Source organism: Streptomyces sp. NRRL S-337, from assembly GCF_000720175.1.
Taxonomy (GTDB): Bacteria; Actinomycetota; Actinomycetes; order Streptomycetales; family Streptomycetaceae; genus Streptomyces; species Streptomyces siderophoricus.
Genome location: NZ_JOIX01000035.1, coordinates 1 through 57,671, shown reverse-complemented (window position 1 = coordinate 57,671; position 57,671 = coordinate 1). Strand labels below are relative to the sequence as shown.

Here is a 57,671-nt window from a genome sequence, read left to right as displayed (position 1 = left end):
GGCCCGACGAGGCTGACTTCGAGAGTGCCGAGGAGCACGAGGAGGCGGAAGAGGCCTGGTGGGACCGGTGGGAGACGCTGATGTGGTCCGAGGACCGCACCGTCGGGGCGATATGCCTGTGCCACATCGGGTGTGCCGAGCGCCGGTGGCTGGTGGTGAGCGGGCCGGAGCGGGGCCGAATATGGGCGGACGCCCGCTGCGACGGCGTCGACATGCAGCCCCTGCTGCTGGGCCCGGACGACGGCACGCCGGCCACGTTCCGGAGTTGGTACCTGGAGTGGCTGGAGCAGGCCGAGCGTACGACGGCGGACGCCGCGCGTACGGCTGAGGGAGCGGCGACGGACGGGGCTGCGATGGCCGGATGAGCGCCGGCCGGCCGGCAGGGCATGACCGGCGGGACACCGTGCGCGCCCGCGTGCCCGGCTTCGTCGCCGCGGGACGCCGGCCCACATGACCGGCGGGCCTCATGACCAGCGGGCCTCAGGGCGCGAGGTCAGCGGGCCAAACGGCCCAGGAGGGAGGAGGCGGCGGCGATACCGGCCACGGCGGCCGCGATCAGTACGGCGTAGTCCAGGGCGAGATGGGCGTGAGTGCCGAGGAGGAGGCCGCGTAGGGCATCGACCTGATAGCTCAACGGATTCATTGTGCTGACCGTCTGGAGCCAGCCAGGCATGATCGCCACCGGGTACAGCGCATTGGAGGCGAAGAAGAGCGGCATGGTGATGGCCTGGCCGATACCCATCAGACGGTCGCGGGTGAGCACGATGCCGGCGATGGTCATCGACAGGCAGGAGAAGAAGGCCGAGCCGAGCACCACCGCTACGACCACACCGAGGAGTCGCAGCGGGTTCCAGGTCATGGCCACGCCCAGCAGTGCGGCGATGACGATCACCACTACGGCCTGGACCAGTGCTTTCACCCCGGCGGCAAACGCCTTGCCGGCGATCAGGGCGGCGCGTGGGGTCGGGGTGACCAGCAGCTTGGTGAGGATGCCGGCGTCCCGCTCCCAGATGATCATGATGCCGTAGAAGATCGCGATGAACATGGCCGACTGAGCGATGATGCCGGGCGCGAGATAGTCGATGTAGGGGGTGCCGCCGGTGGGGATGGCCTTGATGCGGGTGAAGGTCTCCCCGAAGACGAGAAGCCAGAGGGCGGGCTGGACGGCGCGGGTGTACAGCTCGGTCCGGTCGTGCCGCAGCTTCTGCAGCTCGACCACGCACATCGCGAGGACCCGGGCGGGCAGCACCCGCCATCCGGTACGGGCGCGCGGCGGGGCCAGCAGCAGGTCCAGCTGTCCGGCGCCGTGACGGGCGTCAGCCGACGCGGTGTGCGGTGCGGCGGGTGCTTCGGACATCGCGGAAGTCTCCTGACTGCTCGTCGAGGCCGCTGCCGGCGACGTCCCGGAAGACGTCCTCCAGCGTCGGCGCGGCATCGGACGAGCGCGACGGGGCCGCCGAGGACGGCGGGGAGGAGAGCGGGGAGGAGGAGAGCGGGGAAGCGGAGAAGTGGGGGTGTGACGTCGAGGCCGGGGACGGGTGGGCCGATGTGCCCGTCGTGGCCGGGGCGGGGGCTGTCCGGCGACGGACGCGGAGGGCGGACTTGAGCTCGTCCGGTGTGCCGAGGGCGCGGATCCGGCCGTGGTGCATCAGGGCGACGCGGTCGCAGTACTGGTCGGCCTCGTCCATGTAGTGGGTGGTCACGAGGACGGTCATGCCGGTGGCGGCCCGTACCGCGTTGATGTGGTCCCAGACGCTGGTGCGGGCGATCGGGTCGAGGCCGATCGTCGGCTCGTCGAGCATCAGCAGACGGGGCGCGCTGACCAGCGCCTGAGCGAGTTCGAGGCGGCGGATCATGCCTCCCGAGTAAGTCTTGGCGAGGCGGTCGGCCGCGTCGGTGAGGCCGACCGCCGCCAGCGCCTGCTCGACGCGTGCGGCGCGCTCGCGGCGGGAGACGTCGAAGACCCGGGCGAAGAGTGTGACGTTCTCGCGGCCGGTCAGGCCGGCGTCGGCGGACAGCTGCTGGGGGACGTACCCGAGCAGCCGACGGACCGCCATCCGCTCCTTGGCCGTGTCGTGCCCGAATACCCGCACCATGCCGGCCGGGACGGGAAGGAGGGTGGTGATGCAGCGGATCGCGGTGGTTTTCCCGGCACCGTTGGGCCCGAGCAGGCCGAAGACCTCGCCGGCACGTACGGAGAGGTCGACGCCGTCGACGGCCCGGGTCTCGCCGAAGGCGTAGCGCAGGCCACGGCAGAGCACGGCATCGGAGGCGTCCGGGGCCGGTGCGGGGCCCGGGGCACCGGCGCGCGATGCGCCGCCGAGGGTCTCGTCGGCGGCCTCCTCGCAGTTCTCCTCGGGGATCTCGTCGGGAGTCATCAGCCCTCCGCCTCCTCATGCAGGTTGTGGGCGAGTCTGCGCAGTGCCGGGAGAGCCGAGGCCAGGGCGGCCCTGTCGTCCTCGGAGAGCCGTGCCACCTGTTCGCGTACGAGGGCGCTCCGGCGGACTTCCCAGTCGTGCAGCCGCGCGCAGGCGGCCGGGGTGGGATACAGCAGGGCCGAGCGGCGATCCTCCGGCGCGGTCTCACGGCATAGATAGCCGGTCCGGCTGAGCCGGTTGACGAGGGTGGAGACGGAGTTGCCGGCGAGATAGAGCTCCTTCGCGGCGGCCGAGACGCGGATGCCGGGGCGGGCCACGACCAGACGCAGGAGTTCCACCTCGGCGCCGCGCAGTGGGGGCGCAGTGAGGCCGGCCCGCAGGCGGCGCCGGATCAGCCGTTGGACACCGGCCAAGACGTCGGCGAGCGAATCGGGGAACTCCCCCATGGCCATGCCCCAATTTTAGCTCTGAGTGCGAGATAGCGAAGGCACCGCGCGCCGGGCCGCGGCGTTTCACCTCCCGCGAGCATCCCGCCCCGGACAGCCCAGGCCCGGGGCGGGGAGCCGCTCCGCTGCCGTTCAGCCGGCATCCGAGGACGGGGGCGGAGGCGGGGTCGGCGCACCTACAGGCGGGGCGATCTTGCCGCCTGTGCCGTTGACGGATCGGCCAGGAGCTGGGCGAGGGCGGCCAGCGCTGCCGTGTGCGCGTCGGCGTCCTGTGCGGCAAGGCCCACGACCAACGTCACCGGATCGTTCGTCTCGTGCCCGAACGCCAACGGTGGGGACAGCCGGACCCACGAAAGCCCGGTCCTGATGACGGCGGGTGAAGGGCGGGCGTGGGCGAAGGCGAAGCCGGGGGCGAGGACGATGTAGGGCCCGTTCTCCTCGACGTTACGGATCATCTCGGCGGTGGACGCGTCGGTCGTGGCCCCCGTCTCCACCAGCAATGCGCCGGCCGTTCGGATCGCTTCCTGCCAGTCCGCCACCTGGGCGTCCAGGCGTGCAGCGGCAAGGGGGCGAAGATCACTCAGCGCTGCCATGGCAGCGGACCCTACCTACGCACCGGTGGCCGGACCTACGCACCGGTGGCCGGCGCACCGGTACGGAAGTAGAAATTCCGGCGAGCGGCGAAGTTATCCACACCCCGAACGAGCAACCTTGACAGTCAACTCGGCTGGGAGAAGCCTTAGTTCTGCATCCGGTTCCTTTCGGCAGTTGCCGGAAGTGCGGATGATCCAGGGGGCCTGGGGGACACGGGGACTCAAGAGACTTGAGTTGCTTGCGGGACTTGAGGTACTGGCTGGAGCTTGAGGGAAGGCAGACGAAAGCAGGGGGGCTCTGGGGGTACTGATGGAGACCAAGGGATAGCGAGAGATACCGAGGGATGACAAGGCGTACCAAGGGATTCGTCCGAACTTGAGGGACGCCGAGGGATTCCAGGGATTCCGAGTCGGAGGGGCCTGAGGGTTCTGAGGTTCTTGAGGGTTCCGCGGGTCTGAGGTGCTGAGGGTCCTGAGGAGTTCCCTTCAGATACCGAGCAATACAGCAATACAGCAATACATAACAGCGCAAGGGGAATTGGGGGCCCGGGTTACCGGGGAACCGGGGGAATCAGGGGGACCAGGGGGGATCATGAACAGATACATGTGGGTGCGGCGTACGCCGTCTCTGCGGGGCAGGTCGGGGGCACGGGCGCGTATGCGCCGAGGGGCCGCTCTCGGAGCGGCGGTGCTCGCTCTCTCGCTCCCGCTGTCGGCTTGTTCGTCGGACGGGGGAAGCGGGGCCGGTGGCTCGATCGGGGCGAGCGGGTCCGGTGGGTCGTCGAGGGCCGATGCGGCGTCGTCGCCCAGCTCCTCCCCCACTCCGAGCGTCGATCCGGAGTCCTATCGTCACGCCCTCACCAACGCCCTGGGTCCGCTCAACAGCGCGCTGCACGCTGTCGATCGGGCAGAGGAAGGCGGATCACTGAACCGGGCGCTGGACTCGGCGGCCAGTAAGGCCGAGGCGGCCGCGGACGCCCTGGAGACCGCCCGTACGCCGGAGAACGCCACCGCGGGCAACGGACAACTCGTCATTTCGCTACGGGCATTGGGGCAGGACCTCAGAAGTGCACGGGGAAGTGGCGGCCGGTGCGCCGACTCGCCACGCGTGACGCTCGATACGGCGGAGAGCCCGAAGAGCGTGAGAGAGGCCGGCCGCGCGCTCACGAGCCTGGGGTACGACGCCACGCTACGGCTGCCACGTACGGAAAAGGCGCAGCACCGACGGCTGTCCAATGGCGCGTTCATACGCGACAGCAGCCGGGGCGGACTGGGTCGGCTGACGGTGCGGAACGGTACGAGCAGCGATGCCGTGGTGACGTTGACCCGAGGCACGCGGACGGCCTTCTCCGTCTACATACGTAAGGGGTCCGACACCACCATACGTAGCGTCAACAGCGGTTCGTACACCGTGTACTTCACGACCGGAGAGGACTGGAACAGCCGGAAGAGCTCCTTCACGCGGGAGTGCAGCTTCGAGAAGTTCGACGACAAGGCGAATTTCCGCACCGTCCAGGTTTCCGGTGGGACGCAGTACACGGTGCTGACGTTCACCTTGAACAAGGTGATCGGCGGCAATGCGACCACGAGTCAGGTGCCGCCGGGCGAGTTCCCGTCGTAAGGGTTCGGTCGACGGCGAGCAGGTGGCGAGCAGGCGCGGAATGTGGGCGTCGGGCGGCCGCTGGGCTGCGACTGCGGCTGGGTATTGTGCGCCGGGTGGGTGACAGCAGCTTGTGGACTCTGGCAATCGCGGCGGTAACCGGTGGCACGGCGGTGCTGGCCAGTTGGGTCACCAGCCGTGGCAGCGCGCAGGCGGCGCGGATCCAGGCGGAGATCGCCGCTCGCTCGCAACGCGCCGAGCGGCTGCGCGAGAGCCGGCGCACCGCGTACCTGGACCTGATCGAACAGACACACCGCATGGGCGAGTTGTACTGGGAGATTTCGGCGACGCTGCGGCTACCCGGTTCCGATGACCGGACGGCGACGCTGACTGAGCTGCATGACAGGGAGGTGGCCGAGTACGCCAAGATCCGTCGCTGTGCGCGTGTCGTCGAGTTGGAGGGCCCGCCGTCGGCCGCAGCCGCGGCGCTGTCGCTCCAGAAGGCGACGGGCCCGTTCTACGCGGCCGTCAAGCAGGAGCTGGCCGGTGAGGGCGACGGCTGTGACGCGTTCGATGCCGCCTACCGCCCGTTCTGGGCGGCCCTGGAGAACTTCGTGGACGCCGCCCGCGACGCACACCAGCGAACGGAGGCTCGGGCAGGGGGTGCTTAGGGGCGGACGCGGACGCGACCGCACCCATAACGAACCGGCGCTCGCGACGGGCCTACGGGTGGGCCACTTCGCGGTGTCAGGGGCGGGTCGGTGCGTGGCGGTCGCGGGTGGGGCGGGTGCCGCGGCCGTCGAGGAGGGGGCGGGAGGGGTTCCAGGTGTCGCCGCGGCGGCGGGCAGCCAGGCCGGAGAGGGCTTCCAGGACGATGCGGTTGCCGAGGTAGGCCGTGATGTCGGCATGGTCGTAGGGCGGGGAGACCTCGACCACGTCCATGCCGGCCAGGGGGAGTTCGAGGGCCAGGCGGCGTACCGCGTCCAGGAGTTGACGCGAGGTGAGGCCGCCCGGCTCGGGGGTCCCGGTGCCGGGGGCCATGCCGGGGTCGACGACATCGACGTCTACGGAGAGGAAGACCGCGTCGCAGTCGTCCAGGGCGAGGGCCATCGCCTCCTCCAGGCAGGCGTCGAGGCCGCGGGCGGTGATCTCGCTCATTTCGTACGAGCGCATGTGCTGGTCGGCCATCCAGTCGAGGGTCTCCGGGCCTGGCCAGTAGCCGCGCAGGCCGATCTGGAGGAAGCGGTCGCCACGGGCGGCGCCGGATTCGATGAGGCGGCGCATGGGCTGGCCGTGGCCGTGCAGATGCCCGAACTCGGTGTCCCCGGTGTCGGCGTGGGCGTCGAAGTGGATGATCGACACCCGGCCGAAGCCGTGGGTGCGGGCGACGCCGGTCACGTCGGGGAGCGCGATGGTGTGGTCGCCGCCGAGGACGACGGGTATCGCGCCGCTCGCCGCGATGGTGGCCACCGCGTCCTCGATGGCCTGGATGCTGCCCTCGATGTCACCGGCGAACATTTCGACGTCCCCGGCGTCGAGGACGCGGAGATCGGCGAGTGCGTCCACCCGCACGGCGAGGGAGGGCCGGGAGCCGTCATGGGCGTTGTAGTCGGTGGCCCGCATGGCCTGGGGGCCGAAGCGGGTGCCGGGTCGGTGGCTCACCCCGCCGTCGAACGGGGCGCCGACGATGACCACGTCGGCTTCGCGGTAGGTCTCCGGCTCGTCGAGGGTGCAGCGCTCCACCCCCAGGAAGGTGATGTCGGGACCGAACATCGAGCCGTAGCGGGGCATGGCGTCCATCCATTCCTTGGAGGCGGGAATCGGCGGTGGGGACGTGTGGGCATGGCGGGCTGGGCTGGCGGGCTGGTATAGCGGGCCGGCATGGGTGGGCTGACGTTAAAGTCAGCCGATGTCGAGTCCTGACGTTAACGTCAGGATGTGGGGGTGGGCAATACCCGGTGTGGAAGGATCGGGCCATGGGTTCCACGGACCGTCGCGCAGAGGTGGGTCGTCAGAAAGCCGACGTTGATCGACAGGCAGCGGAGGTGGATCAACACGAGCAGGTGGACCGGCGGGGGCGGGTGTTGGATGCCGCCGTCGAGTTGATCGCCCGGGACGGTTTCGACGGGGTGCGGATCGCGGACGTGGCGCGGCAGGCGGGGGTCTCGACGGCATTGGTGCATTACCACTTCGCCAATCGGGCCCAGCTGCTGACCGAGGCGCTGACGCATTCGCTGAGCCGGGCCGAGCAGCGGCTGGCCCGTGGCGCCGGTGAGGTGGGGCGGGCCGGTGCGGACCGGCGGCTGGCGGATCTGATCGACTTCGCGCTGCCGTTCACCGACGACGACGTGCGGGAGGCACGGCTGTGGGCGGAGCTGGAGTCGCGGGCGGCCGGCTCGCCGGAGCTCGCCGAGGCGCTGGCGCGGCTCAACCGGCGTACGGAACAGCCGGTCGCCGATGCGGTGGCCGCCGGGCTGGCCGAGGGGATTTTCCACGACTGCGTGCCGGCCGAGGTGGCCACCGCGGCGCAGGCGCTGCTGGCCGGGCTGTCGGTACGGCTCACCGCCCATGACCCGGGACTGGACCTGGCCGGGGTGCGGGAGCTGGCGGGGCGTCAGCTCTCCCGGTTGGTGGGGTACGCGGGGGTGATGCCGTTCCGTCCGTTGTCGGCGGTGCTACCGGAGTCCGGCACCGGGACCGCCACTAGTACCGCCACCAGCACCGGTACCGCCACCAGCACCAGCACCAGCACCAGCACCAGCACCAGCACCAGCACCAGCACCGAACCCAACAACAACACCAACGACAGCGTGACAGAGCGGGGGGAGTCTACGGGCGCCGGGCGGGCCGCGGTGGGTCGGCGGCGGCGCGCTGCCCGAAGGCCGGCCGCCGGGCACTGAGGCCCACCACGGAGCCCGGGCGCGACGGCCCCTCCACACACACCAGCCGCTCCCCCACACCCATCCCTCCCCTTCACCCTCCCGTCCCCCACACCAGCCCCACCCCCACACCCACACCAGTCCCACACCCGCACCAGCCCCACCCCACACCAGCCCCTCCCTCACACCAGCCCCTACAGCGCCCCCTGTGGTGCGATGGCCAAGATGGCCACGTCGTCGTGGAAGATCCGGGTGTGGCGGGGCAGATCGGTGTTGAGGAAGTCGACGACGTCGGCGGGGCCGGGGGCGGGCCGGTCGGTGAAGTGGTGGCGGAGCCGGTCGAGGAGGGGGTAGAAGGCGCCGTTGTGGTCGCGGGCCTCGATCAGGCCGTCGGTGCACAGGAGCAGGACGTCGCCGGGGGCGAAGCGGTGGGTGTAGGCGGTGGCGGTCACGTCGGCGAGGGCGCCCAGGCCGAGCGGGAGGGCAGGGGGCCCGAGGAGGGGGGTCACCTCGCCGTCGGAGATCAGCACCGGTTCGATGTGGCCGTGGTTGACGATCGTCACCTCGCCCGCCACCGCGTCGTACTCGACCAGGACGGCAGTGACGAAGAGTTCGTCGTCGTGGAGTTCGGCGGCCTCGCGGGCGAGCCGGCGTTCCATCCGGGCCGCGACGCCGAGCAGGTCCCCCTGGTCGTAGGCGGCCTCGCGGAAGCTGCCGAGGATGTCGGCGACGGTGCGGACGGCCCGCAGGCCCTTGCCGCGGACATCGCCGATGATCGCGCGTTCGCAGGTCTTTGTGGCGCGGATGTCGTAGAGGTCGCCGCCGACCATGGTGCCGATCTCGCCCGAGCGGTAGAGGCCGGCCGCGAGCACGTGTCCGACCTGGTGCGGGACCGGCCGGAGCAGGGTGCGCATCAGGGCCTCGGCCACCGAGTTGGCGCGGACCAGCGACTGCTCCTGGCGGCGGCGGTGGGCGGCCAGCGCGATGCCGAGGATGCCGACGAGGGCGGTGGCGATGTAGGCGGCGACGTGGTGGTTCTCCCAGAGCTGGTGGATGTTGTGGCCGGTGCAGCAGGGGGTGCCGGCGATCACGCCTTCGAGGACGAGGGTGAAGGCGGTCACCGCGGCGACGCTGACGGGGCCCAGGGTGTAGGCGGCGACCACGGGGAGGGCGATGAGCAGGAAGCTGACCGCCCATTCGGTGGGGGTGACGGTTTCGAGCAGCAGGACCAGCGCGACGTAGCCGACCGGCAGCCAGCGCATCCAGGCCGGCGGGCGGGGGACCTCGAAGCCGCTGTTCTCCACGATCGCGGCGTGGCGGGGTGCCGGGTGACCGCGGCCCGGCCGGCGGTCGCCGCGGATCCGTTCCATGACCGGCCGGGGCGACCGGTCGGGCCCCGAACCGTCCATCCCCGACCTGTCCACCACGGGCTCCTGACACGACCGTGAGCACGGTCCTGCGACCGTGCTCAAGGCCCTTCAGCGTCGCGTGCCCGAACGGCCCGGACCCGCCATTACGCCACCTGCGGCATGTCACACCACAGGACCCGGATCACACACAGGCCCCGGGCCCACCTGGCGGACAGAGCAGCCGGGCGGGGCGCTCGCCCGCCCGTCACGGCAGTTCGAACGGCAGCTCCAGGCCGGCGAGGGTGGCGGTGCAGCCGCAGGTGCGTTCCTTGGGGAGGCGGTCGAGGGTTTCCAGGACGAGGGCGCGCAGTCGTTCGGTGTTCTGCGCGAAGACCTTGAAGACCTCTTCCTGGGAGACGCTCTGGTGGGCGTCGATGCCCGCGTCGTGGTCGGTGACCAGGGCCACGGCGGTGTAGCAGAGGGCGAGTTCGCGGGCGAGGACCGCTTCGGGGTGGCCGGTCATGTTGACCAGGGACCAGCCGGCCGCGGCGTACCACTGGGATTCGGCGCGGGTGGAGAAGCGGGGTCCCTGGATGACGACCATGGTGCCGCCGTCGGTGGCCTCGGTGCCGGTGGCGGCGGCCGCCTCCAGGACCGCTTCCCGGCCGTGCGCGCAGTACGGGTCGGCGAACGAGACGTGGACGGCGCCCCGCTCGTAGTAGGTCTGGGCGCGGCCGCTCGTGCGGTCCACGAGCTGGTCGGGGACGACGACGGCGCCGGGGCCCAGTTCGGGGCGGAGCGAGCCGACCGCGCAGGGGGCGAGGATCTGGCGGACGCCCAGAGAGCGCAGCGCCCAGAGGTTGGCGCGGTAGTTGATGCGGTGCGGGGGTACGGCGTGGCCGCGGCCGTGGCGGGGCAGGAAGGCGACGCGGCGGCCGCCGATCTCGCTGAGGGTGATCACGTCGGACGGTTCGCCGTAGGGGGTGTCGACGGTGATCCGTTCGGCGTCGGCGAGGAGTTCGTAGAAGCCGCTGCCGCCGATCACGGCGAGTTCGGCTGCGGGGATGGCGGGGCCGGCCGCGGGTCCGGCGGGGGTGGCGGTGGTGGTCATGTGTCCTGTCTCGGTGGGTGGGCCGGGAGGTCGTTCAGGCGGCCGGGGGCGGCGGTGCGGGCGGGAGGTGGTGGAGCCCGGTGAGGTCGCCGTGGACGGGGTGGCCTGCGACGGACCGGCCGCGGGGGTCGTCCGGGCGGCGGACCGCCGCGGTCTGCCAGCCGGCCGCGGCCGCGGCGTCGAGTTCGTCGCGGACGTCGCTGAGGAAGAGCGTTCGTCCGGGCGGGACGGCCAGGGTGCGGCTGATGGTGCGGTAGGAGTCCGGTGCGCGTTTGGGTCCGGCAGTGGTCAGGTCGAAGTAGCCGTCGATCAGGCCGGTCAGGTCACCGTGGTTGCTGTGGGCGAACCAGTCGCGCTGGGCCGCCACCGAACCGGAGGAGTAGATGTGGCGGGCGATGCCGGCCGCCCGCCAGCGGGTGAGCGCCTCGGGTACGTCGTCGTAGACGTGGCCGTGCAGGGTGCCGTCGGCGTAGCCGGCCGCCCAGATCTCGCCCTGGAGGGTCTTGAGCGGGGCGGCCTTGACGTCGGCGTCGGCCCAGGCGTGCAGGGCTTCGGCGGCGCCCGCCTCGTCGAGGTCGGGGGTGCCCGTCGCGGTGCGCACGGCGTCGAGGATGTCCGTCCAGCGGGGCTCGCCGCGGTGGGCGGCGAGCCAGCCGGCGATCCGCTCGCGGGCGTACGGGAAGAGCACGGTGTGGACGTGGTCGGCCGAGCCGGTGGTGCCCTCGATGTCCAGGACGACGGCGCTGACGGGGGCATCGACGCGGGCACCGACCGGGGCGGGGGGCGGGGTGCCGGGGGCGGGACGGTCGGTCACGGGGCCGCCGGTTCGGGCGTGCCGACGAGGGCGTCGAGGGTGGGGAAGGAGCGGGCGAGCGGATCGCCGGTGAAGTCGCCGACCCAGCCGTCCTCCTCCTCGAAGAAGCGGATGGCGGTGAAGTCGGGGCGGGCACCCATGTCGAACCAGTGGCGGGTGCCGGCCGGTACGGAGAGCAGGTCGCCCGCTTCGCAGACCGTGGCGAAGACCTGGCCGTCGAGGTGGAGGTAGAAGCAGCCCCGGCCGTGGGCGAAGAAGCGGACCTCGTTCTCGGCGTGGCGGTGTTCCTCCAGGAAGGTGGTGCGGGCCTTGGCGGCCTGCGCGGACCGGGCGGGGTCGTCGCTGGGGTGCAGGCGTGCCACGTCGACGAGGCGGAAGCACTGGCGGACGCTGAGTTCGTCGACCTCGGCGCGGTAGCGCTGCAGGATCTCGTCGCTGTCGTCCTGGGGCGTGACCGGGCCGCGGACCGGCCAGTGGCGCAGTTCGACGCCGTGGCCGGCAAGGGTCTTGGCGATGACCGTGGTGTCGGTGGTGCGCAGCAGCACGGTGTCCGGTGCGTCGTCCGGCATCAGCTGAAGGAGCGTCATGCGGGGGTCCCTTCCGGTGTCGGGGCGGGCCGGGCCGGCCAGTTGCCGGTATCGAGCAGGAGGAGCCGGCAGATCGCCTCCAGGCACTCCAGCCGGTTGCGGGCCTGGGCCAGGTCCCGGCCCCAGACGGTGATGCCGTGGTCGGCGATGAGCAGCGCGGGCGGTGCCTCCGGCCGGTCCTGGAGGTGGTCCGCCACCTCGGTGGCTATCCTCCCGACATCCGCGTGGTTGGGGAAGACGGGCACGTGGGTGGCTGCCGGGTCGGCCAGTCCGAGGCCCTTGAGGAGTTCGAAGGCGCGCAGCGGGAGCGGGGCCGGGCCGCTGCCGGGGGCGGCCATCTCGCGGGCCCAGCGGCCGGCCACCGCGGTGGCGTACGGGGCGTGCACGTGGATCACGGCGTGGGCGTCGGTGGTGCGGTAGACGGCCGCGTGGATGGCGGTTTCGGCGGACGGCCGGGGGCCGTCGGAGGCGAGCGGGTCGGCGGTCTCGGCGTGCACGGCGACCAGGTCACGGGCCGTCAGGTCGCCCTTGTCCCGGCCGCTGGCGGTGATCAGTGCGGTCTTGGGGTCGGTGGCGGAGCGGACCGAGATGTTGCCGGAGGTGCCGGGCATCCAGTCCCGTTCGTAGAGCGCCCTGGACATGGCGGCGACCTCGGCGGCGAGTTGCCCGTCGTCGGGGAGGTCCGTGCCGGGAGGGGGTGCGGCCGCCTCGCGGGGGCGGTGCACCCGGCTCTCGGAGACGATCGCGGTGATCAGCTCGCCGGGGGTGACGTCGAAGGCCGGGTTGAAGACCGCGGTGCCGGCCGGTGCGACCGGGGTGCCGGCGAACTCGGTGACCTCGGTCGCGGCGCGTTCCTCGATGGTGATGCCGGCGCCGGTGGGCAGTGCGGGGTCGCGGGTGGATTCGGGGGCGATGACGAGGAAGGGCACCTGGCCGCGGTCCGCGGCGACCGCGAGGCCGTAGGTCCCTATCTTGTTCGCGACGTCGCCGTTGACGGCGATCCGGTCGGCGCCGACCAGGACGCAGTCGACCAGGCCGGTGGCGATCGCGGCGGCGGCCGCGGAGTCGACGCACACCCGGTGCGGCACGCCCGCCTCGCGGAGTTCCCAGGCGGTGAGCCGGGCGCCCTGGAGCAGCGGGCGGGTCTCGTCGACGAGGACCTCGGCGACCCGGCCGCGGGCGGCGAGTTCGAGGATCACGCCGAGGGCGGTGCCGACTGCCGTGGTGGCCAGCCGGCCGGTGTTGCAGTGGGTGAGCAGTCGCAGCGGGCGGTCCGGGAGTAGCTCGTCGAGGAGGTCCGCGGCGCGCCGGACCATCGCGCCGCCCACCTCGGCGTCCTCGCGCAGCATGGCCAGGGCCTCGTCGAGGACGGCCTGTCGACCCTCGCCGAGCCGGGCCAGGACCCGGTGGACGGCCCATTCGAGGTTGACCGCGGTGGGGCGGGCGGCGGCCAGCCGCTGGGCGTCGGCGCGTACGGCCGGTTCGTCCAGGGTGCCGTCGGGGCGGCGGTGGCGGTGTGCGGAGAGGGCCACGCCGAGGGCGCCGGCCAGGCCGATGGCCGGGGCGCCGCGGACGGCGAGGGTGGTGATGGCCTCGATGGTCTCGTCGACCGTGCGCAGCCGTAGTTGCCGGTGGGTGTGCGGCAGGACGCGCTGGTCCACGGTGACGATGGCGCCGTCTTCCCAGTACAGGGAGGGCTGGCTGGCGTTCACGGGCCTGTCACCGCCTTTGTGCGGGCCGGATTTCCTTGGTGGAAACGGTAGTTGGGCGGCATGGCGGCGGTATTGCCGGGGTGTTTCCGCGGTCCGGTCTCCGTGGGGCGTCGGCGGCGGGACATGCTCCTCCTTGCGGCGGATGGGCGGGGCACGGGTCAGGCCGGTGGGGCCGCCGCCTTGAGGGCGGCCTCGACGACCGGGCCGACCTCGGGCATGGCCGCGGCGGTGACGATGCCGGTGTGGTCGGCGCGGACGGCGACGGTGTCCACCCGGCCGTCGAGGAGCGGCTGCCAGGTCTCCGAGGCGGGGCCGGCGGGGTGGTGGCCGGCTGCCGCGTCGAAGCAGAGCACCGGCCCGGAGTAGCGGCCCGGCCGGTGTTCGGCCAGGGCCCGGACGTTGTGCCGGGCGACCTCGACGAGCCGGCCGACGGTCCGTTCGTCGAGGGAGCCGAGGGCGCTGCCGGCGGTCCGCAGCGCGTCGTGCAGGGCGGCGGCCGGGGGCAGGCCGGCGCCGTCGGGTGCCTCGACGGTGATGCCGTCCAGGGCGAGCGGCAGCAGGGTGCGCGGGTCGAGGGTGGTGCCCCAGCCGAGGACATCGCCGGGGTAGGCGTCGAGGAGGACCAGCAAGGCGGGCGGTTCGCCCTGTGCCGCCAGGTCGGTGGCGATCTGCTGGGCGACCGTGCCGCCGAACGACCAGCCGGCGAGGACGTACGGTCCGTGCGGGCGCAGGGCGCGGATCCGGGCGAGGTAGCCGGTCGCGAGGTCGGCGACGGTGCGCGGGCCGGGGTTGCCGTCGGTGAGCCGGGGGTCCTGGAGGGCGTGCACCGGGTGGCCGGCCGGGACGTGCCGCAGCAGGGGGGCGTAGGCCCAGCTCAGGCCGTTGGCGGCGGGGATCAGGAAGACCGGGGGGAGGTCGCCGTCGGCGCGGAGGGTGAGTACCTCGCCGAGCTCGGTTCCGGTGCTGCCGGCGGCCGCGAGGGCGCTCAGCCCGGCCACGGTCGGGGCCCGGAAGAGGTCCTGGACGCCGAGTTCCACGCCGAGCACCGAGCGGATCCGGTGGACCAGGCGGGTGGCGAGCAGGGAGTGCCCGCCGAGTTCGAAGAAGCCGTCGTCGATGCCGACCGGGGGCAGGCCGAGGACCTCCCCGAAGAGGCGGCACAGTACGACCTCGCGGGGGCCGCGCGGGGCCCGGCCGTGCGGGGCCGCGGCGAACCGCGGGGCGGGCAGCGCACGGCGGTCGAGTTTGCCGTTGGGCGTCAGCGGGAGGGCGTCCAGGGTGAGGAGCGCGGCGGGCACCATGTAGTCGGGCAGCCGGGCGGCCAGTTGGGCGCGGAGGGCGGCGGGGTCGGGGGCGGGGCCGTCCGGTTCGGGCACGACGTAGCCGGCCAGCAGTTTCTCGCCGGCGGGGTCGGTGCGGACGGTGACGGTGGCCTGGCGGACGCCGGGCAGGGCGGCGAGCGCCGTCTCGACCTCGGCCGGTTCGATCCGGTAGCCGCGGATCTTGACCTGGTCGTCGGCGCGGCCGAGGAAGAACAGCCGGCCGCGGGTGTCCCGGCGGACGAGGTCACCGGTGCGGTACATCCGCTCGCCGGGGGCGCCGTAGGGGCAGGCCACGAAGCGTTCGGCGGTCAGTGCGGCGCGGCCGGTGTAGCCGCGGGCCAGGCCCGCGCCGGCCAGGTAGAGCTCGCCCACGACGCCGGCGGGGACCGGGCGGAGCGCCTCGTCCAGGACGTGGGCCCGGGTGTTGTCCATCGGGCGGCCCAACGGGACGGTGCCGTCGGCGCGTTCGCCGGGGTGCCAGGACGTCTGGGTGACGCACAGGGTGGTCTCGGTCGGGCCGTACAGGGCGCGGACGGCGGTGTCGGGGCAGGCGGCCAGGACCCGGGCGACGGCCGGTCCGGACACCGCGTCGCCGCCGGTCAGCACCTCGCGGACGGGTGCGAAGCAGTGCGCGTGGTCCTCGGCAACGGTGCGGAACAGCCCGGCGGTCAGATGGACGTGGGTGATCTGGTGCCGGGTGATCAGCCGGGTCAGGGCCGGGCCGTCGGGTGCGCCCGGGGGTGCGACGACCACGCAGCCGCCGTTCAGCAGCGTCACCCAGATCTCGTAGGTGGAGGCGTCGAAGGCGTGCGGGGCGTGGAAGAGCACCCGGTCGCCGGGGCCGAGGCCCCAGCAGGAGTCGCGGGCCAGGTCGAGGACGCCCTGGTGGGTGGTGCCGATGCCCTTCGGCTCGCCGGTCGAGCCGGAGGTGTACATCACGTAGGCGAGGTGGTCGGGGTGGACGGCGGGCGGTGCGGCGGGCCGGCCGCGGTCCGTGGTGGGGCGGGCGCCGGGGGTCAGGACGGTGTGCCCGGTGGCCGCCGGGTGCTCCCGGTGCGCGGGGTCCGCGAGAAGCACCGGGCTGCCGGCCTCCGCCAGGGCCGCCCGGAGGCGGGCTTCCGGGTGGGCGGGGTGCAGCGGCAGGTAGGCGGCGCCGGCCTTGAGGACGGCGAGCTGGGCCACCAAGAGGTCGGCCGACCGCTCCATGAGCAGCGGGACGGCGGTGTCGGGGGTCACTCCGGAACGGATCAGTTCCCGCGCCAACTGCTCGGCCCGGCGGGCGAGTTCGGCGTAGGTCAGGGCGGTGTCGCCGTGGACCACGGCGGGGGCGTCGGGTGCGGCGGCGGCCCGGGCGTCGAAGGCCTCGACGACGGTGCCGGGTGCGGACGGCCGGACGGTGCCCTGCCAGTCGCGGGCGAGCTGCTCGTGTTCGGTGGCGGAGAGCAGGTCGAGGGCGCCGATGTGCGCCTGCGGATCGGCCGCGGCCCGGTCGAGCAGCCGGAGCAGCCGCTCGCCCAGGGTCTGGGCGGTGGGCTCGTCGAAGAGGGCGGTGCTGTAGGTGAGGGAGAGTTCCAGCAGGTCCTGGTCGGGCCGCTCGTCGAAGGCGAACTCCAGGTCGAACTTGGCGCCCTGGGCCTGCGCGCGGTCCGTGACGCAGGTCGCGCCGGCCAGTTCCAGCCCGAGGTCGCCGCCGTACGCCCAGGAGAGCACCACCTGGAACAGCGGGTGCCGGGAGAGCGAGCGGGGTGGCTGGAGTTCCTCGACGAGCCGGTCGAAGGGCAGGTCCTGGTGGCTGAAGGCCGCGAGGTCGGTGTCCCGTACCCGGGCCAGCAGGTCGTCGAAGGTGGGGTCGCCGGAGGTGTCGGTGCGCAGCACCAGCGTGTTGACGAAGAAGCCGATCAGTTCGTCGAGGGTCTCGTCGGTGCGGCCGGACACGACGGTGCCCAGCGGGATGTCGGTGCCCGCGCCCATCCGGGTCAGCAGGGCGGCCAACGCGGCCTGGGCCACCATGAGTTCGGTGGCGTGGCCGGTGCGGGCGAGGTGCCGGATGCCGGCGCGGGTGGCGGCGTCGACGGGGAGGCGCAGGGTGCCGTGGGCGGTGCCGGGCCTGTCCGGGCGGGGGCGGTCGGCGGGCAGCGGCAGTTCCTCGGGCAGGTCGCGCAGGGCGGTGCGCCAGTGGGCCAGTCCGCGGGCGACCGGGGAGCCGGGCACGGACTCCTCGTCGAGCGTGGCGCGCTGCCACAGCGCGAAGTCGGCGTACTGGACGGGCAGTGGCTGCCAGTCGGGGGCCCGGCCGTGCAGCCGGGCGGCGTACGCGGCGGACAGGTCACGGCCGAGCCGGCTCACCGACCAGCCGTCGCAGGCGATGTGGTGCAGCGCGAGGACCAGCACCCACCGGTCCGGCGCGGTCCGCAGCAGCTCGGCGTGCAGCGGGATTTCGGCGGTGAGGTCGAAGACATGGGCGCTCGCGGCGGCCACCGCGGCGGGCAGGGTGTCCGGGGTGCGGTCGGTCAACGGCAGGTCGATGCGCACCTCGTCGGCGGGCAGTACCCGCTGGGTCGGCTCGCCGTCCCGCTCGCCGTAGAGGGTGCGCAGTGCCTCGTGGCGGGTGACGACGTCGCCGAGTGCGGCGGCCAGTGCGCGGTCGTCGAGGGTGCCGGTGATCCGGGTGACGACCGGGATGTTGTAGGTGGCGCCGGGACCGGCGAGGCGGTCGAGGAACCACAGTCCGCGCTGGCCGGAGGAGAGCGGTACGGAGTCCGGGCGGGGCGTCACCCGGGTCGCGGGAGGGTGCACGGGGTCGTCGGCGGCGAGGTGGGCGGCGAGCTTGGCGACCGTCTGGGCGCCGAACAGCGCCCGCACCCCGATCTTGACGCCGAGCACCGTCCGGATCCGGTTGATCAGCCGGACGGCGAGCATCGAGGTCCCGCCGCGCGCGAAGAAGTTGTCGTCGGCCGTGATGTCGGGGGCGTCGAGGATCTCGGCGAACAGACCCCGGAGGATCTCCTCGCGAGCGCCGCGCGGACCGTGCGGTGCGGCGCCGGTGCCGTCCAGTGTCATCGGGAAGACCTCATCCCATTGCGCTCTTCCGGAATTGCAAAAGGAATGTGCGGAAAGGCGATGCGGCGGTCATTCAACCGGCCGCGGGGAATCCGCACAAGCAAGGTCCGGTGTCCCGCCGGCGGGACACCGCGGGTTCCTTGACACCCCTTCCGGCACCGACCTACGTTGCCGAGCGCCGTCGCCGGACCGCGGTGGAAGCCGAATGCAGATCCGGGCCAACTCATCCGTGCCGAAAGGGGATTCGGCTTGCCGGAAGCGCCGAGCACCATCACATCGGTATTCGCCGCCCGGGTGGGCGAGAAGAAGGACGCGCCCGCGGTCGGGCACGGCGGCGGTGCCGCGCTGTCCTACGGCGCGCTCGACGAACGCAGTGATGCCCTCGCCCGTGCCCTGGCCGGCTGCGGCGTCCGGCCGGAGGACCGCATCGGCATCCTGATGGAGCGCGGCCCGGACGTCGTGGTCGCCCTGCTCGGCACGCTGAAGGCCGGCGGCGCCTACGCCCCGCTGGACGTCCGCTCCCCCGCCGCCCGGCTGCGGACGGTGCTCGGTGAGTGCGGTACCCACCTGGTGCTGGTGGACACCGCGGAGCGGGCCGCGGCGCTGCGGGCGAGCTGCGCCGAGGACCCCACCGGCGCGCTCGCCGGGGTGGCGGTCCGGGTCGTCGGGGAGCTGCTGGACCGCGCGCCGGTGGACGCCGTGGCTCCGCCGCCGCCCGTGCTGCCGCAGCAACTCGCCTACGTCATCCACACCTCGGGCTCGACCGGCCGCCCGAAGGGCGTGGCCATCAGCCACCGGGACGTGGTGGAGTTCGCGGCCGACGACTGCTGGGCCGGTATCGACGCGCGGGTGCTGCTGCAATCGCCGCTGGAGTTCGACGCGTCGGTGTACCAGATCCTGGTGCCGCTGCTGCGCGGCGGGACCGTGGTCGTCGCGCCGCCGGGGCGGCTGGATCCGGCCACGCTGGTGCGGACCCTCGCCGCGGAGCGGATCACCTCCACGTTCATCACCCCGTCGATGTTCAACCTGATGACGGAGGAGTCCCCGGACGCCTTCGGGCACGGCTGCCAGGTGTGGATGGGCGGCGAGGTGGCCTCGCCCAGCGCGGTCGCGCGGACGCTGGCGGGCTCCGGGCCGGGGTCGGTGGTCAATGTGTACGGGCCGACCGAGGTGACCGTCTTCGCCACCCGGCACCTGGTCACGGAGGTGGGCGACGGGCCGGTCCCGATCGGCTCGGCGCTGGCCGGTGTGCGCACCCATGTGCTGGACGAGCAGCTGCGGCCGGTCGGCCCGGGCGAGGTGGGCGAGCTCTATCTTGCCGGGCGGGGCGTGGCCCGTGGCTACTGGGGGCGGCCGGAGCTGACCGCCGGCCGGTTCGTGGCGGATCCGTTCGCGCGGGACGGCAGCCGGATGTACCGCACCGGCGATCTGGTGCGGTACCGCGCGGACGGGCTGCTGGAGTACTTCGGCCGCGAGGACAACCAGATCAAGCTGCGCGGTTTCCGCATCGAGCTCGGGGAGATCGAACACCAGCTGACCCGCCGGGACGACGTCGCCCGGGCGGCGGTCGTTCCGCTGCCCGACCACCACGGCGGCAAGAACCTGGTCGGGTACGTCGTCCCGGCCGCGCCGGCCACCGCCGCGACCGTCGGGGAGGACTGGCCGGCCCGGCTGCTGGACGCTCTGCGGCTGGCCCTGCCCGGCCACATGGTCCCCGCCGCCTGTGTGGTGGTGGACCGGCTGCCGCTGACCAACAACGGCAAGCTGGATGTGCGGGCGCTGCCGGCGCCGGTGTTCGAGGGTGCCGGGCGGGCCCCGCGCAACGAGACCGAGCGGCTGTTGTGCCGGGTCTTCGCGGACGTGCTGGGCGTGGACCGGGTCGGCATCGACGACAGCTTCTTCGCGCTGGGCGGGCACTCGCTGACCGCGACCCGCGCGGCGGCGGGCATCGGCGCCGCGCTCGGCGTCCGGCCGGGCCTGGAGGACCTGTTCGCGGCGCCGACGGTCGCCGGGCTGGCGGCCCGGCTGGAGCAGCGCAAGCAGGCCGGCCCGGCGGCCCGCGTCCCGCTGGTGCCCGGGCCGCGCGAGGGCCGGGCCGAACTGTCGCACGCGCAGCGGCGGTTGTGGCTGCTCTACCAGCTGATGGGGGACGCCGATCCGGGCTACCACATCCCGCTGGTCCTCCGGCTGCCCGGCCCGGTCGACACCGACGCGCTGCGTGCCGCGCTGGCCGATGTGACGGCTCGTCACGAAAGCCTGCGGACGGTCTTCCCCGCCGACGGGGAGACCTCCCACCAGGTGGTCCTCGACCCGGCCGACGCCCGGCCCGGACTGACCGTCACCGACTGCCGGCCGGCCGAGGTGGAAGGGCTGCTGTCCCGCGCCGTCCGCGCCCCGTTCGACCTGGAATGCGAGCTGCCGCTGCGGCTGGCGCTGTTCCGCACCGGCGAGGAGAACGTGCTGCTGGTGGTGTTGCACCACATCGCCGCCGACGGCTGGTCCTTCACCCCGTTCTTCCGCGACCTGTCCCGGGCGTACGCCGCCCGGCGCGCGGGCACGGCACCCGATTTTCCCCCGCTGCCGGTCCAGTACCGCGACTACGCCGCCTGGCAGCGCCGGGTCCTCGGCGACCGCGCGGACCCGGACAGTCCGCTCGCGCGGGCGCTGGGCCACTGGCGTGCCGCGCTGGCCGGGATCCCGCAGTGCACGCCGCTGCCCGGTGACCGTCCGCGCCCGGAGGTGGCCGGCGGCGCGGGCGACGTGGTGGAGTTCGTGATCCCCGCGGAGTTGCGCCGGGCGCTGGACGAGCTGGCCCGGACCAGCGGCTGCACGCTGTTCGTGGTGCTGCAGGCCGCGCTGGCCGGGCTGCTGACCCGGCTGGGCGGCGGTGAGGACATCGTGGTGGGGACCCCGACCGCGGGCCGCGCCGACGAGGCGCTGGACGATCTCGTGGGCTTCTTCGTGAACACCGTCGTGCTGCGCACCGACACCTCCGGCGATCCGCCGTTCGGCGAGCTGCTGCACCGGGTGCGGCAGGCGTGGATCCCGGCCTACGCCCATCAGGACGTCCCGTTCGACCTGCTGGTGGAGGCGGTCAACCCGCCGCGGAGCCTGGCCCACCACCCGGTGTTCCAGATCGCGTTCGGGCTGCTGAACACCGCCGGGTCGGCGCTGGTGCTGGACGGCACCGCCCATGAGTGGCGGCTGGCCGGCTCCGGCGCGGCCCGCTTCGACCTGGCCTTCGACCTGGTCAGCCGTACGGCGCCGGACGGCGCGCCGGGGGCGCTGGACGTCAGCCTGGAATACGCGACCGAGTTGTTCGACCGTGCCACCGTGCAGCGGCTTGCGGACCGTTACGTCCGGCTGCTGCGCGAGGTGGCCGCCGATCCCGACCGGCGGCTGGGCGCACTCCCCCTCGATCCTCCTGAAAGGTCATCGTCATGAATCCCTTCGACGACACGGACGGTACGTTCAAGGTCCTGGTCAACGCCGAGGGCCAGTACTCCCTGTGGCCGGCGTTCGCCGAGGTCCCGCCGGGCTGGGAGGTGCGGCTGGACGACCGCGGGCGGGCGGAGTGCACCGCGTACATCGAGGAGCACTGGACGGATCTGCGGCCGGCCTCCCTGGTGGCGGCGATGGCCGCGGCGCAGGACGGCAGGGGCTGACCCGGGATGTCTGCGATGACCCCGGTCCCCGCCGGACCGCTCCGCCAACTCCGTCTCGATCACCTCGGGTTCGCGGTCGCGGACCTGGCGGCCGCCGCGGAGCCGTTCACCGCGTGCTACGGCTTCGGCGTCCTGGACCGGTCCCCCGGTGTCTTCGGCGCATCCGGTGTCCCGGGGGACGGGGTCCGTACCGTGGCGGTGGGTGCTGGCGGCATCCGGCTGGTGCTGACCGCCGCGCGGGACGCCGGGCATCCGGCCGCCCGGTACGTCGCGCGTCACGGTGACGGGATCCGGGACATCGCGCTCGGGACCCCGGACGCGGCGGCCACGTTCGCCGAGGCGGTGCGGCGGGGCGCCGAACCGGTGGCCGGGCCGGCCGAGCGGGACGGGGTGGTCACCGCCTCGATCGCCGGCTTCGGGGACGTGGTGCACACCTTCGTGCAGCGGCCGGGACCGGCGGCCGGTGCGCCCGGCCCGGCGGCCACCGGGCTGCACGGGATCGACCACCTGGCGGTGTGTCTGGAGCCGGGGCGGCTGGGACCGACCGTCGAGTACTACGAACGGGCGCTGGGCTTCGCCGCGGTGTTCAGCGAGCGCATCGTCGTCGGCGCGCAGGCGATGGACTCGATCGTGGTGCAGAACGACGCCGGGACCGTCACGCTGACGCTGATCGAGCCGGACACCGGCCGCGCACCGGGCCAGATCGACCGGTTCCTCGCCTCCCACGGCGGCGCGGGCGTGCAGCACGTCGCGTTCGCGTCGGACGACATCGTGCGCTCGGTGGGGCTGCTGGCGGCGCGCGGCATCGGCTTCCTGGACACCCCCGGCACCTACTACGACCTGATCCCGGGCCGGCTGACGCTCTCCCGGCACTCCGTCGACGAGCTGCGGGACCTGAACGTGCTGGCCGACCAGGACCAGGACGGCCAGCTGCTGCAGATCTTCACCCGGTCCGGGCACCCGCGCGGAACGCTGTTCTTCGAGGTCATCGAGCGGCTCGGCGCCCGGACGTTCGGCAGCGGCAACATCAAGGCGCTGTACGAGGCCGTGGAGTTGCAGGAGAACAGGTCGGACGCGACCCGGTGAGGACGCCGTCCGGTGCGCCCGTCCGGTCCGCGTCCGGGCCGGTCAGAAGGTCCGTTCCGGCGGAGGGCCGCCGGGCGGCTCCGGCAGCCACAGCAGGCCGGAGGTGGCCAGCAGATAGCCGAGCTGGGCACGGCTGTTGCTGCCCAGCTGCTGGGAGACCCGGCTGATGTGCTTGGCGACGCTGCGGCGGCTCATGCCCATCCGCCGGGCGATGGAGTCGTCGGTCTCGCCGGACACCACGGCATGCAGGATGGCCCGCTGGACGTCGGAGGTGATCAGCGGGGAGCGGGCCGGTACGCCGCCCGGTCCGACCGGCACCGAACGCGACCAGGCGCTGTCGAAGAGCGCGACGAGGAAGCGCAGCAGTGCGGGGTGCCGGATCTGCAGGGCGCTGTCGCTGCGCTCCTCGGTGGTGGGGATGAAGGCCACCTGCCGGTCGCAGATGATCATCCGCTCGAACACCTCGACCAGGGTGTGCACTTCGGCCCCGGCGGTGGTGACCTTCTCGATGTAGGCCAGCGTGGGTGCGTGCGAGCGGACGGTGTGCTGGTAGATGGTCCGCTGCCGGACGCCGCGTTCGAGCATCCGCAGGTCCCGGTCGAGCGCCTCGCTCAGCAGGTGTTCCGGGCGTCCGCCGCCCGGCTGGGTGGTCAGCAGTTCCTCGCGGCAGCCGCTCACGGCGGCCTCCAGGGCGTTGCTGATGACCGTGGCGCCGTTGAGGACGGTGAGCGTGGGCTGTTCGCCTTTCCTGGCGTCGTCGTAGGTCCGGGTGAAGACGGAGAGGGTGGCCTGGACGGAGCGGTAGGTGCGCTGCTGGTCGGCGATCGCCTCTTCTATGGGGCGCAGCGCGGCGATCGCCGCGGCCTCGGGCGGGACCGGGGTGGTGACGCCGGGTGTCCGTGGGTCGTCGGTGACGAGACCGAGTGCGCGCAGGCACGGCGGGGCGGTCTCGCGGCTCGCCGTTCCGTCACGGAGAATGCGCCGGTAGTAGCTCAGCGCATCGCCGCATACCCGACCTGAGGGTAATTCACCCCCATTGCACCGACATCGACCCAGTTCTTCATCGTTCACAACTATGCAGGTTACATTTGTGCACCCCGTCCGCAGTCCAATGATCTTGGCGGGCCGAAGAGGATAAGCGGCGCCAGCCACATCCTTGGCCGCACAATGGGGGACCACGATGCCTCGCATCCTGCGCGTTTTCACCATCGCCGCCGTCCTGGCCACAGCCGTCGGATATGGAATTGACCATTCCGCTCCGTCCGTCGAGCGCGCGGGCCACCTCACCTCCGGCGCCTCGGGCGCCGTCCTCGGCGACTCGGCCTGGGGCCGCGTTCCCACCCCGCACACCGGGCCGTTCTGAGCGCCCCGGGCCGAGCATTTTCTGACGGGCGGCCGTCGCACCCGGACCGTAGGCGCGGTCCGGCCGGTGCGCGGAACCCGTCCGGTTCGAAGCAACCGCACCGAGGAGAAGCTTTGAGCACATCGTCCGCAGCCCTGGGCACCGCTCCGCGCGCCGGGTCGGGCAAGGAAATCACCGAACTCCCCGCCGTACGGCCCCGGCAGACCACGCCGGACGACGCCGCGCGGGGCGTCTTCGTCACCCGCGTCGGCCTCCAGATACCGGCCGCGGTCAGCTACGACACCTGGAAGAGCGCGGGCCGGCGGATCTCGGCCGTCGCCAACTCGTCGGCCTGGTGCCTGGGCGACTGGCTGATCTACGGCCAGTGGCGCTACACCGACCGCTACCGCAGGGCGGTCGACGCGGTCGGCCTCGACTACCAGACCCTGCGCAACTACGCCTGGGTGGCCAGGCGGTTCGAGGTGTCCCGCCGGCGGGACAGCCTCAGCTTCCACCACCACGCGGAGGTGGCGTCGCTGCCGCCCCATGAGCAAGACTACTGGCTCAACCGGGCCGAGGAACTGGGCTGGTCGCGCAATCAATTACGGGCGAACGTCCGGGCCGCCCGGGAAACCGAACCGTCCGCCACCCGCAAAACCGCATCCGTCGGAATTCAGCTCACCCCGGAACGCATCGCCCGGTACCGCGCGGCCGCGGAACGCAGCGACAGCAGCCTGGAAACCTGGATGGTGGACCGGCTGGACCTCGCGGCCAACAATGCGCTCGGCAGTTACAGCGGCTGACCTGACGGTGCCCCGGAATGCCGTACCCGAAAAGGCGCTGAGTGAAAGGTGCTGAACGTGCGTCCTGCAAACCTGCCGGATTCCCCGTCGCTCGCCTGGGAACTCGCCCCCGGAAAGCCCGCACTGGCCCGGACACCCGGCCTGGCCGACATGGCCGCGGCCCGTGCCTGGCTCGCCGCCGTCCGCCCGGAACTGACCCGGGCGCTGCACACCCACGGGGCCGTGTATCTGCGCGGTCTGCCCCTGACGGAGGTCGGTGATGTCGCCGCGGTCCGCGACGTGCTCATCCCCGAGTCCACGCCGTACCGCGAAAAGGCCACCCCGCGCAGCGACTTCGGCCAGGGCGTCTACTCGTCCACGGACCTGCCGCCGTCCCAGCGCATCCACATGCACAACGAGAACAGCTACACCCTGACCTTCCCCGGCCTGCTGCTGTTCGCCTGCCTGACCGCGCCCGAGGAGGGCGGCGCCACCCCGGTCGCCGACTGCCGCAAGGTGCTCGCCGGCATCCCCGCGCCCCTGGTGGCGAAGATGCGGCAGACCGGCTGGCTGCTCCGCCGCAGCTACTCCGACCACATCTCCACCGACTGGCGAAGCGCGTTCGGCTCCGACGACCGGGCCGTGGTGGAGCGTTACTGCGCGGACAACCTGATCGCGCACGCCTGGCAGGAGGACGGCAATCTGCGCACCGGCCAGGTGCGGCCCGGGGTCCTGTCCCACCCGGTGACCGGGGACGAGGTCTGGTTCAACCACCTGGTCTTCTGGAACGAGTGGTCGCTGGACGAGGAGCTGCGGGAGATCCTGCTCGACGAGTTCGGACCCGACGGGCTGCCCTTCCGTACGGCCTTCGGCGACGGCAGCCCGCTGACCGAGGAGGACCTGGCCGCCGTCCAGGCGGCGTACGACGCGGCGACGGTCCGTGAGCCCTGGCAGCCGGGCGATCTGCTGCTGGTCGACAACATCCTCACCGCGCACGGCCGCGACCCGTTCCGCGGCGACCGCCGGATCGCGGTGTCGATGGGCGCGCCGGTCGAACTGGCCGACTGCCGGCCCACCGTGCCTCCGGCCGCCGCGTTCGGCTGACCGGCCGCCGCACGGCCCACCGGACCGCCGGCCCCACCCCCTCACTTCCCTTCACCTCCCTCTCCGCGGGACGCCCCCGCGCGGCACAAGGAGTCTGTTCATGGCTGACCTCCGTCCGGAGCCGGTCGACGCCGTCCGGCGCTTCGCCCGGGTGGTGCGGGACCACCCGGAGCGGATCGCGGTACGGGACGGCGAGGGGTCCCTGACCTTCGCCGAACTCGACCGCCGCACCGCCCGGTTGGCCCGCGCGCTGGCCGCCCGCGGCGTCGGCCGCGGCGCCCGGGTCGGCGTGGCGCTGCCCCGTACGGCCCGGCTCGTCGTGGCGCTGCTGGCGGTGTGGCGGGCGGGTGCCGCGTACGTACCGCTCGATCCGCACTATCCGCGGGAACGGCTCGCGTTCATGGCCCGGGACGCCGGCATCGCGGCACTGCTCGCCGAGCAGGGCACCGCGCTCGGGGCGGCGGCCGGGGCCGTGGTCCTCGATCCGGACGCCCCGGGCGACGCCCCCGCGCCGGAGGGCGGCCTCCCCGTGGATCCGGCGGACAGTACTCCGCTCGACCCCGCCTACCTGATCTACACCTCCGGTTCGACCGGCCGCCCCAAGGGTGTGGAGGCGTCCCGCGGCGGGGTGGCCGCCCTGCTGGCGGGGCTGGAGGAGGCCGGTGCCTACGCGGCCGCGCCCCGGGTGGTCGCCTGGAACGCCAGCGTGTCCTTCGACGCGTCGGTGCAACAGTGGGCACGGGTCTGCCGGGGCGACACCGTGGTCGTACTGACCGAGGAGGACCGCAAGGACCCGGCCCGGCTGGCCGTCGTGCTCGACGCGCACGCGGTCACCGACCTCGATCTCACGCCGTCCCACTGGGAGTTGTTGCGCGGGACGCTGACCGCGCCGCGGACCGACGGGCGGACCCTCCGGCTGTTCATGGGCGGCGAACCGGTGCCGGCACGGACCTGGCGGGAGCTCGCGGAGGCGGCCGGTGCGGGCGGCCCGGAAGCCCTGAACCTCTACGGCCCGACCGAATGCACGGTCGACGCCACGGTCACCTGGATGACCGGCGGCACCCCGCACCTCGGGGACACCCTCCCGGGCGGCCGGCTGTACGTGCTCGACGAGGCGCTGCGCCCGGTGCCCGAGGGCGCCGAGGGCGAGCTGTACGTCGCCGGACCGCGGCTGGCCCACGGCTACGCCGGCCGCCCGGCCCTGACCGCGGAGCGGTTCGTCGCCGATCCGTTCGGCGGACCCGGCGAGCGGATGTACCGCACCGGCGACCGGGTCCGGCGCACCGCCGAGGGCCTCCTCGCCTTCCTGGGCCGGGCCGACCGCCAGATGAAGTTCCGCGGCTTCCGGATCGAGCCGGGCGAGATCGAGCACGCACTGGTCTCGTACGAGGGCGTCGGCAGCGCCGCCGTCGTGGTCCGCGACGACGGTCCGGCCGGTGAGCGGCTGGTGGCGTACGCGGTGCCGTCCGGCGGGGCGGCGCCCGACCCCGGCCGGCTGCGGGACCATCTCGCCTCCATGTTGCCGGACTTCATGGTGCCGTCGGACTGCGTACTGCTCGACGCGCTGCCGCTGACGGCCAACGGGAAGCTGGACGTGGCCGCGCTGCCAGAGCCGCCGGACGGCCCGGGGGCTGACCCGGCGGCCGCCGAGCCGGACGGCCCCTACGAGAAGCTGATCGCCGAGGTCTGGTCGGAGGTGCTGGGCCGGCAACGGGTCGGCGCTGACGACGACTTCTTCGCCCTGGGCGGGCACTCGCTGATGGCGCTGCGGGTCGTGGGGCGGCTCAAGCGGAACCTCGGCGTGGTGATCTCGGTCAAGGAGGTCTACCGGCACCCGCGGCTGCGGGATCTCGCCCAGCACGTACAGCGCCACCACGACGCCTCCGCACCGGCCGGCTGAGCCGCCGCCCCGCCCGTCCGGTACGGCCGGACACCACCGAGCAGCGCTTCCGCTTCCCGAGAAGAGAGACGACCCATGCAGGACACCATCGTGGTCCGCCCCCAGCCGGTCCCGGACGCCGCGCAGCGGCTGGTCTGCCTCGGCTTCTGCGGCGGCGGGGCGGGCTCGTACCTCGCCTGGACCGAGGCGATGCCGCCCGGCACGGAGCTGGCGGCGGTCTGCTATCCGGGACGGGAGGGCCGGTTCGCCGAGGACTGCGCCCGGGACTGGGACGAGCTGGCCGAGGACGCGGTCACCGCGGTGCTGTCCGCCGCCGGCCTGCCCTATGTGCTCTTCGGGCACAGCATGGGCGGCTGGATGGCCTTCGACGTCGCGGCCCGGATCGAGGAGCGCGGCGGGCCGGCCCCGGCGGCGGTCGTGGTGTCCTCGGCCAACGCGCCCAGCCGGGGGCTCACCCCGCAGGACATGTTCCCGGCGCAGCACCAGTCGGACGGTGAACTCATGCACTGGATGCGGGAGTTCGGGCTGCTTCCGGGGCATGTGCTGGGCGACCCGGACCTGTGCGAGATCGCCGTGGAACTGATGCGGGCCGACCTCCGGGTGCGCGACTCCTTCTACCACCGGGCGGGCGCGACGGTGCGGGCACCGCTGCAGGTGCTGACCGGGGCGGTCGACGAGGTGATCGATCCGCAGACGGCGCGGCAGTGGCGGAAGCTGGCGGCCGGCCCGTTCCGCCACGACGAGCTGCCCGGCGGGCACTTCTACACCCCCGAGGTGTGGCAGACCCTGCCGTCCCGGATCGCCGCGCTGGGGAAACCGGCGGCCTGACGGCCCGGGCGGGGGGCGGGGACGGTGGGGGCGGTGGTGCGGGCCTCAGCGCTCGGCCGGTGCGCACTCGCCGGCCCGGACCAGCCGGAGTTCACCGGCCGCGGCGGCCGCGGTGAGGACGAGGGTGAGCAGCACCCCGGCGAGGATCGCGGTGCTGGGCGTGGCCAGCCCCAGCACCACCCCGGAGAGCGAGGCGCTGGCGGCGTATCCGACGCCGACCACCGAGTACATCATCGAGTAGCCCGCGGCCAGGGCACTGGGCGGCAGTACGGCACGCAGCCCGAGCGCCCGGGTCAGCTGCAGCCCGGCCTGCAGCAGCCCGGCCAGGGACAGGGCCGCCGCGATGACGCCGAGCAGCGGGACCACCCCGGCGGCGGCCACACAGGCGGCGACGGCGAGCAGCAGAACCAGGCTCTGGGTGCCGAGGCGGCCGGGCCAGCTGCGCAGCCCGTACAGCAGCGAGCCGGCCGCGGAGGCGAGGGCGTACCCGGCCAGCAGCGGACCGGACCAGCCGACCGCGAGGTGACGCTGTTCCAGCAGGGCGGGCAGGACGAGTTCGGCCAGGGCGAGCAGCGACATGGCCGCGGCGCCCGACACGTAGACCGGCCAGGCCGCGGCGAGGGTGCGGAGCATCGGGACGCCGGCGCGGTCGGCGGGGTCCGATCGCCAGCCGGCCGGCAGCGCCCACAGTCCGGCGGCGGACAGCGCCATCAGGCCGGCCGCCAGCAGCAGCGGGGCGGAGGGGGCCACCCCGAAGGCCAGGGCGCCGGCCGCGGCGGGCGCGGCGGCCCAGACCGCGTACGAGAGGGTGGCCTCCGCGCTGAGTGCCTTGGTGACCAGGCCGGGGTCGACGTGCTCGGTCAGCAGGGTGCGCAGGCCGCCCGGGGACGCGCCCGGGGCGGCCCCGGCGACGAGGGCGAACGCGCCGAGCAGGAGGTCGGGAGCGCCGGGCAGCAGTCCCAGGCCGGCGAACGCCGCGGCGCCCGCGCCGAGTCCGCCCGCGAGGTGGCGCCGGGCCCGGTCGGGCCGCAGTCTCGCCCCGAGCAGCGCGGCGCCGATAACCTCACCCACCACGTAGACGGCCGCGAGTTCGGCGCCCAGCACATATCCGCCGGGCCGTTCCCGGACGACGAAGACGAGCGCCAACGGGGCCATCGCCACCGGCATGCGCGCCGCGGCGGCGACCGCGGCCCAGCTCAGCACGTGCCGGGTCAGGAGCGCGCGATAGGTGTGGGCTGCCATCCCCGGACTGTAGGGCGGGCCGGAAATGGCGGACAAGGCGGAAGGGCGCCGCCCGCTCATAAAGAACCGGTCGGCCGGGCCGTATCGCGAAAGTCTTGCTCCCCCTCGGGGGAACGGCATTACGTTTCTCCATCGCGCCGCCCCGGCACACCGGCCGGCTCTCCCCCCACCGCCAGGCCCACCGCACCGAGTGCCCCGAGAACTCCTTCAGCTTCCTCCTCCGAGTTGACCACCGATCAGGAGTTACGCATGCTCATACGCCAGACGGTCGTTCACGATGACTTCCGCACCGCCGCGGACATGGCTGCGGATTCCGCCCGGGAATTGACGCTGCTGCGCGAGTCGCGGATCGCCGAACTGGTCGCGCGGGCGGACTGCGCCGGTCCCGCCGAGGTGCCCTGGCACGCCCGGAGTTTTCCGGTGCTCGCGGCGCTCGCCCCGGTCATGACGTCACCGGAAGGCGAAATCACGTATCCGGGCGATCCGATGTGCCTTTATGCGGCGTTGAGTGTTCCGGTCGACAGTGCTTTGCGTTCCGCCCGGCTCGGCGCCGGAGAGGACGTCCCGTTCAGCGACCTCTGCCCCAGCTGGGGAAAGCCACCGTCGAAAGTGCACCGGCTGAGCGCGGAACACGGACTGCCGTCGCAGCGTGCGAGTACCGGGACGTCCGACGCCACGGTCTTCGATCCGCGGGTGTGGGACGCGGAGGCCCGGGCGGAATTGCGGGCCGAACTCCGCCGGCACCGGCCGCGGGTGTTCCTCGTCAGTACGGTCTCCCCCGGTCACCGGTACGCACTGGAAATGGCGCGCATCGTCAAGCAGGAACTGCCGGACTGCCTGGTGGTGTTCGGCGGCCGCCACATGGACGAGACGATGCGGTACGCCCCGGCGAAGCGGTCCGTCATTCTGGAATACAGCTCGACCCTCCAGGCCATCGACGACCGGCGGGCGGAGGCGGTGGTGGACTTCTGCGTCGGCGGAGAGGGGCAGTTCGCCCTCGACCTGCTGATGAAGGCGATCGCCCTGGCCATGGACCTGGACCGGACCCGGGCCACGGTCGGTGAGGTGGTCCGGATCCTGCGACTCTTCGGCGCCGCCGGCATACGGGTGCCGGGCAATTCCCTGGTGTGCGCGCTGGACCTGGACACCGTGCACGCCTTTCCGATAGCTGGCGAAAAGCTCGATCTGGCGGCGCTCCCCTCCCCTTATCAGGGCTTCGCCATCCGGTCCCGTTTCCCGGTCTTTCCCCTGCCGGACGGCTCGCCGGCCCGTACGGCCCATATGACGGTGTCCAACGCCTGCCCGTACCACTGCGATTTCTGTTCCGAATCGGCGCTGGTGGTCGGCGGTCTGAAGCGGTTCCGGGGTTCGCCGGCCGAGACCGCCCTTGAGCGGCTCTGCGAATACGTCAGCTACGGCGCCGAGGCGGTCTTCTTCGACGACTCCATCTTCTGGACCGGTTCCTTCCCCCTGATGCGGGAATTCTGTGCCCTGCTGCACGCGGCCCGTACCGCCGCGGGACCGGAGAAACTGCCCGAGGGCTGCCGGCGGTGGATCGCCGACGAGGGCGACTGGCAGCGGCTGCGGCAGCTGCAGTTCGGCTGCCAGGTCACCGCCGACCTGCTCACCACCCTGCACAAGGAGGACGAGGTGCGCGACCTGCTGGTGGCGCTGCGCGACGCCGGCTGCACCTACCTCTACATGGGCATCGAAAGCATGTCGACGGACGTCATGCAACACGTGCACAAGAACATCCGGCGGATCACCGACTTCCCGTGGAAGGCGAAGGTCCGTACGGCCCTGGAGCGCATCCGGGACGCCGGCATCCCGGTCGGCAGCTCGGTGCTGTTCGGCCTGGAGGGCGAGACCCGCAAGACCATCGAGGAGACCGTCTACGAGGTCGGCCGGCTGGTCGACGACGGGCTGATCATGCTGGCCAGCCCGAACATCCTCACCTACCACCCGGCCACCAGGATCACCCGTGCGCACGGCATGCACGACCGGCTCGACTACCACTCCCCCGACATCGAGAACCGGCCGCCGTACATCTTCTTCGAGGAGGCGTTCCCCGGTGTCGTCTCCCGGCGCCTGACCGAGGACGACATCTGGTTCATCCACGAGCAGACCGCCACCCGCTGGGGCGCCATCCGCAATTCCGCGGAACCCGAGGTCAGGAAGGTCGAGGCGGCCGGCTGAGGGGGTATCGCACCGTGACCGGCCGCCGCTCCCCGTCACCCGTTCGGACGAATGCGGAGACGGACCGGCGCGAGACCCCGCTCGGCCTTGGGGGACGGCGGCCAGGGGCCCGCTCCCGCCGTCCCCGCACCCCCCGGCAGCCGGGCCGACCTGCCGCGCCGCTTCTACGCTGATCGGGATGTCAAGGCCTGTCTCCGCCATTCCTGGAGGTCAGCATGGAGCCCGACTCCACCGTCTGGAACTGTCCCTTCGACTACGCCGAGGCCCTGGAGTTCGATCCGACGCTCAAGCGCCTGCTGACCGAGGAACCGGTCGCCCGCATCCAGCTGCCGCACGGCGAGGGCTGGGCCTGGCTCGTCACGCGCTACGAGGACGTGCGGACCGTGACGACCGACCGGCGCTTCAGCCGCCACGCGGTCGTCGGCCGCGACTTCCCGCGGATGACGCCCGAGCCGATCGTCCAGGACGAGGCGATCAACGTGATGGACCCGCCCGCCAGCAGCCGGCTGCGGAGCCTGGTGTCCAAGGCGTTCGCACCGCGGCACGTCGAGCGGATGCGGGAACGCACCCACCACGTCGTCGACGACCTGCTGAGCCGGATGGCCGGGCACGGTCCACCGGCCGACCTGATGGAGCACCTCGCGGGGCCGCTGCCCCTGATCACGATCTGCGAGGTCCTCGACATCCCCGAGGGCGACCAGGCGCAACTGCGCGCCCACGCCCGGACGATGATGAACCTCCGCGTCGACAACAAGGACAACGCCATCCGGTCCAAGGCCGAGATGCGGGAGTACTTCCGCAAGCTGACCGCCGAGCGGCGCCGGAATCCGGGCGACGACCTGATCAGCGTCCTGGCGACGGCCCGCGACGGGGACGAGATGCTCGGCGAGCAGGAACTCACCGTGATGGCCATGGTCCTGCTCATCACCGGCCAGGACACCACCACCTACGAGATCGCCAACCTCTCCTGCCTGATGCTCTCGCGGCCGGATGTGCTGGCGAGGGTGCGCTCCCGTCCCGATCTGCTGCCGCAGGCGATCCAGGAGATGCTGCGGTTCATCCCGTTCCGCAAGGGCGTGGGCATCCCCCGCGTTGCCCTTGAGGACGTGGAGCTGAGCGGGATCACCATCCGGGCCGGCGACATCGTGCATGTCTCGTATCTGACGGCCAACCGGGACGGCAGCAGGTTCGACCGGCCCGACGAGCTGGACCTCGACCGTGAGGGCCCGAACCACATGACGTTCGGCTGGGGCGGACACCACTGTCTGGGCGCCCCGCTCGCCATCACGGAGCTGGAGGTCGCGCTCGGGTCGCTGCTGAAGCGCTTCCCCGAGCTGGCGCTGGCGAAGCCGCCCAAGGAAATCCGCTGGAACCAGAGTTCCATCTGGCGTTATCCGCTGGAATTGCCGGTGGTGTGGTGAGTCCGGCAGAGGTGCCGACGGGCGCCGGGTACCGGCCGCAACATGCGGAGATCAACCACCCGGCGTACCGTATCTAACTCGAACGGCTCGGCCGCAGAAAGGCCGTTCCGCTTACTCCGAAAACACGGGGAGATCGGGAGAGTTCCTATCGGACGAGTTCATTCTTCGACGACTGGCCCGCTCGCATCCTCCCAAGAGTCCGGACATACCGGCGGCCGGCTGAATTCCTGAAACCGGCGGTCGGTGCGGCTCCACACTGCAGAGCAGGAACTGCACCGGGCGGACCACAGTTCTGCTGCAAGGAGTGCATCCCATGGCGGTACTGTGCAAACCGGCAATAGCCGTCCCCGAATACGTCATCACACGGGACGAAACCCTCGAACTGGCCAAGCGGCTGCACAAGGACCACGCGCAGCTGCGACTGGTACTCCGGCTGATCGAGCACACCGGCGTGCTCACCCGGCGGCTGATCCAGCCGATCGACAAGGTGCTCAAACACCCCGGGCTGGACGCCCGCAGCACCGTCTACGAGCAGGAATCCAAGGCCCGGGTGCCCTCGGTGGTGCGCCAGGCCCTGGACGAGGCGGAACTGGAGCCGCAGCAGATCGACTTGATCATCTACGTCTCCTGCACCGGCTTCATGATGCCGTCCCTCACGGCCTGGCTCATCAACACCATGGGCTTCCGGACGGACACCCGGCAGATGCCGATCGCGCAACTCGGCTGCGCCGCGGGCGGTGCCGCGATCAACCGCGCCCACGATTTCTGCACGGCGTATCCCGACGCCAACGTCCTGGTGGTCGCCTGTGAATTCTGCTCGCTGTGCTACCAGCCCACGGACCTCGGCGTCGGATCGCTGCTGTCGAACGGATTGTTCGGCGACGCGATAGCCGCCGCCGTGGTCCGGGGGCGCGGCGGCACCGGCGTATCCCTGGAGCGCAACGGCTCGTACCTCATTCCGCACACCGAGGACTGGATTTCCTACGCGGTGCGCTCGACGGGATTCCATTTCCAGCTGGACAAGCGGGTACCGGGCACCATGGAACCGCTCGCCCCGGCCCTGCGCGAACTCGCGCAGCAGCACGAATGGGACGCCGGAAAGCTGGACTTCTACCTCGTCCATGCGGGCGGGCCGCGCATTCTGGACGACCTCAGCCGCTTCCTCGACGTCCCGCCGGAAGCCTTCCGCTTCAGCCGTGCCACGCTCACCGAGTACGGCAACATCGCCAGCGCGGTCGTCCTCGACGCCCTGGCCCGGATGTTCGACGAGGGCTGTGCGGGCGACGGTCACCGCGGCCTGCTCGCGGGCTTCGGCCCGGGCATCACGGCCGAGATCGCGCTGGGGAGCTGGACGACGGACTCGTAGTGTCCGGGGCCGCGTCCCGGGACGTGTGCCGGCGCGCATGGAGGATCTCCGCGCTGCGCCGGCACCAGTCCCGGTTCTCCCGCTCGAACGCGAGGCCGCGCAGACAGGTCAGGTAGGGGCCGATCCGTTCGCCGTGGCGCAGGAACTCCGCTTCGTCGCGGTCCCCGCGCATCTGCCGCAACAGCCCGCCGAACAGCTCGATCTTGGCCTCGGCGAACCTCTCCCGCTCCGCCAGCCGCGCGATCAGCACGTCGGCGTCGAGGTGGTCGGCGGCCTGGATCTTGACCAGCAGGTCGTCGCGGATGAAGGAGGGCTTGGCGCTCTCGGCCGCGAACCGCTCCAGCGCGGCGAGCCCGTCCGCGGTGACCCGGAACAGCCGCTTGTTCGGCCGGGCGTCCTGGACCACCTCCCGCCCGGCGACCAGCCCTTCCTTCTCCAGCCGGGTCAGCTCGGTGTACAGCTGCTGGGGCAGCGCGTGCCAGAAGTTCGCCACGCCCAGATCGAAGGCCTTGGCCAGCTGGTAGCCGCTGAGTTCCTCGTCCAGCAGCGCCGCAAGGACGGCATGTCGGAGCGCCATGGGCCGCCTCCTTTCCGTCGCCCTTGCCGGTCACCTCTTCCGGACCGCTCCCGCGCATGATACTCAAGAAAGTGAGTAGTCAGATTCTTGAGTATCAGAACCTTCGAGGACCGCGCACCGCGAGGGCGTCCGCCCTGCTGTCCCGCCAACAAGGAGACCCATGACCACCGCAGACCGCTTCCGTGCCGCCGTCGAGAGCCGCGATCTCCCCGCCCTGGAGGACCTGTTCACCGAGGACATCCGTTTCTACAGCCCGGTGAAGTTCTCCCCCTTCGAGGGCAAACCGCTGGTCATGGGGCTCTTCGGGGTGCTGCTGCGCACGTTCGAGGACTTCCGCTACGTCGGCGCCTTCCGCGGCGAGGCCGAGACCACCGCCGACGGCACCCAGGCCGCCGCGGACGTGCTGCTCTTCCGCGCCACCGTGGGCGGACGGCAGATCCACGGCATCGATCTGCTGCACCTCGACGACGCCACCGGCCGGATCAAGGAGTTCACCGTGATGATCCGGCCCCGCTCCGCCGTGGAGACCCTGAGCGAGGCGGTGTACGCCGGCCTGGTCGCGGACGGCCTGGTGCCGGCGGTGTGAGGCCGACGGCCCGCCGCTCGATCCTGGTGCTGCGTACGGTGGTTACGCCCGGAAGCCCGCCGGGCGCTCCGGCGAGGCCTCGGCCAGCGCCTTGGTGACCGCCTCGACGCCGGCCCGCAGGCCGTAGACGGGGCTGTCGGGCTGCTGGCGCCAGGAATCGTCGATGCCGCCCGCATCCACGGTGTCAAAGCCGAGTTCGTCGATCAGCGCGCGGACCGTCCGCTTCGCGGCCTCGTCGTCCCCGGCCACCGGCACGGCCAGCCGCTCCGGGTCACCCTGGGGGCGCGGCTTGTCGAGGAGGTCCTGGGCGTACGTGCCGTTGAAGGCCTTGATGACCGGGTGGCCGAGGTGCTGTTCGGTCCAGCGGCTCTCCGTCAGTCCCTCGTCCTCGATCGCGGCGATCCTGCCGTCCCGCTCCTTGGGGTAGTAGTTGCCGGTGTCGATCACCGCGAACCCGTCGACGGCCCCGTCGAACAGGCCGGAGGGCAGGTCGGGAACGTTCTTCAGCGGGATCGTGACCACCACGACCTCGGCGCCGCGGGCCGCCTCGGTCACCGGAACCGGGGTGGCGCCGGTCTCCTCGGCCAGCTCCCGCAACGTCTGCGGCCCGCGCGAATTGGCCACGGACACGTCGTGCCCGAGGGCGGTCAGCCGGCGGGTGAGGTTGCCGCCGATGTTGCCCGCGCCGATGATGCCGATCTTCATGGGAGGTCCTCTTCCTGGGATGCCCGCTCCCGGGAGGTCCCGGACGGCGGCGACGAGTGCGTCACCGGGTGCAACACCGCGACGTCCACGGTCATTTCCGGTCCGGACCATTGACCGAAATCTTCCGCGGCCTTCCTCTTTTGGTCACGCCGAAGCCCCCGGTTCCTTACAGCGGAACCGGGGGCTTCGCGCCACGTGTCGTGTGCGCCGTCAGCCGACCCGGGCGGGCACCAGCACCCGTTCGCGTCCCAGGGCGGTGAGGGTGGTGTCCCCGTTCATGGCGAGCTTGCCGCCCGGCCAGAGGGCGATCAGATCGTCCTGACGGGTGCCACCGCCGTAGGCCCCGGCGGTGAGGAGACGGCCGTTGCGCCAGGCGGACTTCGCGGGCCGGAGCTGGTGGTCGCCCTTCAGGCCCTTGGCCGCGACGTTCTCGTAGGCGGTGACCTCGCCGTCCGACCACCGGACGACCAGGTCCTGGTCGCCGGCCGCGGTCCGGAAGTCCCCGGCGGCGAGATCGACGGCGTGCGTCCAGGTCGGGTTCCGCTTGGCGAGCTGCTTCTCGGCGTGCAGCCCCTTGCCGTCGACGTTGGTGTAGAGCGTCACCTCACCGTCGGACCAGCGCACCACCAGGTCGTCCCGGCGCGTGTTGCCGCCGCCGAACCGGCCGGCGGCGAGGCCGTAGGCGTGCGTCCACGTCCCATTGGGCGCCTCCAGCTGGATCTCGTTGCGGAGCTTGTTGGTTTCGTTGACGTCCTGGTAGAGGGTCAGTTTGCCGTTGGCCCAGCGGACGAGCAGATCGTCGGTGGAATTGCCGGTGAAGTCCCCCGCGGTGATGGCCTTGGCCTGCTTCCACAGCTCGTTCTTCTTGGCGAGCGTGATGTCCTTGCCGAAGCCGTACTGCCGGTTGCCGGGGTAGAGGGAGAGCTCACCGTCGGACCAGCGCACGATCAGGTCACCGGTGCCGTTGCGCACCGAGGTGGTGTGGAACCGGCCGCCGGTCAGGGACGTGGCGTGCTGCCAGGTGGAGCCGTCGCCCAGCTGCCCGGCGCTGTCCGGCACCGCGTCGTCGACCGCCTGGCGGTAGAGGCGGAAGACATCGCCGTCGTACTGTGACGAATAGGAGATGTCGGCGGTGGGCCCGCCGGTCTTGTAGCCGCCGATGGAGCCCACGAGGTCGCCCCGGCTCCCGTCGAAGTGCTCCAGGAACGGCCCGCCGCTGACGCCCGAGCGGAATCCGTCGCACCGGATCTCCATGAACCGGCCCTGGAAGGCCGTGGTGTCGTTCGTGCACTGCAGCGGGGTCTTCTGGCCGCCGGGATAGCCGACGAGGGTCACGTCCTTGCGCGCCAGCTGCGTCGCCGAGACGGAGGTGAGCCGGTTCCCGCCGCCGACCGCGTCCTCCAGCAACTGCCCCTGGGAGTTGGGTCCGACCCGCACCATGGCGAAGTCCACGTCGTCGCTGGGCGACGAGGTCAGATACCGCCCGTCGATCCAGACCTTGCCCGCCTGCACCGGGAAGAGCCCGTACGGCGTCTCCCCCGCCTCACCCGCCTGCGAGGCCCCGGCGCGATAGCCCGGCACGAACGCCGCGTCGCGGTACGGCTTGTCGCCCGCGAGGCAGTGCGCGGCGGTCAGCACCAGGCTCTTGGTCGGCGACGCCACGGCGCTGGCGCTGCAGAACTGGTTGGGCGTCGCCGATCCTTCGGCGCTGCGGATCAGGAACACCCCGACGGTGGCCACGCCCGCGTCGGCCCGGTGGGTCGGCACCATCGAACGCCGCCCCGCACCCGGGGCGCCCGCCGCGTCCTGGCCCTTTCCGCCGGTCTGCACCGCGTCCATCGGCACGGCGGCGCGGATCCGCTCCGGCGTCCAGTAGTTCTCGGTGGCGCGGGCATCGCGGATCGCCTGCGCCGTCACGGGCGGCGGGGTCGGCGCGGCGTCGGTGGCAGCCGCAGGGGGAACGGGCTGGCTCTCCGTGTCACGAACGGCCAGCGCCGGCACGGCGATCGCAAGGGACACACAAGCTCCGAGCGCGGCGGCCCGCGCCCACGGTATTCGTTTCATGGACCTGTCTAAGGGACGGACGACATCGGTCGTGGAGTCAACTGGCGGCTCCGGGCGCAGAAAAAGAAGCGCCTCCGGGCCGGCGCCCGCATAATCTCATCCCCACGAGCACCCAGGCGAACGGATGACCGAAAGTAGCCCGGGTGTATGCCCGGAGGACACCTGGGAGGTCGACCATCATCACCATCCGCCCCGCCGAGCCGGGCGACGCATCGGCGATAGCCGCCGTTCACCAGGCGTCACGGGCGGCCACCATGCCGTATCTGCCGCCGCAGCGTCGTACGCACGACGAGGTCACGTACTGGATCCGCGAAATCGTGCTGCCGGAGAGCCACACCCTCGTCGCCGTACGGGAGGAGGAGATCGTCGGGTACGCCGCCGTGCGCGGTGAGCTGCTCGATCAGCTCTATCTGCGGCCGGACGTGCGGCGCAGCGGCATCGGCAGCCGGCTGCTCGGTGCGGCGCGGGAGCACTCCCCGGGCGGGCTGACCCTGCATGTCTTCCAACTCAACGCGGAGGCCCGGGCGTTCTACGCGCACCACGGGTTCCGGGTGGTGGGCACCGACGACGGCAGCGGCAACATGGAGAACCTGCCGGCCCTCACCCTCCGCTGGTCACCGGGGCCCGCCGCCCCGTGAGGGGAAGAAGCACAGCAGGTCCGCCGCAGACCAGGGCGCCTTTGCCCCTTTGGGTGGTTTAGGGCGGTTTTTCCGGCTGGGGCGGGGAGCGTGGTCTTCCATGGCGGCGTGAGGGAGGCACCGTCAGGAAGGAACCGCACCGTGCACGAGCTCGTCGCCGCCCTGCTCGATCCGGACGTCACGGCCCGGGAGTTCGCCGCTCTGCCCCTGCCACGGACGTACCGGGCGGTGACCGTGCACCGTGCGGACGCCGCGCTGTTCGCCGGGGTGCCGCACGACGAGCGCGACCCGCGTGCCTCGCTCCACCTCGACGAGGTGCCGGTCCCCGAGCCGGGGCACGCCGAGGTGCTGGTCGCGGTGATGGCCTCGTCGGTCAACCACCACACCCTCGACTCCGCGCTGTTCGAGCCGGAGCCGACGTTCCGCTTCCTGACGGAGTACGCCCGCAGATCACCGGCCGGACGGCGGCACGACCTGCCGTACCACGTCCTGGGGTCGGACCTCTCCGGCGTCGTCCTGCGCACCGGCCCCGGCGTCAGCCACTGCCGGCCCGGTGACGAGGTCGTCGCGCACTGCCTCGTGGTGGAGCTGGACGGCCAGGACGACGCGGCGCGCGGACCGGCGCAGCGCATCTGGGGCTACGAGACCAACTTCGGCGGGCTGGCGGAGCTCGCGCTGGTCAAGGCCACCCAGCTGATGCCCAAGCCAGGGCATCTGACGTGGGAGGAGGCCGCCTGCTGCGGGCTGGTCAACTCCACCGCGTACCGGCAGCTCGTCTCCCACAACGGTGCGGCCATGAAGCAGGGCGACACCGTCCTGATCTGGGGCGCGGCGGGCGGGCTGGGTTCGTTCGCCACGCAGTACGCGCTGGCCGGCGGGGCCACGCCCGTGTGTGTCGTCTCGTCGCCGGAGAAGGCCGCGCTGTGCCACGGGATGGGCGCGGACCTCGTCATCGACCGCACGGCCGAGGACTACCAGTTCTGGAAGGCCCCGGACACCCCGGACCCCGGCGAGTGGCGGCGCTTCGCCCGGCACGTGCGGGACCTCACCGGCGGGGAGGACCCCGACATCGTCTTCGAGCACCCGGGCCGGGACACCTTCGCCGCGTCGGTGTACGCGGTCCGGCGCGGCGGCACCGTGGTCAGCTGTGCCTCCACTACGGGCCCGGCGCACCTCTACGACAACCGCTCGCTGTGGACCGGGCTCAAGCAGATCCTGGGTACGCACTTCGCCAGCTACCGGGAGGCGTGGGAGGCCAACCGGCTCGTCCTCAAGGGCCGTATCCATCCGCCCCTGTCCGTCACCCATCCCCTGGAGGCCACCGCCGAGGCCGTGTCCGCCCTGCGGGCGGGGCGCCACCACGGGAAGGTGGGCATCCGCTGCCTGGCGCCGCGGGACGGTCTGGGGGTCCGCGATCCCGAGCTCCGCGAGGACCTGCTGCCGTGGCTCACCCTCTTCCGGGACGGTTGAGCCCCGGAAGAGGGCCGGCAGGCGGGCGTCAGGCCTCGATGCGTACCACGGCCTCGATTTCGACCGCGATGCCGAAGGGGAGGGCCATCATGCCGACGGCGGAGCGTGCGTGCGAGCCGCGCTCAAAGCCGAAGACGTCGGTGAGGAGGTCGGAGGCGCCCTCCGCGACCACGTGCTGTTCCTGGAAATCGGGGGCGGACTGCACCATCACGAGCAGTTTGACGAATTCCCGTATCCGGTCGAGATCACCGAGTTCGGCATTGAGGGCGGAGAGGATGTTCAGCGTGACGAGCTTGGCGGCCTCCTTGCCCTCGTCGATGGTGAAATCCGCACCCAGGCGTCCCCGGTATTTCACCGAGCCGTCCGGATTCAGCGGGCCGTGACCGGAGACGAAGACGAGATCGCCGACCGTCTTCGTCGGCACGTAATTCGCCAGCTTCGGCAGCAGCGGCGGCAGCGTCAGTCCGAGTTCTTCCAGACGGCGTGAGACCTGACCCATTGCTTCTTTCCCCTCAATCTTGCGTACGTGAATACGTGGTCCCGCGTAGGTGAACGCGTGGTGGTCATTCGTCGGTCGGTGTCGCGGAGGCCACCGGTGCGGCCGGCGGGGCCGCCGATGGTGACGTGGGTGCGGTGGCGGAACGGGCCGTGACGGCCCGCAGGCAGTGGAACGCGGTCAGTCCGGTCAGCGCGAGGACCGCCACCAGGATCGCGAACGACCTGATGTCCGGCGGAATCTTGCTGACGACCAGGGACGAGAAGCTGCCGCCCGCCATCTGGACCGCCCCCAGCAGTCCGGAGGCGGCACCGGCCATGGCGGGGAAGGAGGTCACCCCGCCCGCCACGGACATCGGGAACAGGAAGCCGTTGCCGATGGTCACGGCCGTCATCAGCACCAGCAGCGGCCAGGGGGTCTGCGGATCGGTCAGCCCCACCGCCAGCAGCACCAGGGCGCCGCTGGAGAAGATCAGATGGCCCCGGACCAGCAGCCGGTCGATGGAGTGGCGCTTGACCAGGCGGCGCGAGACGAGATTGCCGGTGATGTACGCGGCGGCGATGCTGATGTAGCAGTAGCCGTTGATCTCGGTGCTCATGCCCAGGCGCTGGAAGATCACCGGTGAGGCGACCAGATAGCCGGTGTAAACGGCGTACCCCACCCCGAGGTTGAGGCCGTAGCCCCAGAATTTGCCGCTCAGCAGCAGCCGGCGGTAGTTCCCCACCGTCGTGCGCAGCCGCCGTGCCCGGCGTTCCGCGGGCAGCGACTCGGGCACCCGGAGGACCACGGCGACCACGGTGACCAGGGCGATCAGCGCGGTCAGGAAGAAGGGCGCGCGCCAGGAGAGGTAGGTGGTCAGATAGCCGCCCATGAGCGGGGAGATGGCCGGTGAGGCGCCGACCACCGGCATGATCGTGGTGAAGACGCGGGCCGCGGTCTGCTGGCCGTAGAGGTCGCCGACGATGGCCCGGGCGAGGACGAGCCCGGCGCCCGCACCGAGGGCCTGGAGCAGCCGCGTGGTGGCGAAGACCGCGATGTTCGGGGAGAGGGCGCAGCCGAGCGAGGCCACCGCGTACAGCGTGAAGCCGCCGATGACGAGCCGCCGGCGGCCGATCGCGTCGGACCAGGGGCCGTAGAGGAGTTGGGCGACGAGCAGGCCGACCAGGTACGGGCTGAAGGTCGCCTGGACCGCGGAGACGGAGGTGCCCAGGGCGTGGGCGGTCTGCGCCAGGCCGGGGAGGTTGATATCGGAGGACATCAGGCCGCCCACGCTCAAGGAGATGAGCACCGCGAGAAGTAAGGGCGGGACTTTGGCTTCCGTGGTCTGCATGCATGCCCTTCCGGACGCGGAATGCGCCCCCTGGGCCCGCCGCCTCGATTCCGTGGCGGTGGCCGGCGGTTCGACGTTCGGATCTGAATCCTAGTGATCGCGTGGGGGCGTAAACAGGCTCCTCTCGGACCGTTCCCCCTGCTCCGATGGGCGCTGGAATGCGGTACCAACAGCGGCAAGTGCCCTCATTTCACCTCTTGATGTCTTACCGGCAGTAGCTTCAGGCCATGCGCACCTTCATCGTCGATGCGTTCACCGACCGGCCGTTCGCCGGTAATCCCGCCGGTGTCTGTCTGCTGGAGAAGCCGGCCGAGGTGGCCTGGATGCAGCAGGTCGCCGCCGAACTCAATTTGTCGGAAACCGCTTTCGTGCACCGCGTGGGAGAGAACTCCTACGGGCTGCGGTGGTTCACGCCGACGGTGGAGGTGGACCTCTGCGGACACGCCACCCTCGCCACCGCCCATGTGCTCCACACGACCAGGGACGCGGCCCAGGACGCGACCCTGCGCTTCGAGACGCTGAGCGGGGTGCTCACCGCCCGGCGGCACGGCCGCGGTGACATCACCCTGGACTTCCCGGCGGACCCGCCGGCCGCCGAGCCGGTGCCGTTGGGGCTGGCCAAGGCGCTGGGAACCGACCCGGTGTGGACCGGCCGGGCCCGGCACGATCTGCTGGTGGAACTGGCGGAGGCCGCCGCGGTGCGGGACCTGGCCCCGGACATCGTCGCGCTGGCCGCCTTCAGCGGCCGGGCGGTCATCGTGACCGCGGCCGCCCCGGCGGGTGCCGATCACGACTTCGTCTCCCGGGTCTTCGCCCCGGCCGCGGGCATACCCGAGGACCCCGTCACCGGCGCCGCCCACTGCGTACTGGCGCCCTTCTGGGCCCAACGGCTCGGCCGGACCGAGCTGACCGGTCTCCAACTCTCCCCGCGCGGCGGCCGGGTGGGCGTCGAGCTGCGCGGTGACCGGGTGACCCTGCTGGGTCAGGCGGTGACGGTGTTCAACGGGGAGCTGAGCCCGGTGGGAAGCTGACGCCACACGGCGGCCGGCACAGGACGAGCGCCCCGCTTCCCGGTACGGCCGGGGAGCGGGGCGCAGGAACGAACAGCAACGACGACAACAACGACCGGAGGGTCCTCAGGGGCGGATGAGCACCTTGAGGGCCTCGCGTCCGGCCATGGCCTTGTAGCCGTCCGGGACGCCGTCCAGCCCGACCGTGCGGTCGAAGATCGCGGACGCGTCGAGACGTCCGGACAGCACGTCGGGGAGGAGCTCGGGGGCGTGGGCCCGGGCCGGGGCGACGCCGCCGGCGAGGGTGACGTTGCGGCGGTAGAAGCGCCGTACGTCGACGCCGTCGCCGTCCTGGGGCACACCGACGTAGCCGACGGCACCGCCGGGGCGGGCCATGTCCAGGGCGTCCCGCAGGGCCGCGCCGGTCCCGACGCACTCCAGCACCGCATGCGCCCCGTGGCCGCCGGTCAGCTCCTTGACCCGCTCGACGGCCTCCGTGCCGCGCTCCGGCACCACCTCCACGGCGCCGAACCGCCGCGCGAGGTCCGTCCGCGCGGTGTGCCGGCCGAGGACGATGATGCGCTCCGCGCCCAGCCGGGCCGCGGCCAGCACACCGCACAGCCCGACCGCGCCGTCCCCCACCACGGCGACGGTCCGGCCGGGGCCGGCCTGCGCGGCGCGGGCCGCGTGGTGCCCCGTGCACAGCACGTCGGACAGGGCGAGCACCGCCGGCACCCGAGGGTCGTCCGGTTCCATGGGGAGCGGGAGGAGGGTGCCGTCGGCCTGGGGGACGCGGACCGCCTCGCCCTGACCGCCGTCCAGCTCCCCGCCCCAGAACCCGCCGTTCAGGCAGGAGTTGGGCAGCCCGTCCCGGCAGAACTCGCAGGTGCCGTCGGACCACTTGAAGGGCGCGAGGACGAGGTCTCCGCGGCGTACGGAGGTGACCTCGGCGCCGGTCTCCTCGACCACGCCGATGAATTCATGGCCGAGCCGCACCCCGTCCGGGTTCGGCGGCATCTTCCCGTAGCGCCACAGGTCGCTGCCGCAGATCGCGGCGTGGGTGACCCGCACCACGGCGTCGGTCGGCCGGTCGATCCGGGCGTCGGGCACCTCCTTCACCTGGACGTCCCCTGCCCCGAACATCACTGCTGCCCGCACGGTCGTACTCCTGGATTCGCTCGACGAGGGCCGGTCCGGCCCGGTACGGCTCGGGGATCACGCGCGGCGCGTCAGGTGTGGACGGTCCACTCGCGGCGCCGGAGTTCGGCCGTGAGTGTGCCGGCCGAACCGTCCGCCACCAGGAGTTCCGCCAGTCCGGCGGAGCCGTCCGTGGCGTGCTCCAGGTGGACGTCCTCGATGTTCGCCCCCACCGCCGATGCGGCGGAGAGCAGTCGGGCCAGCTCACCCGCCCGGTCACGCAGGACCACCCGAACCGATGCGTACGCTACGGCAGTTCCGCCGGGCTTGCCGGGGATCCGGGCATATCCCGTGTTGCCCCGTTCGAGCAGACCGGTCAGCTCCGCGGGGTCCGGGCCGCGCAGCGCGCGGCGCACGGTGTCCAGGTCGCCGGCGAGCCCGTCCAGCACGGCCGCCACGGCCTCCGCGTTGGTCGTGAGGATGTCCGTCCACAGTCCGGCGTCGCCCGCGGCGATCCGGGTGACGTCGCGCAGCCCCTGGCCGGCGAGCCGCAGCGCCACCTCTTCCCCGTCGTCCAACCGGGCCGCCATCAAGGTGGCGAGGAGGTGCGGGACATGGGAGATGAGCGCGACGGCGTGGTCATGGGCCTCGGCATCGAGGACGACCGGCACCGCGCCGCACAGCCGGACCAGTTCCAGCGCCCGCCCCAGAACGGCCGGTTCGGTCGCCGGGTCGGGCGTGAGCACCCACGGCCGGCCCTCGAACAGCTCGGCCCGGGCCGCCAGCGGACCCGAGCGTTCCCGCCCGGCCATGGGGTGGCCGCCGACGAAGGAGCCCAGGTCACCGCCGCGGGCCGCGATCCCGTCGAGCGGCGGGCCCTTCACGCTGGCGACATCGGTGTACGCCCGCGCCAGACCGTTCTTCTGGTGCTCCTCCAGGACGCCGGCCACGCTCCCGGGCGGTACCGCGAGCACCGCGAGGTCCACCTGACCGGGCGGTGCACCGGCCGTCCCGGCGCCCAGTGCGGCGGCGGTGCGGGCCGCGTCGCGGTCCCGGTCGATCAGGTGGGTGGTGATGCCCCGCGCCGCCAGGGCGAGGGCGACGGAGGTGCCGATGAGCCCGGTGCCGACGACGGCGACGGTGCGCAGTGCGTTCGCGGTCATCCAGCGCCCTGGGTGATCCGCTGGATGATGTGCGCGGCCAGCCGGCGCACCCCCTCCTCGATCCGCTCGGGCGTCAGGTAACTGGCCGAAAGCCGCAGTTGGCGCTCTCCGCCGTCGCCCAGGTAGAAGTAGCTCATCGGGGTCCAGATGACGCCGTGGTCGCGGGCCGATTCCTCCAGGAAGGCGTTGTCGACGGCGAACGGCAGGGTCAGGACGAGGAAGAACCCGCCGTCCGGCACGTTCCACCGCACCTCCCACCGGTCCTGCGGCAGATGGCGGGCGAGGGCGGCCAGCAGCGCGTCCATGGTGCCGCGGTAGAACTCGATGAGGTCCTTGTTGGCGTCGCGCAGCCGGCACCCGTGCGTCAGGAGCATGCCCCCGATGGCCGCCTGGGCGATCGCCGGGGTGTTCACCGTGACCATGCTCTTGATCTTCGACAGTTCGTCGGCGAGCAGGGTGCGCTCGCCGTTCTCGCCGATGACCGGCTGATCGGCGATGACGTAGCCGACGCGGGCACCCGGGAAGCAGGTCTTGACGAAGGAGCCGAAGTAGATCACCCGGTGCCGGGTGTCCAGGGACTTCAGGGTGGGCCGCTGCTCCCCGGTACGGCTGAAGAACCCGTACGGGTTGTCCTCCAGCAGCAACAGGTCCTCCTCCGCGGCGAGATCGAGCAGCGCGCGCCGCTTCCCGGTGGGCATCGACGCCCCGGAGGGGTTGGCGAAGTCGGGGATCACGTACACCGCACGCGGCCGCTTGCCGCGGGCGCGGAGCTCCCGGACGGTGGCGCGCAGCGCGTCGAGGTCCAGTCCGGTGCCGTCCTCGGGTACCGGCACGGTCGCGGCGTCCAGCACCCGCGCGGCGCCCGTGATGCCGACGTAGCCGGGGTCGGTGACCAGCAGGACGTCGTCCGGCCCGGCGATCAGCGCCCGCAGGACCAGGAGCATCGCCTCCTGGCAGCCGACGGTGACCACGACGGCCGACGGGTCGGTGTGGATGCCCTCGTCGTGGGCGATCGTCCGGGCCACCAGCTCGTGGATCTGGCCGTTGGTGCGCCCGTACTGGAACAGCGCGGTGCGCACCTCTTCGGGTGAGCGGCCGAGGTCCTGCTCCAGGTGGCGCGTGTAGGTGTCGAGGTAGCCGCCGATCCGGTCCACCTCGAAGAACCCGTCGTAGGGGCGGCCCGGACCGAACGAGATCGCCTCGGGGTACCGCAGCGTGACCTCGTTGAGGAAGTTCATCACGTCGAGCAGCGGGTCCGAGAGGGACGAGTGCAGATCGGCCGGCCTGAGCTCGGCGTCCGGTCCGGGCCGCGGCATTACGCCTGCTCCTGCCAGAGCACCGGGCAGAAGTCCGGGTCCGTGTAGTCGGGGTTGCCGCCCGCGTCCTTGCGGACGAGGACGTCGTTGTTGTAGACGACCCGCTCGCCGGTGGAGATCTCGAACGGCCGCCACTGGTTCGTCCGGTCCTGGAGGTGGAACGAGATCGCCCGGCGCGGGCGGTCGCTGCGGTTCAGCCCGCTGCCGTGGTAGGTGCGGCAGTGGTGGAAGCTGATGTGCCCCTTCGGGATGACGACGGGCACCTTGCGGACCGAGACGTTGTTGAAGGCGGCGTTCTCTTCCAGCATCTCGTCCAGCTCGGAACGGTCCCGCTCGGCGAAGTGCTTGGTGGTCGCGTCGTTGCCGCCGATCTCCTTCCACCGGTGGCTGCCGTCGACCATGGTGATGGTGCCCATCTCCTCGTCACAGTCGTGGAAGGGGATGAAGGCGGTCAGCATCTCGTCGGAGGTGCAGGTCTGCCAGTAGTGGCGGTCGAAGTGCCAGGGCACGATGTTGCCCTCGTCCTCGGGCCGCGGCGGCTTGTAGATCAGGGTGCTGTTCCACAGCCGTATCTGGCTGGTCTCCGCGATGCGCGCGGCGACCGCCCCGATGAGCGGCTTGGACAGGATGCTCCGGATCGTGTCGTCCTCGTAGAAGATGTAGTCGTTGTGCCGGTGGACGTCGCCCTTCTCCGGCTCCCAGTACGCCAGCCGCGGCGGCCGGACCGGGAGGGTCCGGTCCCGGTGACCGGCGTAGAAGCGCTCACTGGCCGCCACGAGCGTGTCGACCTCGTCGTCGGTCAGCAGCTTCTTCGACAGGTACCAGCCGTGCTCCTGGTAGAACAGCACGTCGTCGTCGGTGGGCAGCAACGCCCGGTCGTGGTCGCTGAGCTGGAACGGCTCGGTGGTCATCATGGTCCTTTCCGAAGATCCGGGTCCTCGTACGATGCGTTCGGTGCCGCCGCGGCCGGGCCGCGGGCCAGCAGCGCCGGGTCGAGGGCGGCGAGGGAGGGGCGGCCGGCCAGCGCCATGGCGTCCTCCAGTTCGTCCCGCAGCAGGGTGAGCACCTCGCGCGCCCCGGCCTCGCCGCCGGCGGCCAGTCCCCACAGCACGGGTCTGCCGACGAAGACCGTCCGCGCGCCCAGCGCCAGCGCCTTCAGCACGTCGGTCCCGTGGCGGATGCCGCCGTCGAGGAACACCGGGCAGCGGCCGTCGACCGCCGCCACGACCTCCGGCAGCGCGTCCAACGTGGCGACGGCGCCGTCGAGTTGGCGTCCGCCGTGGTTGGACACCACGATCCCGTCGATGCCGATCCCGGCGGCGCGGGCCGCGTCCTCGGCGGTGAGGACGCCCTTGAGGAGGAGCGGCAGCCGCGTCTGCTCGCGCAACCGGTCCAGATCGGACCAGCTCAGCGAGGGGTCGATGAAGGCGTCGGCGTGCCGGGCCAGGGCGGAGCTGCCGTCCTGCCGGTCGTGCAGGAAGCCGGTGACCTCGCCGTCCAGGTTGCGGGCGACGACGCCCGGGGGCAGGTGGAAGCCGTGCCGCACCTCGCGCAGCCGTCTGCCGAGCCGCGGGGTGTCCACGGTGAGCACCAGCGCGCGGAACCCGGCGGCCTCCGCGCGCCGCACCACCGTGCGCAACACGTCCCGCCGGTGCAGCCAGTAGAGCTGCAGCCAGAGCGGTCCGGTGGCCTGTGCGGCGAGGTCCTCGAAGGTCCGGCTGGCGAAGATGCTGACGATGGTCGGGATCCGCAGCCCGGGCGCCCCGGCCGCCCGCACCGTGGCCACTTCCCCTTCGTCGCAGGCGAGTTGGTGGTAGGCCATCGGCGCGATGCCGAGCGGCGCGCCGACCGGGTCCCCCAGCACCGTGGCCGACAGGTCACACCGGGAGACGTCGGCCAGCACCCGGGGCCGGAGGCGGAGCCGGCGGTACGCGGCGCGGTTGGCCCGAACGGTGCTCTCCGTACCGGCTCCGCCCTGGATGTAGTGCCACGTGGCAGGGGGCAGCCGGTTCTTGGCGAGCGCGGCGTACCCGCCGACGGTCAGCGGCCGGGGGGCGGGATCGGCGTCGGTCATGGAGCGCCGGTGAGGGCCTGGGCCCGCTCGACGGCCTCGTAGAGCCCCTTGATGTTGCCGCTGCCGAAGGTCTGCGCGCCGCGCCGCTCGATGAGTTCGAGGAAGAACGTGCCCCGGGCGTGCGGCGAGCGGGTGAAGATCTGGTACAGCAGCCCCCAGTCGTCGCGGTCGGCGAGCACGCACAAGTCGCGCAGCACCTCCAGATCACCCCCGAGGGAGCCGACCCGGTCCTCCACCGCGTCGTAGTACGTGGCGGGCGTGTGCAGGAATTCCACCCCCTGCGAGGCGATGTGCGGCACGGCGGCGGCGATATCGGAGGTACCGAATGCCAGATGCTGAACGCCGGCGCCGCCGTGCGCGTCGAGGAAGGTGTCGATCTGCCCCGGCTTACGCCGCACATCGGGCTCCAGGAACGTGAAGGTGACGGCCCCGGACGGACTGCGCACCACCTTGGATTCCATCGCCTGGTCGCCGACCTCGATGAATTCCTCGAATGCCTCGTCGAACCCGAGGCCCTTTTCGTAGAAGGCCACGGTCCGGGCGAGTTCGCCGGCCGGAAGGCACACGGCGAAGTGATCGAGCGAATGCAACCGCGGTGCGTCGCCGGCGGCATGGTCGGACAGTGCGCCGGGCTGCGCGCCGGGGCCCGTCGCCTGCAGCCGAGGGTGCGGCAACTGCCCCTCCGCGCCGTACTGCACAAAGGTGTGCACGGTGTCTCCGAAGGCCCTGACCGCGGCGGACACGGCGACCGAACCGTCCTCGTACTCGACCTCGGCCGGCTCCGCCACCACCTCCGCCCCGTGCTCGACGGCCCGCCGGAACGCGCCCTCGGCGTCCCCCGTGCGCAGCGCGACGTTCGCCACTCCGTCACCGTGGCGCGCCACATAGCGGGCCACCGGCCCGTCGGACGTCAGATCGGACGTCATCAGGAGGCGAATGTCCCCCTGCCCGAGAAGAATGGACCTGCGGTCCGCAAGTCCGGTTTCCGGACCGCCTTCGGCAAGCGTGCGGAAGCCGAATGCGGTGCGGTAGTAATAGGCGGCTTGCCGGGCATCCCCGACATGGAATTCGACATGGCTGACGGTGAAGTCGCTCAACGGGTCCCCCGCTGTTTGTATGGCGAGATGCGGCCCGCCGGCCACCTATATCGGGCGGCCGGCCGAACCGAAAGAGCGAAACAAAATTAACCGCTGGTACACACCTGACAGAACACACCTTCGGAGACTTGCGGTTCCTCGATCGTCACCCGCGCATACTCCGATCGTCGCCCGCAGGCCGCGCCGCCCGGCGCCCCCAACACCGCACCCCTCGCCGGCTACTCGAAGATCCCCTGCTGATACGCGTACAGCCCGGCCCGCAGCCGGTCCGGCTGCCCGATCTTCCGCATGGCCTGGGTCAGATGCTTCTTGACGGTGGCCTCCGCCAGGAACAGCTCCGTGGCGATCTCCGCGTTGCTCAGCCCCCGCGCGAGCTTGCCCAGCACCGCCCGTTCCCGCTCGGTCAGGCTGGCCTCGCCCGGACTGGGCCCGTCGATCGCCAGCGTCAGTTCGACCGGCTGCACCTTGGGCGCCGGCAGGAACACCGCACCGCCCAGCGCCACGGTCGTCACCGCCCGGATGATCTGCTCCTCATCGACCGCCGGATCGATACACCCGTGCACGCCCCCCGTGAGGACCTGCGAGACCTCCACACTCGTCTCCGCGGGATGCAGCAGTATCGCCTTCGCCCCCGGCGCCCCGTTCACCGACACCAGCCGCTGCGCGGCCGCCGCGTCCGCGGTCAGCCCTTCCCTCGTACCGACGAGGATGACCTCGGGCTGCTCCTCACGGGACGCCTCGATGGCCTTCTTCGGATTCCCGAAACTACTGACCACCCGCAACTCCGGTGCCGCCGTCAATATCGACCGCAACCCGGCCCGCGTCACCGACTGCTCCGCCACCAACATGACCCGCACCACGGGCCGGGCCGGTAACTCCCCCAACACCCCTGCGGCCCGGTGCCCGTGCCCTTGAACGCCCCCACCGTGCCCCTGACCGCTCACCCACTCTCGGCCGTTTCCCTGCGCCTGGCCGTTCACCTGCGATAACTGCGCTGCCTCCAGCACCGTGATCCCCCGTTCCTCCAGAGAACGTCTCTCGCCTCAGAACAATGTCGTCGAGCCGGTCAAACAGGACTGTAAGCCCGAATCACCTCCGATCCTTGGGCTCCCTGTTCACCATTGAGCAAAAAAACGACCGGTGCGTCGGTGCTTACGGGGAGCTATAGGGGGAGGTCAGGAGGGTGGTTGCCCGAGTCATCAATGTGCCCTGCAGAACAGGGGAGTCGGGAGGAGTCAGGGCCGTTATTCGGAGCCTCCACCATTCCGGTATCGCTGGGCAATGCACCACCAAAACGGTACGGAGCGGCGCCGCATAACCAAGGAATCGCCGACAGGGGACGAAGTCGATGGTCACGGACGGCAGGAACGGCCGCCCCGCCACGGTGTCCGAGAATCGTTCCGCCGCAGACAGGCGGTCTTGCGCCGGCCGTTTCGCGGCTCTGACAGTAAGGGCCTGCGGGGTGGCTGAGGAGCGTGAGGGGGACGATCTCGTGCGGCCTGGCATCGAGGGGATCGACGAACTGCTGCGGGACCGCCTACTGATCATGGTCAACGACCGGTCGGCGATCGACGTGCTCCCGTACGTCCCGGCCCGCACGGGCGGGCTGGTGCTGACCGGCGCTGCCGCACCGGTCAGGTGCCGGGAGATACGCAACGCCCGGCCCGAGATGGTCGTGGTCACGGACCACGGTAGCCACACCGAGCACATCGCCTCCGTCGACGCCCCCTTCGGCCTCAAAACGCGTGGGGGCTGGCGGGAGTTGGACGTCACCGGGCTCAATGAGGTCCTGGACGGCCAGCGCGACAACAGGGCGTCCTATGCGGTCACCCCCACATGCTTCATCGAGGGCGACGAGACGGCAGACCTGCCGGTGCTCAACGCCGTGATCCGTCAGGCGAACCAGCTGCGCCGCCAGGACACGGTGGTGCTGGTGCCGTGCAGCTGGCGCTGGTTACGACGCTCGTGCGTGTCCCACCTCTCCGAGCAGATCCAGGCATGTCGACACCCGGTGGCGCTGATCCTGCAGGCGGACGGTGACCCGCTGGACCGCGTTCAGGCGCCCGAGGGCCTGCGGCAGTTGTGCCGTTCCTGCCCCCGGCTCGTCCTGTGGCGCACGGACCTCGCAGCCTTCGACGCGATGGCCCATGGGGCGCTGGGTGCGGCTGTCGGGGCTTCGGCCGTGCTCCGCCATGGTGTGGCTCCGCGGCCCGGCACCGGGGGTGGCGGCCACAAGCCGTATCCGGTGGTACTGGTCCGGCGCCTGCTCCGTTACCACCGCGTGGCGACGCTCCAGGACTGGTTCGCCCACATCGCTCCGTGGACCTGCGACTGCGCGGTGTGCGGGGGAGCGGCTCTCACCCGCTTCACGGACAGCGACGCCCACACGGTTGCGGCACTCCGGCACACCGTCTGCGAACTCTATGGACTGCATGAGGAGTTGGACGCCACCCTGCCCGGCGACGAGCGCATCGGCTGGTGGCGTCAGCAGCTCGCGGACGCCTGGGAGTACCACCGCCTGTTGGCGTCCCAGACGGATACGGAGGTCGCCTTCCCCAAGGTGCTTCAGTCCTGGCGCCGCCCCTGTCCGCCCGCGCTGCCCATGGTGGGGAGGCGCCGGGCTCAGGACAGGTCCCGGCCGAGTTGACGCCAAGCCTGCTCGTGGAAGAGCCACTGAGCGGCGGAGTGACGCCGGGGACGATAGGGCGCGGGCTCCAGAAGCCAGCGCAGGCCCGCAGGCCCCTGGGTGGCGACGCCGACTCCGTAGAAGCGGGCCTTCAGAAGGAGCAGGTCCGTCTCGGGGTCATCAGGCGGTTCAGGCATGCGCCGCCCTGGTTCTGGCCCGGGGTGCGTGATGACGACCCCGCGGGCGCAGAACGGCGCGAACTGTGAGGCGTCCCGGACCGCGGAGTCCCATGCGCGGGGCGAGATACCTTGCGGCCCGTGGACGAGGACCAGCTCGACGCGGGCAGCGGGCACGACCCGCCGTACGGCGATGCCCGGCCCGTCCGCGAGGTCCACGACCCCGGGCGGTGCGGTGCGCAGCGTTCGCAGAGCATGCGCGTCAAGGAAGGACAGCGGTACGGGGCAGTCCACGGGCAGGTCGTGCAGGACGGTGAGCAGCGCCCGGCTGTCGACGGCCCCGAGACCGGACGCGGAGCGGCGGCGGGCCTCGTCGGCGAACACGGTGGTAACGGCCTGCACCTGCTGGCCACGCAGCCTCAGCCCGACGAATGCCTGCTCGGCCAGCAGCATCTCTGGTGTCCTTGTTCCGGTCGCTCGGGGGCGGTCTGTGGGGCGGCCCGTGGTGAAGGCGGGGCCCGTTCGCCTTGGTTGTCTATCAGCCCCGCCCGCTCCGGGCACATCGTTGGACGGAATGTGGCCGCCCGGCCGTCGCGGGTGCCCCGGCAGGTTCACCTCCTGCCGGGCACCGGGCCATCCGCAGGTCCGGTCGATGACGCCCGGCGTGCTCGGCCGGTGACGGCAGCGCTGCCGGTCTGGTGACCGGGGAAGCGAAGAGCCCGACCGCCACGGCGGCGGAGCCGAACGCCGCGACGGTCAGGGCGCCGCTGCCGCCGAGCGCGCCGGTCAGGAGCCCGGCGGCCAGGCCACCGAGCGCGCCGCCGCCGAACAGCAGTGTCCGGAAAGCCGCTGCCCTCTCCACGCACTTGAGGGAGCGCTGCGCGGTACTGGCAGAACCCGCTGGCGCGCGAACTACCGAGCTGAACGCCCACCCGGATGCCGGCAGACGGCCTGCACGCGAGCACCCGCTGCTTCCCGGCCGAACAACCGGAAGCCTGCCTGAGGCTCGGTTTCGAGGCCGCGGAAAACCTCACCGACCTGTCCGAGGGCGTCCGCCGCCTCGGCGCGGCGGCACGGTGTCCGGTGGGGGTGAGGGGCGGCGCGTTGTGGGTACCTGGCAATGCGCTGATCAGAGGGGGCTATGGGGTGGTTCCAGGGTGACGGCGCGCTGTGTTCTTCGCATTGCCCAGACGCACCCTGGCAAGGTCCGGCAGGATCGGGGGTGCTTCGTCAGACATGACCGAAGGGTGCGATCCGTTTGAACATGTCCACACTTCAGAAGGCCCGCCGACTGGTCGCCCTCCTGGCATCGGAAGACCCCGAAATGACGGCGGTCGAGTTACTTCAGCGCATCGACGAGCTGGTCAAAGACCTCCACTCAGTCACACAACAGTCGACTTGCCGGAACTGCCACAAACCTATTGAGCGAGTTCCGGGCGAGGACAGCTGGGTGCATTGCAACCTGGATCGCAACCGGGGCTGCCGGGCCGCATCCTTCGACAACGATGCTGAGCCTGCCTGGGATGACTCCCTGTCCCGGTCTTGGAAGGCCCAACCCCAGCCCTGACAGCTCTCCGGAACTCCGCGACTTGAGCAAGCGGTGCCCCAACGGCTGAGAAGCGGTGGAGCGGCGTCCGTCAGGTAGCCCACGCCTCAGGACGTGAGACCGATCCGCAACTGGGAGGGCTGCACAAGCCCTCTCACCCTTCACCTCCTCACTCTCCAGGAGACCGACGTGAGTGGCCAACCCTCGCTTCCCACTCCCAGGTCCGCCTCAGCACAGGCGATGACCGCGTCTGAGATCGACGAAGCCTTGTCCACCCTGGCACGCTGCTCGGCTGTCCTCCTCAAGGAGTCGCAAGCTGAGCAGCAACGCGTGGAGGAGTTGAACGAGCGAAGCGAAACCAGCATCCAGCAGCACGCCGAAGGCCGGGGATCGCCGTACGACGCGGAGTACGCGCTCCTCTCTGTCCGTCTGAGGCTGGCCATCCAGTGCGCGAAGGCGCACCGCGACGCCGCACATGAATTCGTCTGCTGGTGGATGGACGCAGCCGTGACGGCGTGGAACTCCGCGGTCCACGGGACACCCATGCCATATACGCGGCTGGGCGCGGCCGCACCAGACACCCTGATGCTCGATGAGGACCTGGCGGTCCTGCCTCGCGTGGATGAGCAGACGCGAAAGCTACTGGAGCTGGGCTCCTTCCTGGGCGCACCCCAACCAAGCACGGCCCCCGGGACCGACGACGGCCTCTCCACCATGATCACCGATCTGGCAGCCTGTTCCGGCGTGTCCATTCAGCGAAGTGGGACAGACGCTATCGAGGTGGTGGACGACGACGATCCGGAGGCGCGGCGCCGTCGCCTCTGGGGAGACTGCTGGCTTGAGCTCCGCATTCCGACGCTTCCCGCCGGTGGCGAACTCGATGCCCTCCTCGGCCGCGCCCCCCGCGAAACCGCGGACCGCCTGCTGAACGCGGCCCGGGCAGTCGTCAGTGCGGCCATGGCCAGCCTGCGTATGTCCGAGTTGGAAGACACGGGGACGCCCTGGACACCTGCCGAAATGGACGAGTACGACCAGCTCTCCGCTCAGCACGACCGTCTGACGCAACTCCTCGCCAACTACGCGCAAGCCGTCACCGAGAGCCTGGCGGATATGCGGGCCTAGAACTCCAGCAGCCGCGCCCTCAGCCTGCAGAACGTCCTGGTGAAGACCTTCCACAGCCGGGCAGTTGAACATGCCGAAGGCAGCGTCGGCGCTCCGGCCGCTGTCGTAACGTAGGCGCACGATCACCACGGGATCTGGGGGGGGATCCATGGAACCGAGAAGCGCTGCCGCCGCCGGCAAAGACTTCCCGTACACACTGGGCACCACCTGTTACATCGAGGTCCATAAGGACGGCAGAGTCACCCAGGGCGCGAGAACTGACGCCTATCAACGGGCGCTCGCCGGTGAATCCCGCCTTTTCGCTGTCTGGCCCGGGCAATGGCGAAGCGACCTCTTCGCCATTGACGATCTGGACGAATTCGCCCGCGCACATGGCATCGTCCATGATGAAGGGCGAACTGGCCTCGCTGACCACGTCCACGACGTGGAATGGGCTTTGACGGCCCGCGAGTCGAATCCTCGCAGCCAGTACGTCAGCATCGACCTACGCCTCGCCTGTGGATGTTCCGTCAACGCCCGCCGCACCTTCGCTGCGCAGATGAGGGAGCAGCGAGGTTGGGACATGGCAGTCACCGGTGGCTGGGGCCGCCAGACGGATGAGAACGGCACCACGTACACGTTCCGTGTCCGCCGTCGAAGCCTCAGTTCTTGAGCGACCTGAGCCGCGGACGTGCTTCAGGGACAGCCAGGCGGACGGAGAAGGCGATTGCTGACGGGCGAAACATGGCGCGAACTGCTGGCCCAGGGGGTGCCTCGCACCTTTCCTGGACGCAGCGTGATGCTGAGACAGGGTTCCTCAGGGACGTACCTGCTCGCTCTCACCGAAGGGCTCGCCAAGGTCGTGTGTCGGCAACCGGGCGGAATGGTGACCTGGCTGGCCTTTCGAGGGCCGGGCGACCTGCTCGGAGAGGTGTCCGTTTTCAACGGCACTCCGCGCACGGCGGAAGTGGTGGCGCTTACCCCCTGCACGGCTGTCGTTCTGGAGGCGGAACGGTTCCGCCGTTTCATCGATCAGCGTGGGCTCATCATGGACTTGATGCGCCAAGCCCTTTTCCGACTACGGGAGTCCGACGCACATCGCGCTGAACTGCTGACCTTCCCGTTGGTCGTCCGGCTGGCACGGGCCCTTCTACGGCTGGCCGAACTCACTTCGCCCGGGCAGGAATCGGATGTCGTTCGGCTGACCGGCCTGAGCCAGGAGGAGATCGCCCAGGCGACCGGAGTGCAGCAGAACTCCGCCCGGCGTCCTTCCGTCCCCGAAGAGAGTAATAGGGGCAGGGGCGACGGCTACGTGACGCACTCTGCCGACTGACGCGACTTCAAGAGGCCGCCGCAGTAGCCGCGGTATCTACTGCGGCACCACCCCGACGTACCACCGGCGCGTCCTGTCGGGGCGCTCTTGCCGTCTTGTGTCCAGCCCGCTCCCGCAGAGGGCTTTCTGCGGGACAGAGGGAATCTGGCAGGGCGGTGTAGCAGCGGCATAAGCAACGGAGACGAACCCGAGCGGCGGCGCGGCCGCCACCCTGCGCCCTCAGGCCCCCTCTACCGACCCAGAATTCCTATCCGTCCGCCCCTCTGACGCCTCGACAGATGAACCCGTAGAGCCGGCGCAGACGACCAGCACATGGAAGGGTGCGAACGGCCCCTGAACGCAGGAAAGCCCCGCACCATACGGTGCGGGGCTTTCCCACAAAGATTGTTCGGCGGCGTCCTACTCTCCCACAGGGTCCCCCCTGCAGTACCATCGGCGCTGAA

General features: G+C 71.7%; 48 protein-coding genes and 1 pseudogene (1 of these 49 running past the window's edge). 23 read left to right on the top strand and 26 right to left on the bottom strand.

Annotation, left to right across the window (positions count from 1 at the left end; translation table 11 throughout):
* Positions 1–365, top strand: the 3' portion of a protein-coding gene (locus tag IG62_RS0123690) for an SMI1/KNR4 family protein (RefSeq protein ID WP_051798485.1). Its footprint begins 370 nt before the window's first position; only the last 365 of its 735 coding nucleotides appear in the window; its start codon lies off the left edge, out of view; its stop codon occupies positions 363–365.
* Between the two features lie 128 nt (positions 366–493).
* On the opposite strand, the gene IG62_RS0123685 is transcribed toward IG62_RS0123690, so the two are convergent.
* The 4 genes and pseudogenes from IG62_RS0123685 to IG62_RS0123670 all read right to left on the bottom strand — a co-directional run.
* Positions 494–1,357, bottom strand: a complete 864-nt coding sequence (locus IG62_RS0123685; protein ID WP_030806751.1) for an ABC transporter permease — start codon at positions 1,355–1,357, stop codon at positions 494–496.
* Positions 1,317–2,378: an ATP-binding cassette domain-containing protein gene (locus IG62_RS0123680; protein WP_078872193.1), complete on the bottom strand. Its 1,062-nt coding sequence runs from the start codon at positions 2,376–2,378 to the stop codon at positions 1,317–1,319. The genes IG62_RS0123685 and IG62_RS0123680 overlap by 41 nt, the downstream gene beginning before the upstream one ends.
* Positions 2,378–2,830: a MarR family winged helix-turn-helix transcriptional regulator gene (locus tag IG62_RS0123675; protein WP_030806746.1), complete on the bottom strand. Its 453-nt coding sequence runs from the start codon at positions 2,828–2,830 to the stop codon at positions 2,378–2,380. The genes IG62_RS0123680 and IG62_RS0123675 overlap by 1 nt, the downstream gene beginning before the upstream one ends.
* Positions 2,831–3,009: 179 nt before the next feature.
* Positions 3,010–3,417 (bottom strand): annotated as a pseudogene (locus tag IG62_RS0123670) (PTS sugar transporter subunit IIA); the annotation flags it as partial.
* Positions 3,418–4,465: 1,048 nt separating this feature from the next.
* On the opposite strand from IG62_RS0123670, the gene IG62_RS45010 reads away from it, so the two are divergent.
* Positions 4,466–5,038, top strand: coding sequence for a hypothetical protein (locus IG62_RS45010; RefSeq protein ID WP_158795078.1), 573 nt, complete (start codon positions 4,466–4,468; stop codon positions 5,036–5,038).
* A gap of 95 nt (positions 5,039–5,133) precedes the next feature.
* Positions 5,134–5,688, top strand: coding sequence for a hypothetical protein (locus IG62_RS0123660; RefSeq protein ID WP_030806728.1), 555 nt, complete (start codon positions 5,134–5,136; stop codon positions 5,686–5,688).
* Between the two features lie 76 nt (positions 5,689–5,764).
* Here IG62_RS0123660 and speB read toward each other — a convergent pair whose 3' ends face one another.
* A complete protein-coding gene (gene speB, locus IG62_RS0123655; protein WP_234326709.1) occupies positions 5,765–6,817 on the bottom strand; it encodes an agmatinase in 1,053 nt (350 codons plus the stop codon).
* Between the two features lie 245 nt (positions 6,818–7,062).
* Between speB and IG62_RS43345 the strand changes: the two genes are divergently transcribed.
* Positions 7,063–7,917, top strand: a complete 855-nt coding sequence (locus IG62_RS43345; RefSeq protein ID WP_063755386.1) for a TetR/AcrR family transcriptional regulator — start codon at positions 7,063–7,065, stop codon at positions 7,915–7,917.
* 173 nt (positions 7,918–8,090) lie between these two features.
* On the opposite strand, the gene IG62_RS0123645 is transcribed toward IG62_RS43345, so the two are convergent.
* From IG62_RS0123645 to IG62_RS0123620, 6 genes are all read right to left on the bottom strand, one after another.
* The gene (locus IG62_RS0123645; protein WP_234326708.1) at positions 8,091–9,320 is read right to left on the bottom strand and encodes a PP2C family protein-serine/threonine phosphatase; all 1,230 of its coding nucleotides are present in this window, start codon (positions 9,318–9,320) and stop codon (positions 8,091–8,093) included.
* A gap of 190 nt (positions 9,321–9,510) precedes the next feature.
* Positions 9,511–10,356: an S-methyl-5'-thioadenosine phosphorylase gene (locus tag IG62_RS0123640; RefSeq protein WP_051798479.1), complete on the bottom strand. Its 846-nt coding sequence runs from the start codon at positions 10,354–10,356 to the stop codon at positions 9,511–9,513.
* A gap of 34 nt (positions 10,357–10,390) precedes the next feature.
* The gene (mtnC, locus tag IG62_RS0123635; protein ID WP_078872190.1) at positions 10,391–11,170 is read right to left on the bottom strand and encodes an acireductone synthase; all 780 of its coding nucleotides are present in this window, start codon (positions 11,168–11,170) and stop codon (positions 10,391–10,393) included.
* The gene (locus IG62_RS0123630; RefSeq protein WP_030806711.1) at positions 11,167–11,757 is read right to left on the bottom strand and encodes a 1,2-dihydroxy-3-keto-5-methylthiopentene dioxygenase; all 591 of its coding nucleotides are present in this window, start codon (positions 11,755–11,757) and stop codon (positions 11,167–11,169) included. Before IG62_RS0123630 ends, mtnC begins: the two co-directional genes overlap by 4 nt.
* A complete protein-coding gene (locus IG62_RS0123625; protein ID WP_051798477.1) occupies positions 11,754–13,469 on the bottom strand; it encodes a bifunctional S-methyl-5-thioribose-1-phosphate isomerase/methylthioribulose 1-phosphate dehydratase in 1,716 nt (571 codons plus the stop codon). The genes IG62_RS0123630 and IG62_RS0123625 overlap by 4 nt, the downstream gene beginning before the upstream one ends.
* A gap of 158 nt (positions 13,470–13,627) precedes the next feature.
* Positions 13,628–17,851 carry a non-ribosomal peptide synthetase gene (locus IG62_RS0123620; RefSeq protein WP_051798476.1) on the bottom strand — a complete coding sequence of 1,408 codons (4,224 nt, stop codon included), beginning with the start codon at positions 17,849–17,851 and terminating at the stop codon, positions 13,628–13,630.
* Between the two features lie 249 nt (positions 17,852–18,100).
* On the opposite strand from IG62_RS0123620, the gene IG62_RS0123615 reads away from it, so the two are divergent.
* Genes IG62_RS0123615 through hppD (IG62_RS0123605) form a run of 3 tightly spaced genes read left to right on the top strand, consistent with a single transcriptional unit; the run spans position 18,101 to position 22,602 of the window.
* Positions 18,101–21,295: a non-ribosomal peptide synthetase gene (locus tag IG62_RS0123615; RefSeq protein ID WP_051798475.1), complete on the top strand. Its 3,195-nt coding sequence runs from the start codon at positions 18,101–18,103 to the stop codon at positions 21,293–21,295.
* Positions 21,292–21,516, top strand: a complete 225-nt coding sequence (locus IG62_RS0123610) for an MbtH family protein (protein WP_030412366.1) — start codon at positions 21,292–21,294, stop codon at positions 21,514–21,516. The genes IG62_RS0123615 and IG62_RS0123610 overlap by 4 nt, the downstream gene beginning before the upstream one ends.
* Positions 21,517–21,522: 6 nt before the next feature.
* Positions 21,523–22,602 (top strand): 4-hydroxyphenylpyruvate dioxygenase, encoded by a 1,080-nt coding sequence (gene hppD / locus IG62_RS0123605; RefSeq protein WP_234326707.1) that lies wholly within the window; start codon positions 21,523–21,525, stop codon positions 22,600–22,602.
* A 42-nt stretch (positions 22,603–22,644) separates the two neighbouring features.
* Here the strand turns inward: hppD (IG62_RS0123605) and IG62_RS0123600 are convergent, their stop codons facing one another.
* The gene (locus tag IG62_RS0123600) at positions 22,645–23,673 is read right to left on the bottom strand and encodes a LuxR C-terminal-related transcriptional regulator (protein ID WP_234326706.1); all 1,029 of its coding nucleotides are present in this window, start codon (positions 23,671–23,673) and stop codon (positions 22,645–22,647) included.
* Positions 23,674–23,782: 109 nt separating this feature from the next.
* Between IG62_RS0123600 and IG62_RS0123595 the strand changes: the two genes are divergently transcribed.
* From IG62_RS0123595 to IG62_RS0123575, 5 genes are all read left to right on the top strand, one after another.
* Complete coding sequence (locus IG62_RS0123595) at positions 23,783–23,965, top strand: hypothetical protein (RefSeq protein WP_030806687.1); 183 nt, start codon at positions 23,783–23,785, stop codon at positions 23,963–23,965.
* A gap of 113 nt (positions 23,966–24,078) precedes the next feature.
* Positions 24,079–24,747: an LmbU family transcriptional regulator gene (locus tag IG62_RS0123590; protein ID WP_310723174.1), complete on the top strand. Its 669-nt coding sequence runs from the start codon at positions 24,079–24,081 to the stop codon at positions 24,745–24,747.
* A gap of 57 nt (positions 24,748–24,804) precedes the next feature.
* A complete protein-coding gene (locus IG62_RS0123585) occupies positions 24,805–25,830 on the top strand; it encodes a TauD/TfdA family dioxygenase (RefSeq protein WP_234326703.1) in 1,026 nt (341 codons plus the stop codon).
* Between the two features lie 100 nt (positions 25,831–25,930).
* On the top strand, positions 25,931–27,730 hold the full coding sequence (locus IG62_RS0123580) for a non-ribosomal peptide synthetase (protein WP_051798472.1): 1,800 nt from the start codon (positions 25,931–25,933) through the stop codon (positions 27,728–27,730).
* A gap of 75 nt (positions 27,731–27,805) precedes the next feature.
* The gene (locus IG62_RS0123575) at positions 27,806–28,558 is read left to right on the top strand and encodes a thioesterase II family protein (protein WP_030806672.1); all 753 of its coding nucleotides are present in this window, start codon (positions 27,806–27,808) and stop codon (positions 28,556–28,558) included.
* Between the two features lie 45 nt (positions 28,559–28,603).
* On the opposite strand, the gene IG62_RS0123570 is transcribed toward IG62_RS0123575, so the two are convergent.
* Positions 28,604–29,800: a hypothetical protein gene (locus IG62_RS0123570; protein WP_037839121.1), complete on the bottom strand. Its 1,197-nt coding sequence runs from the start codon at positions 29,798–29,800 to the stop codon at positions 28,604–28,606.
* 249 nt (positions 29,801–30,049) lie between these two features.
* Here IG62_RS0123570 and IG62_RS0123565 point away from each other — a divergent pair, with 249 nt between their 5' ends.
* From IG62_RS0123565 to IG62_RS0123555, 3 genes are all read left to right on the top strand, one after another.
* Positions 30,050–31,996, top strand: a complete 1,947-nt coding sequence (locus IG62_RS0123565) for a B12-binding domain-containing radical SAM protein (RefSeq protein ID WP_199812516.1) — start codon at positions 30,050–30,052, stop codon at positions 31,994–31,996.
* 215 nt (positions 31,997–32,211) lie between these two features.
* Positions 32,212–33,417, top strand: a complete 1,206-nt coding sequence (locus tag IG62_RS0123560; protein ID WP_030806664.1) for a cytochrome P450 — start codon at positions 32,212–32,214, stop codon at positions 33,415–33,417.
* Positions 33,418–33,730: 313 nt separating this feature from the next.
* Positions 33,731–34,783: a type III polyketide synthase gene (locus IG62_RS0123555; RefSeq protein ID WP_030806663.1), complete on the top strand. Its 1,053-nt coding sequence runs from the start codon at positions 33,731–33,733 to the stop codon at positions 34,781–34,783.
* Here the strand turns inward: IG62_RS0123555 and IG62_RS0123550 are convergent.
* Complete coding sequence (locus IG62_RS0123550) at positions 34,740–35,360, bottom strand: PadR family transcriptional regulator (RefSeq protein ID WP_051798470.1); 621 nt, start codon at positions 35,358–35,360, stop codon at positions 34,740–34,742. The genes IG62_RS0123555 and IG62_RS0123550 overlap by 44 nt on opposite strands.
* Positions 35,361–35,520: 160 nt before the next feature.
* Between IG62_RS0123550 and IG62_RS0123545 the strand changes: the two genes are divergently transcribed.
* Complete coding sequence (locus tag IG62_RS0123545; protein ID WP_030806661.1) at positions 35,521–35,946, top strand: nuclear transport factor 2 family protein; 426 nt, start codon at positions 35,521–35,523, stop codon at positions 35,944–35,946.
* Between the two features lie 42 nt (positions 35,947–35,988).
* On the opposite strand, the gene IG62_RS0123540 is transcribed toward IG62_RS0123545, so the two are convergent.
* Both IG62_RS0123540 and IG62_RS0123535 read right to left on the bottom strand, forming a co-directional pair.
* Positions 35,989–36,651 (bottom strand): NADPH-dependent F420 reductase, encoded by a 663-nt coding sequence (locus tag IG62_RS0123540; protein WP_030806660.1) that lies wholly within the window; start codon positions 36,649–36,651, stop codon positions 35,989–35,991.
* A 210-nt stretch (positions 36,652–36,861) separates the two neighbouring features.
* On the bottom strand, positions 36,862–38,670 hold the full coding sequence (locus IG62_RS0123535; protein WP_030806659.1) for a trypsin-like serine peptidase: 1,809 nt from the start codon (positions 38,668–38,670) through the stop codon (positions 36,862–36,864).
* 188 nt (positions 38,671–38,858) lie between these two features.
* On the opposite strand from IG62_RS0123535, the gene IG62_RS0123530 reads away from it, so the two are divergent.
* A complete protein-coding gene (locus IG62_RS0123530; RefSeq protein WP_051798468.1) occupies positions 38,859–39,353 on the top strand; it encodes a GNAT family N-acetyltransferase in 495 nt (164 codons plus the stop codon).
* A 141-nt stretch (positions 39,354–39,494) separates the two neighbouring features.
* Positions 39,495–40,823 carry a crotonyl-CoA carboxylase/reductase gene (gene ccrA, locus IG62_RS0123525; RefSeq protein WP_030806644.1) on the top strand — a complete coding sequence of 443 codons (1,329 nt, stop codon included), beginning with the start codon at positions 39,495–39,497 and terminating at the stop codon, positions 40,821–40,823.
* Positions 40,824–40,851: 28 nt separating this feature from the next.
* Here ccrA and IG62_RS0123520 read toward each other — a convergent pair whose 3' ends face one another.
* Positions 40,852–41,322, bottom strand: coding sequence for a RidA family protein (locus IG62_RS0123520; RefSeq protein WP_030806641.1), 471 nt, complete (start codon positions 41,320–41,322; stop codon positions 40,852–40,854).
* Between the two features lie 64 nt (positions 41,323–41,386).
* Positions 41,387–42,649, bottom strand: coding sequence for a multidrug effflux MFS transporter (locus tag IG62_RS0123515; RefSeq protein WP_030806638.1), 1,263 nt, complete (start codon positions 42,647–42,649; stop codon positions 41,387–41,389).
* A gap of 227 nt (positions 42,650–42,876) precedes the next feature.
* Here IG62_RS0123515 and IG62_RS0123510 point away from each other — a divergent pair, with 227 nt between their 5' ends.
* Positions 42,877–43,680, top strand: a complete 804-nt coding sequence (locus tag IG62_RS0123510; protein ID WP_030806635.1) for a PhzF family phenazine biosynthesis protein — start codon at positions 42,877–42,879, stop codon at positions 43,678–43,680.
* Between the two features lie 105 nt (positions 43,681–43,785).
* On the opposite strand, the gene IG62_RS0123505 is transcribed toward IG62_RS0123510, so the two are convergent.
* The 7 genes from IG62_RS0123505 to IG62_RS43340 all read right to left on the bottom strand — a co-directional run bounded on the left by IG62_RS0123505 (position 43,786) and on the right by IG62_RS43340 (position 51,294).
* Positions 43,786–44,817: a zinc-binding dehydrogenase gene (locus IG62_RS0123505; RefSeq protein WP_030806632.1), complete on the bottom strand. Its 1,032-nt coding sequence runs from the start codon at positions 44,815–44,817 to the stop codon at positions 43,786–43,788.
* 71 nt (positions 44,818–44,888) lie between these two features.
* A complete protein-coding gene (locus IG62_RS0123500; protein WP_030806629.1) occupies positions 44,889–45,944 on the bottom strand; it encodes a prephenate dehydrogenase in 1,056 nt (351 codons plus the stop codon).
* An 11-nt stretch (positions 45,945–45,955) separates the two neighbouring features.
* Positions 45,956–47,275 carry a PLP-dependent aminotransferase family protein gene (locus IG62_RS0123495; protein ID WP_030806628.1) on the bottom strand — a complete coding sequence of 440 codons (1,320 nt, stop codon included), beginning with the start codon at positions 47,273–47,275 and terminating at the stop codon, positions 45,956–45,958.
* Positions 47,275–48,189 carry a phytanoyl-CoA dioxygenase family protein gene (locus tag IG62_RS0123490; RefSeq protein ID WP_324604643.1) on the bottom strand — a complete coding sequence of 305 codons (915 nt, stop codon included), beginning with the start codon at positions 48,187–48,189 and terminating at the stop codon, positions 47,275–47,277. The genes IG62_RS0123495 and IG62_RS0123490 overlap by 1 nt, the downstream gene beginning before the upstream one ends.
* Positions 48,186–49,349: an alpha-hydroxy acid oxidase gene (locus IG62_RS0123485; RefSeq protein ID WP_051798467.1), complete on the bottom strand. Its 1,164-nt coding sequence runs from the start codon at positions 49,347–49,349 to the stop codon at positions 48,186–48,188. Before IG62_RS0123485 ends, IG62_RS0123490 begins: the two co-directional genes overlap by 4 nt.
* Entirely contained in the window at positions 49,346–50,446 is a 1,101-nt protein-coding gene (hppD, locus tag IG62_RS0123480; RefSeq protein WP_030806620.1) for a 4-hydroxyphenylpyruvate dioxygenase, read from the bottom strand. Before hppD (IG62_RS0123480) ends, IG62_RS0123485 begins: the two co-directional genes overlap by 4 nt.
* Positions 50,447–50,664: 218 nt before the next feature.
* Positions 50,665–51,294 carry a LuxR C-terminal-related transcriptional regulator gene (locus tag IG62_RS43340; RefSeq protein ID WP_158795077.1) on the bottom strand — a complete coding sequence of 210 codons (630 nt, stop codon included), beginning with the start codon at positions 51,292–51,294 and terminating at the stop codon, positions 50,665–50,667.
* 614 nt (positions 51,295–51,908) lie between these two features.
* Here IG62_RS43340 and IG62_RS0123470 point away from each other — a divergent pair.
* Entirely contained in the window at positions 51,909–53,093 is a 1,185-nt protein-coding gene (locus IG62_RS0123470; RefSeq protein ID WP_234326701.1) for a hypothetical protein, read from the top strand.
* On the opposite strand, the gene IG62_RS0123465 is transcribed toward IG62_RS0123470, so the two are convergent.
* Positions 53,069–53,701, bottom strand: a complete 633-nt coding sequence (locus IG62_RS0123465; RefSeq protein ID WP_030806614.1) for a hypothetical protein — start codon at positions 53,699–53,701, stop codon at positions 53,069–53,071. The genes IG62_RS0123470 and IG62_RS0123465 overlap by 25 nt on opposite strands.
* Before the next feature lie 1,333 nt (positions 53,702–55,034).
* On the opposite strand from IG62_RS0123465, the gene IG62_RS0123460 reads away from it, so the two are divergent.
* From IG62_RS0123460 to IG62_RS0123450, 3 genes are all read left to right on the top strand, one after another.
* The gene (locus IG62_RS0123460) at positions 55,035–55,916 is read left to right on the top strand and encodes a hypothetical protein (protein WP_030806611.1); all 882 of its coding nucleotides are present in this window, start codon (positions 55,035–55,037) and stop codon (positions 55,914–55,916) included.
* Between the two features lie 148 nt (positions 55,917–56,064).
* The gene (locus tag IG62_RS0123455) at positions 56,065–56,568 is read left to right on the top strand and encodes a hypothetical protein (RefSeq protein WP_030806609.1); all 504 of its coding nucleotides are present in this window, start codon (positions 56,065–56,067) and stop codon (positions 56,566–56,568) included.
* 54 nt (positions 56,569–56,622) lie between these two features.
* Positions 56,623–57,228, top strand: coding sequence for a Crp/Fnr family transcriptional regulator (locus tag IG62_RS0123450; protein ID WP_234326700.1), 606 nt, complete (start codon positions 56,623–56,625; stop codon positions 57,226–57,228).
* Positions 57,229–57,671 lie beyond the last annotated feature (443 nt).

Bases quoted from the DNA above. Each gene is read 5' to 3' on its own strand.
- IG62_RS0123565 (WP_199812516.1), top strand. From the start codon at position 30,050: ATGCTCATACGCCAGACGGTCGTTCACGATGACTTCCGCACCGCCGCG.
- IG62_RS0123685 (WP_030806751.1), bottom strand. From the start codon at position 1,357: ATGTCCGAAGCACCCGCCGCACCGCACACCGCGTCGGCTGACGCCCGT.
- IG62_RS0123540 (WP_030806660.1), bottom strand. From the start codon at position 36,651: ATGAAGATCGGCATCATCGGCGCGGGCAACATCGGCGGCAACCTCACC.
- hppD (WP_234326707.1), top strand. From the start codon at position 21,523: ATGTCTGCGATGACCCCGGTCCCCGCCGGACCGCTCCGCCAACTCCGT.
- IG62_RS0123620 (WP_051798476.1), bottom strand. From the start codon at position 17,851: ATGACACTGGACGGCACCGGCGCCGCACCGCACGGTCCGCGCGGCGCT.
- IG62_RS0123610 (WP_030412366.1), top strand. From the start codon at position 21,292: ATGAATCCCTTCGACGACACGGACGGTACGTTCAAGGTCCTGGTCAAC.
- IG62_RS0123455 (WP_030806609.1), top strand. From the start codon at position 56,065: ATGGAACCGAGAAGCGCTGCCGCCGCCGGCAAAGACTTCCCGTACACA.
- IG62_RS0123560 (WP_030806664.1), top strand. From the start codon at position 32,212: ATGGAGCCCGACTCCACCGTCTGGAACTGTCCCTTCGACTACGCCGAG.
- IG62_RS0123510 (WP_030806635.1), top strand. From the start codon at position 42,877: ATGCGCACCTTCATCGTCGATGCGTTCACCGACCGGCCGTTCGCCGGT.
- IG62_RS0123570 (WP_037839121.1), bottom strand. From the start codon at position 29,800: ATGGCAGCCCACACCTATCGCGCGCTCCTGACCCGGCACGTGCTGAGC.
- IG62_RS0123520 (WP_030806641.1), bottom strand. From the start codon at position 41,322: ATGGGTCAGGTCTCACGCCGTCTGGAAGAACTCGGACTGACGCTGCCG.
- IG62_RS0123490 (WP_324604643.1), bottom strand. From the start codon at position 48,189: ATGATGACCACCGAGCCGTTCCAGCTCAGCGACCACGACCGGGCGTTG.
- IG62_RS0123555 (WP_030806663.1), top strand. From the start codon at position 33,731: ATGGCGGTACTGTGCAAACCGGCAATAGCCGTCCCCGAATACGTCATC.
- IG62_RS0123580 (WP_051798472.1), top strand. From the start codon at position 25,931: ATGGCTGACCTCCGTCCGGAGCCGGTCGACGCCGTCCGGCGCTTCGCC.
- IG62_RS0123495 (WP_030806628.1), bottom strand. From the start codon at position 47,275: ATGCCGCGGCCCGGACCGGACGCCGAGCTCAGGCCGGCCGATCTGCAC.
- IG62_RS0123630 (WP_030806711.1), bottom strand. From the start codon at position 11,757: ATGACGCTCCTTCAGCTGATGCCGGACGACGCACCGGACACCGTGCTG.
- IG62_RS0123465 (WP_030806614.1), bottom strand. From the start codon at position 53,701: ATGCTGCTGGCCGAGCAGGCATTCGTCGGGCTGAGGCTGCGTGGCCAG.
- IG62_RS0123640 (WP_051798479.1), bottom strand. From the start codon at position 10,356: ATGACCACCACCGCCACCCCCGCCGGACCCGCGGCCGGCCCCGCCATC.
- IG62_RS0123460 (WP_030806611.1), top strand. From the start codon at position 55,035: ATGACCGCGTCTGAGATCGACGAAGCCTTGTCCACCCTGGCACGCTGC.
- IG62_RS0123550 (WP_051798470.1), bottom strand. From the start codon at position 35,360: ATGGCGCTCCGACATGCCGTCCTTGCGGCGCTGCTGGACGAGGAACTC.
- IG62_RS0123675 (WP_030806746.1), bottom strand. From the start codon at position 2,830: ATGGCCATGGGGGAGTTCCCCGATTCGCTCGCCGACGTCTTGGCCGGT.
- IG62_RS0123680 (WP_078872193.1), bottom strand. From the start codon at position 2,378: ATGACTCCCGACGAGATCCCCGAGGAGAACTGCGAGGAGGCCGCCGAC.
- IG62_RS0123575 (WP_030806672.1), top strand. From the start codon at position 27,806: ATGCAGGACACCATCGTGGTCCGCCCCCAGCCGGTCCCGGACGCCGCG.
- IG62_RS0123545 (WP_030806661.1), top strand. From the start codon at position 35,521: ATGACCACCGCAGACCGCTTCCGTGCCGCCGTCGAGAGCCGCGATCTC.
- IG62_RS43340 (WP_158795077.1), bottom strand. From the start codon at position 51,294: ATGTTGGTGGCGGAGCAGTCGGTGACGCGGGCCGGGTTGCGGTCGATA.
- IG62_RS0123515 (WP_030806638.1), bottom strand. From the start codon at position 42,649: ATGCAGACCACGGAAGCCAAAGTCCCGCCCTTACTTCTCGCGGTGCTC.
- speB (WP_234326709.1), bottom strand. From the start codon at position 6,817: ATGGACGCCATGCCCCGCTACGGCTCGATGTTCGGTCCCGACATCACC.
- IG62_RS0123595 (WP_030806687.1), top strand. From the start codon at position 23,783: ATGCCTCGCATCCTGCGCGTTTTCACCATCGCCGCCGTCCTGGCCACA.
- IG62_RS0123485 (WP_051798467.1), bottom strand. From the start codon at position 49,349: ATGACCGACGCCGATCCCGCCCCCCGGCCGCTGACCGTCGGCGGGTAC.